Source organism: Bradyrhizobium sp. IC3195 (assembly GCF_020193585.1).
GTDB lineage: Bacteria > Pseudomonadota > Alphaproteobacteria > Rhizobiales > Xanthobacteraceae > Bradyrhizobium > Bradyrhizobium yuanmingense.
In genome coordinates this window covers 57,672-115,342 of record NZ_JADYVG010000020.1, presented here as the reverse complement: position 1 = coordinate 115,342, position 57,671 = coordinate 57,672, and the positions used below count along the sequence as shown (strand labels likewise).

The 57,671-nt window shown below is 58.4% G+C and carries 53 protein-coding genes and 3 pseudogenes (1 of these 56 only partly in view); 45 read left to right on the top strand and 11 right to left on the bottom strand.

Going from position 1 to position 57,671, the window contains the following annotated elements; genetic code table 11:
* From hypF to I6F09_RS29110, 20 genes are all read left to right on the top strand, one after another.
* On the top strand, positions 1-138 hold the 3' end of the coding sequence (hypF, locus tag I6F09_RS29205) for a carbamoyltransferase HypF (RefSeq protein ID WP_225129607.1). The gene continues 2,118 nt to the left of window position 1, outside the view; the window shows 138 of its 2,256 coding nt (coding positions 2,119-2,256); its start codon lies off the left edge, out of view; it ends in the stop codon at positions 136-138.
* Positions 139-187: 49 nt separating this feature from the next.
* Positions 188-373 (top strand): HypC/HybG/HupF family hydrogenase formation chaperone, encoded by a 186-nt coding sequence (locus I6F09_RS29200; protein WP_306469171.1) that lies wholly within the window; start codon positions 188-190, stop codon positions 371-373.
* Positions 370-1,512, top strand: coding sequence for a hydrogenase formation protein HypD (hypD, locus tag I6F09_RS29195; RefSeq protein ID WP_225129604.1), 1,143 nt, complete (start codon positions 370-372; stop codon positions 1,510-1,512). Before I6F09_RS29200 ends, hypD begins: the two co-directional genes overlap by 4 nt.
* Positions 1,509-2,555, top strand: a complete 1,047-nt coding sequence (gene hypE / locus I6F09_RS29190) for a hydrogenase expression/formation protein HypE (protein ID WP_225129602.1) — start codon at positions 1,509-1,511, stop codon at positions 2,553-2,555. The genes hypD and hypE overlap by 4 nt, the downstream gene beginning before the upstream one ends.
* A gap of 392 nt (positions 2,556-2,947) precedes the next feature.
* Positions 2,948-4,060 (top strand): alanine dehydrogenase, encoded by a 1,113-nt coding sequence (ald, locus tag I6F09_RS29185; protein WP_225189625.1) that lies wholly within the window; start codon positions 2,948-2,950, stop codon positions 4,058-4,060.
* Between the two features lie 705 nt (positions 4,061-4,765).
* Positions 4,766-4,960 (top strand): 4Fe-4S binding protein, encoded by a 195-nt coding sequence (locus tag I6F09_RS29180; RefSeq protein ID WP_225129601.1) that lies wholly within the window; start codon positions 4,766-4,768, stop codon positions 4,958-4,960.
* 194 nt (positions 4,961-5,154) lie between these two features.
* The gene (sufB, locus tag I6F09_RS29175; protein ID WP_225189620.1) at positions 5,155-6,651 is read left to right on the top strand and encodes a Fe-S cluster assembly protein SufB; all 1,497 of its coding nucleotides are present in this window, start codon (positions 5,155-5,157) and stop codon (positions 6,649-6,651) included.
* A gap of 65 nt (positions 6,652-6,716) precedes the next feature.
* On the top strand, positions 6,717-7,469 hold the full coding sequence (sufC, locus tag I6F09_RS29170) for a Fe-S cluster assembly ATPase SufC (RefSeq protein ID WP_225129597.1): 753 nt from the start codon (positions 6,717-6,719) through the stop codon (positions 7,467-7,469).
* Positions 7,470-7,488: 19 nt separating this feature from the next.
* Positions 7,489-8,811 (top strand): Fe-S cluster assembly protein SufD, encoded by a 1,323-nt coding sequence (gene sufD / locus I6F09_RS29165; RefSeq protein ID WP_225129595.1) that lies wholly within the window; start codon positions 7,489-7,491, stop codon positions 8,809-8,811.
* The gene (locus I6F09_RS29160; protein WP_225144488.1) at positions 8,808-10,055 is read left to right on the top strand and encodes a cysteine desulfurase; all 1,248 of its coding nucleotides are present in this window, start codon (positions 8,808-8,810) and stop codon (positions 10,053-10,055) included. Before sufD ends, I6F09_RS29160 begins: the two co-directional genes overlap by 4 nt.
* A gap of 465 nt (positions 10,056-10,520) precedes the next feature.
* A complete protein-coding gene (gene nifD, locus I6F09_RS29155) occupies positions 10,521-12,023 on the top strand; it encodes a nitrogenase molybdenum-iron protein alpha chain (protein WP_225129591.1) in 1,503 nt (500 codons plus the stop codon).
* Positions 12,024-12,089: 66 nt separating this feature from the next.
* Positions 12,090-13,646, top strand: coding sequence for a nitrogenase molybdenum-iron protein subunit beta (gene nifK, locus I6F09_RS29150; protein WP_225189619.1), 1,557 nt, complete (start codon positions 12,090-12,092; stop codon positions 13,644-13,646).
* A 96-nt stretch (positions 13,647-13,742) separates the two neighbouring features.
* Positions 13,743-15,389 carry a nitrogenase iron-molybdenum cofactor biosynthesis protein NifE gene (gene nifE, locus I6F09_RS29145; RefSeq protein WP_225129588.1) on the top strand — a complete coding sequence of 549 codons (1,647 nt, stop codon included), beginning with the start codon at positions 13,743-13,745 and terminating at the stop codon, positions 15,387-15,389.
* A 9-nt stretch (positions 15,390-15,398) separates the two neighbouring features.
* On the top strand, positions 15,399-16,808 hold the full coding sequence (nifN, locus tag I6F09_RS29140; RefSeq protein WP_225129586.1) for a nitrogenase iron-molybdenum cofactor biosynthesis protein NifN: 1,410 nt from the start codon (positions 15,399-15,401) through the stop codon (positions 16,806-16,808).
* Positions 16,805-17,200: a nitrogen fixation protein NifX gene (nifX, locus tag I6F09_RS29135; protein ID WP_225129584.1), complete on the top strand. Its 396-nt coding sequence runs from the start codon at positions 16,805-16,807 to the stop codon at positions 17,198-17,200. The genes nifN and nifX overlap by 4 nt, the downstream gene beginning before the upstream one ends.
* Before the next feature lie 6 nt (positions 17,201-17,206).
* Complete coding sequence (locus I6F09_RS29130) at positions 17,207-17,683, top strand: NifX-associated nitrogen fixation protein (protein WP_225144489.1); 477 nt, start codon at positions 17,207-17,209, stop codon at positions 17,681-17,683.
* On the top strand, positions 17,680-17,880 hold the full coding sequence (locus I6F09_RS29125; protein WP_225144490.1) for a CCE_0567 family metalloprotein: 201 nt from the start codon (positions 17,680-17,682) through the stop codon (positions 17,878-17,880). Before I6F09_RS29130 ends, I6F09_RS29125 begins: the two co-directional genes overlap by 4 nt.
* 12 nt (positions 17,881-17,892) lie before the next feature.
* Entirely contained in the window at positions 17,893-18,189 is a 297-nt protein-coding gene (gene fdxB / locus I6F09_RS29120; RefSeq protein WP_225140382.1) for a ferredoxin III, nif-specific, read from the top strand.
* 914 nt (positions 18,190-19,103) lie between these two features.
* Positions 19,104-19,943 carry a host specificity protein gene (locus tag I6F09_RS29115; protein WP_225144491.1) on the top strand — a complete coding sequence of 280 codons (840 nt, stop codon included), beginning with the start codon at positions 19,104-19,106 and terminating at the stop codon, positions 19,941-19,943.
* A 479-nt stretch (positions 19,944-20,422) separates the two neighbouring features.
* A complete protein-coding gene (locus I6F09_RS29110; RefSeq protein WP_225129574.1) occupies positions 20,423-20,818 on the top strand; it encodes a Rieske 2Fe-2S domain-containing protein in 396 nt (131 codons plus the stop codon).
* A gap of 8 nt (positions 20,819-20,826) precedes the next feature.
* Here the strand turns inward: I6F09_RS29110 and I6F09_RS29105 are convergent, their stop codons facing one another.
* Entirely contained in the window at positions 20,827-21,417 is a 591-nt protein-coding gene (locus I6F09_RS29105; protein ID WP_225129648.1) for a hypothetical protein, read from the bottom strand.
* 263 nt (positions 21,418-21,680) lie between these two features.
* On the opposite strand from I6F09_RS29105, the gene I6F09_RS29100 reads away from it, so the two are divergent.
* The 15 genes and pseudogenes from I6F09_RS29100 to I6F09_RS29030 all read left to right on the top strand — a co-directional run bounded on the left by I6F09_RS29100 (position 21,681) and on the right by I6F09_RS29030 (position 31,280).
* Positions 21,681-22,001 carry an iron-sulfur cluster assembly accessory protein gene (locus tag I6F09_RS29100; RefSeq protein WP_225129572.1) on the top strand — a complete coding sequence of 107 codons (321 nt, stop codon included), beginning with the start codon at positions 21,681-21,683 and terminating at the stop codon, positions 21,999-22,001.
* Entirely contained in the window at positions 22,001-22,237 is a 237-nt protein-coding gene (locus I6F09_RS29095; RefSeq protein ID WP_306469170.1) for a NifU family protein, read from the top strand. The genes I6F09_RS29100 and I6F09_RS29095 overlap by 1 nt, the downstream gene beginning before the upstream one ends.
* A 100-nt stretch (positions 22,238-22,337) precedes the next feature.
* Complete coding sequence (gene nifS / locus I6F09_RS29090; protein ID WP_225189618.1) at positions 22,338-23,504, top strand: cysteine desulfurase NifS; 1,167 nt, start codon at positions 22,338-22,340, stop codon at positions 23,502-23,504.
* Complete coding sequence (nifT, locus tag I6F09_RS29085) at positions 23,501-23,725, top strand: putative nitrogen fixation protein NifT (protein ID WP_027571421.1); 225 nt, start codon at positions 23,501-23,503, stop codon at positions 23,723-23,725. Before nifS ends, nifT begins: the two co-directional genes overlap by 4 nt.
* Positions 23,726-23,966: 241 nt before the next feature.
* A complete protein-coding gene (locus I6F09_RS29080; protein ID WP_225144492.1) occupies positions 23,967-24,305 on the top strand; it encodes a hypothetical protein in 339 nt (112 codons plus the stop codon).
* Positions 24,306-24,945: 640 nt separating this feature from the next.
* Complete coding sequence (gene nifB / locus I6F09_RS29075; RefSeq protein WP_225144561.1) at positions 24,946-26,445, top strand: nitrogenase cofactor biosynthesis protein NifB; 1,500 nt, start codon at positions 24,946-24,948, stop codon at positions 26,443-26,445.
* A gap of 9 nt (positions 26,446-26,454) precedes the next feature.
* The gene (locus I6F09_RS29070; RefSeq protein WP_225129566.1) at positions 26,455-26,679 is read left to right on the top strand and encodes a 4Fe-4S binding protein; all 225 of its coding nucleotides are present in this window, start codon (positions 26,455-26,457) and stop codon (positions 26,677-26,679) included.
* Positions 26,680-27,036: 357 nt separating this feature from the next.
* A complete protein-coding gene (locus I6F09_RS29065) occupies positions 27,037-27,351 on the top strand; it encodes a nitrogen fixation protein NifZ (protein ID WP_225129565.1) in 315 nt (104 codons plus the stop codon).
* Positions 27,348-27,587: a nitrogen fixation protein NifZ gene (locus I6F09_RS29060; RefSeq protein ID WP_225129563.1), complete on the top strand. Its 240-nt coding sequence runs from the start codon at positions 27,348-27,350 to the stop codon at positions 27,585-27,587. The genes I6F09_RS29065 and I6F09_RS29060 overlap by 4 nt, the downstream gene beginning before the upstream one ends.
* A gap of 14 nt (positions 27,588-27,601) precedes the next feature.
* A complete protein-coding gene (locus I6F09_RS29055) occupies positions 27,602-27,961 on the top strand; it encodes a DUF3024 domain-containing protein (RefSeq protein WP_225129561.1) in 360 nt (119 codons plus the stop codon).
* 34 nt (positions 27,962-27,995) lie between these two features.
* Positions 27,996-28,265: a DUF6129 family protein gene (locus I6F09_RS29050; RefSeq protein WP_225129559.1), complete on the top strand. Its 270-nt coding sequence runs from the start codon at positions 27,996-27,998 to the stop codon at positions 28,263-28,265.
* Between the two features lie 41 nt (positions 28,266-28,306).
* Positions 28,307-28,807: pseudogene (locus tag I6F09_RS29045) on the top strand (aminotransferase class I/II-fold pyridoxal phosphate-dependent enzyme); the annotation flags it as partial.
* Positions 28,808-29,074: 267 nt separating this feature from the next.
* Complete coding sequence (locus tag I6F09_RS29040) at positions 29,075-29,296, top strand: hypothetical protein (protein WP_225129557.1); 222 nt, start codon at positions 29,075-29,077, stop codon at positions 29,294-29,296.
* Complete coding sequence (locus I6F09_RS29035) at positions 29,293-29,766, top strand: Rieske 2Fe-2S domain-containing protein (protein WP_225189617.1); 474 nt, start codon at positions 29,293-29,295, stop codon at positions 29,764-29,766. The genes I6F09_RS29040 and I6F09_RS29035 overlap by 4 nt, the downstream gene beginning before the upstream one ends.
* 1,166 nt (positions 29,767-30,932) lie before the next feature.
* Positions 30,933-31,280, top strand: a complete 348-nt coding sequence (locus tag I6F09_RS29030) for a (2Fe-2S) ferredoxin domain-containing protein (RefSeq protein WP_225129554.1) — start codon at positions 30,933-30,935, stop codon at positions 31,278-31,280.
* Between the two features lie 442 nt (positions 31,281-31,722).
* Here the strand turns inward: I6F09_RS29030 and I6F09_RS29025 are convergent, their stop codons facing one another.
* Complete coding sequence (locus I6F09_RS29025) at positions 31,723-32,466, bottom strand: OmpW family outer membrane protein (RefSeq protein WP_225129552.1); 744 nt, start codon at positions 32,464-32,466, stop codon at positions 31,723-31,725.
* Positions 32,467-33,328: 862 nt separating this feature from the next.
* Positions 33,329-33,487 carry a hypothetical protein gene (locus I6F09_RS29015; protein ID WP_225129550.1) on the bottom strand — a complete coding sequence of 53 codons (159 nt, stop codon included), beginning with the start codon at positions 33,485-33,487 and terminating at the stop codon, positions 33,329-33,331.
* Positions 33,488-33,897: 410 nt separating this feature from the next.
* On the opposite strand from I6F09_RS29015, the gene nifH reads away from it, so the two are divergent.
* The 7 genes from nifH to I6F09_RS28980 all read left to right on the top strand — a co-directional run bounded on the left by nifH (position 33,898) and on the right by I6F09_RS28980 (position 41,758).
* Positions 33,898-34,782, top strand: coding sequence for a nitrogenase iron protein (gene nifH / locus I6F09_RS29010; RefSeq protein ID WP_027571409.1), 885 nt, complete (start codon positions 33,898-33,900; stop codon positions 34,780-34,782).
* Between the two features lie 148 nt (positions 34,783-34,930).
* Positions 34,931-35,722 carry a nitrogen fixation protein NifQ gene (locus I6F09_RS29005; RefSeq protein WP_225144562.1) on the top strand — a complete coding sequence of 264 codons (792 nt, stop codon included), beginning with the start codon at positions 34,931-34,933 and terminating at the stop codon, positions 35,720-35,722.
* 295 nt (positions 35,723-36,017) lie between these two features.
* Positions 36,018-37,205, top strand: a complete 1,188-nt coding sequence (nifV, locus tag I6F09_RS29000) for a homocitrate synthase (RefSeq protein ID WP_225129642.1) — start codon at positions 36,018-36,020, stop codon at positions 37,203-37,205.
* Positions 37,206-37,679: 474 nt separating this feature from the next.
* On the top strand, positions 37,680-38,021 hold the full coding sequence (gene nifW / locus I6F09_RS28995) for a nitrogenase stabilizing/protective protein NifW (RefSeq protein WP_225129548.1): 342 nt from the start codon (positions 37,680-37,682) through the stop codon (positions 38,019-38,021).
* Positions 38,022-38,991: 970 nt separating this feature from the next.
* A complete protein-coding gene (locus I6F09_RS28990; RefSeq protein ID WP_225129546.1) occupies positions 38,992-40,104 on the top strand; it encodes an electron transfer flavoprotein subunit alpha/FixB family protein in 1,113 nt (370 codons plus the stop codon).
* An 11-nt stretch (positions 40,105-40,115) separates the two neighbouring features.
* Positions 40,116-41,423, top strand: a complete 1,308-nt coding sequence (locus I6F09_RS28985; protein WP_225144563.1) for an FAD-dependent oxidoreductase — start codon at positions 40,116-40,118, stop codon at positions 41,421-41,423.
* Positions 41,424-41,461: 38 nt separating this feature from the next.
* A complete protein-coding gene (locus I6F09_RS28980; RefSeq protein ID WP_027571403.1) occupies positions 41,462-41,758 on the top strand; it encodes a ferredoxin family protein in 297 nt (98 codons plus the stop codon).
* Positions 41,759-41,948: 190 nt separating this feature from the next.
* Here I6F09_RS28980 and I6F09_RS28975 read toward each other — a convergent pair whose 3' ends face one another.
* From I6F09_RS28975 to I6F09_RS28965, 3 genes and pseudogenes are all read right to left on the bottom strand, one after another.
* A complete protein-coding gene (locus I6F09_RS28975; RefSeq protein WP_225189616.1) occupies positions 41,949-42,545 on the bottom strand; it encodes a carboxymuconolactone decarboxylase family protein in 597 nt (198 codons plus the stop codon).
* 6 nt (positions 42,546-42,551) lie between these two features.
* On the bottom strand, positions 42,552-43,106 hold the full coding sequence (locus I6F09_RS28970; protein WP_225129540.1) for a peroxiredoxin: 555 nt from the start codon (positions 43,104-43,106) through the stop codon (positions 42,552-42,554).
* 172 nt (positions 43,107-43,278) lie between these two features.
* A pseudogene (locus I6F09_RS28965) lies at positions 43,279-43,826 on the bottom strand (DUF2478 domain-containing protein).
* Between the two features lie 1,110 nt (positions 43,827-44,936).
* Between I6F09_RS28965 and I6F09_RS28960 the strand changes: the two are divergent.
* Positions 44,937-45,098, top strand: a complete 162-nt coding sequence (locus I6F09_RS28960) for a hypothetical protein (protein ID WP_225189615.1) — start codon at positions 44,937-44,939, stop codon at positions 45,096-45,098.
* A gap of 300 nt (positions 45,099-45,398) precedes the next feature.
* Here I6F09_RS28960 and I6F09_RS28955 read toward each other — a convergent pair whose 3' ends face one another.
* Positions 45,399-46,469, bottom strand: coding sequence for a cytochrome-c peroxidase (locus I6F09_RS28955; protein WP_225144496.1), 1,071 nt, complete (start codon positions 46,467-46,469; stop codon positions 45,399-45,401).
* A 562-nt stretch (positions 46,470-47,031) separates the two neighbouring features.
* On the bottom strand, positions 47,032-47,775 hold the full coding sequence (locus I6F09_RS28950) for a hypothetical protein (RefSeq protein WP_225144497.1): 744 nt from the start codon (positions 47,773-47,775) through the stop codon (positions 47,032-47,034).
* 2,601 nt (positions 47,776-50,376) lie between these two features.
* On the opposite strand from I6F09_RS28950, the gene I6F09_RS28945 reads away from it, so the two are divergent.
* Positions 50,377-50,622, top strand: a complete 246-nt coding sequence (locus I6F09_RS28945) for a hypothetical protein (RefSeq protein WP_225189614.1) — start codon at positions 50,377-50,379, stop codon at positions 50,620-50,622.
* A gap of 816 nt (positions 50,623-51,438) precedes the next feature.
* Complete coding sequence (locus I6F09_RS28940; protein ID WP_225144498.1) at positions 51,439-53,121, top strand: NEL-type E3 ubiquitin ligase domain-containing protein; 1,683 nt, start codon at positions 51,439-51,441, stop codon at positions 53,119-53,121.
* Positions 53,122-53,128: 7 nt separating this feature from the next.
* On the opposite strand, the pseudogene I6F09_RS28935 reads toward I6F09_RS28940, so the two are convergent.
* The 3 genes and pseudogenes from I6F09_RS28935 to I6F09_RS28925 form a co-directional block, all read right to left on the bottom strand.
* Positions 53,129-54,476 (bottom strand): annotated as a pseudogene (locus I6F09_RS28935) (IS5 family transposase).
* A 404-nt stretch (positions 54,477-54,880) separates the two neighbouring features.
* Positions 54,881-55,600 carry a hypothetical protein gene (locus I6F09_RS28930; protein ID WP_225129530.1) on the bottom strand — a complete coding sequence of 240 codons (720 nt, stop codon included), beginning with the start codon at positions 55,598-55,600 and terminating at the stop codon, positions 54,881-54,883.
* 59 nt (positions 55,601-55,659) lie between these two features.
* Positions 55,660-56,409, bottom strand: a complete 750-nt coding sequence (locus I6F09_RS28925) for a hypothetical protein (protein WP_092302639.1) — start codon at positions 56,407-56,409, stop codon at positions 55,660-55,662.
* Positions 56,410-57,671: the final 1,262 nt, after the last annotated feature.

Below are 57,671 nucleotides of genomic sequence, written 5' to 3'. Positions count from 1 at the left end.
GGTTGCAGCGCTGCCGGCCTTACCCCGCTCGTGCCACGGCGGGTGCCGCCCAATGATGGCGGTTTGAGCCTTGGCCAGGCCTGGATTGCCGCTCTGCAGATTGCTCAACGGTCGTCCGCCAGGGAAGGAACAGCCTGATATGTGCCTTTCAGTGCCGGCAAGGATTGCGAAAATTCTTCCCAACGACATGGCTACGGTGTCCATCGATGGCATCAGCCTGGAGATATCGATTGCTCTCATCGACGAGCTCGAGGTCGGCGATTGCGTCCTTGTCCATGTCGGCTATGCGCTGGCCAAGATCGATCCGACGGAAGCCAAGCGCACGCTGGAGCTCCTGCAGGAGCTAGGCAGTGCAGGAGAACGCCGATCATGAAATATGCCGACGAATTTCGCGACAAGGCCATCGCGCAGGGAATTGCGCGTGCGATTGGCGCCGAGGTCAGTTCGCAAAGAGCCTATCGGTTCATGGAATTCTGCGGCGGACACACTCATGCGATCTCCCGCTACGGCCTGGAGGATCTGCTGCCCGCGAACGTTCGCATGATCCACGGGCCCGGTTGTCCCGTCTGCGTTCTGCCCGCCAGCCGAATTGATATGGCGATCCGGCTCGTCGACCGACCAGAGGTCACTCTGTGCGTCTACGGCGACCTGATGCGCGCGCCTGGGTCGCAAGGACAGTCCCTGTTGCGAGCCAAAGCGCTCGGCGCAGACATTCGGATGGTCTACTCGACGCTCGACGCTATCCGGCTCGCCGAACAGGCGCCGAGCCGCGAGGTGGTCTTCTTTGCCATTGGATTTGAGACCACTACCCCTCCGACGGCGGTGATGATCCGGATTGCCGAGAAGAAGCGGTTGAAGGGCCTCAGCGTGTTCTGCAATCACGTGCTTACACCCTCTGCGATGCACAGCATTCTCGAGAACCCCAAAATCCGCGACACCGGCGGGGTTCCAATCGACGGCTTCATCGGGCCTGCACATGTGAGCACCATTATTGGCACGCAGCCTTACGAGCCTCTGGCGGAACAATTCGGCAAGCCCATCGTGATCGCGGGTTTTGAACCGCTCGATGTGATGCAGGCGATCCTGATGCTGGTGCGGCAGGTGAACGAAGATCGCTACGAGGTAGAGAACCAATACAGTCGTGCGGTGACGCGTGAAGGCAATCGGCGCGCCAAGGAGGAGGTATCGCAGATATTCGAACTGCGCGAGCAGTTTGAATGGCGAGGGCTCGGACTCGTCCCCAACAGCGGACTGAAGCTGAAGCAGGCTTACGCGCAATTCGACGCCGAGACGCGTTTTGCGATCCACGACCTGCGTATCGCAGACAATCCGGCATGCGAGTGCTGCGCGATCTTGCGTGGCGCCAAGCGGCCGGTCGACTGTAAGCTGTTTGGAACCGTCTGCACGCCGGAAACTCCCATAGGATCCTGCATGGTGTCATCAGAAGGCGCTTGTGCGGCGTATTGGGCCTACGGCCGAGTTCGCGATGAACAGTTGAGGCGGACGTCATGAGCGTAAAGGCTTATCAACGCAAGCTCGACATCGAGAACGGACGCGTTGATCTTTCCCATGGATCCGGGGGCCGTGCCATGGCACAGCTGATCTCCGGCCTTTTTCACCAAGCCTTTGGTAATGAATGGCTCGCCCGCTGCAATGATCAGTCCGCGTTTGACGTTGCGGCAGGCAGGATGGTGATGACGACCGACGGCTATGTGGTTTCCCCGCTGTTCTTTCCGGGCGGTAATATCGGGTCACTGGCTGTGCACGGCACGATCAATGATGTCGCGATGTCCGGCGCGCGTCCCCTCTATCTGTCGGCCAGTTTTATCATCGAGGAGGGCTTCCGGTTTTCGGATCTGAAGGCGATCGCGGATTCGATGGGCGCGGCAGCGCGCGGCGCTGGCGTTTACATCATTGCCGGAGACACCAAGGTGGTCGAGCGCGGCAAGGCCGATGGTTTGTTCATCTCTACGACCGGCATCGGGATTGTGGCCGATGGGCTCGATCTCTCCGCCGACAAGGCAAGGGTCGGGGACCGTGTGCTGGTGTCCGGTAGCGTCGGCGATCATGGGGTGGCGATCATGTCAAAACGTCAGAACGTCGCTTTTCAAACCGAGGTCGTCTCGGATTGCGCAGCGTTGCATAATCTCGTAGCGGTCATGGTTGCCGCCGGCGGTAGCAGCATCCGGGTGATGCGCGACCCGACGCGGGGTGGGCTTGCCGCGACCCTCAACGAGATTGCGCATCAATCTGACCTCGGGTTCCATCTGGAGGAAACATCCATTCCGGTGAAGCCCGCGGTTGCAGCTGCCTGCGAGCTCCTTGGTCTCGATCCGATCCATGTCGCCAATGAGGGCAAGCTCGTTGCGATCGTCGCGCCTGATTTGGCCGATGCCGTGCTTGCAGCCATGAAGGCGCACCCGCTCGGGTCCGATGCAGCTGATATTGGCGAGGCGGTGGCTGACGATCGGAAATTTGTGCAGATGGCGACCGGTTTCGGCGGCCGGCGAATCGTTGATTGGTTGTGGGGCGAACAATTGCCTCGGATCTGTTGAACACGTTGCGCATCGTCCAGTTTTTTGGAAACCAAATTTATGATCAATGGTCATTAGCCAAGAGCCATCAGCTTTGGAAACGATCCCTTCTATGGGCAAGTCTACCCAACCGGCACACTGCGACTCGGCTCTTCAAGAAGTTTCGGCGAGGCTGGATTTCGGTTGTTAGCTTTTTCACGAGCCGAGAACGCAATTCGAAACTTCATCGCGATCACGCATTTTCGACGGTTAAGCTCAGCGAGCATGGTCACTCGATCCGCTCGGCACCAGTGGGTTTGAAATCCTGCGAAGCTTGCCAAATATCGCTGAATTTCTGCGTCATTTTGACGGCTGCGTCGCAATATCCCTGCTCGCTTCCGATTAGAAAGGCGCTCCAGGTAGGGAGTTTTCAAATGAAGGTCGGAGTCCCCAAGGAAATCAAGGCGCACGAATATCGCGTCGGCCTTACCCCGGGAGCTGTCCGCGAATACGTGGCAGCGGGCCACCGCGTGATGATCGAGACCAATGCCGGCGCTGGCATTGGTGCAACCGACGACGATTATCGCAATGCTGGCGCAACGATTCTAACTTCCGCAGTTGAGGTATTCGCATCGAGCGAGATGATCGTAAAGGTTAAGGAGCCTCAGCCGTCCGAATGGTGTCAGCTGCGGGAAAATCAGATCCTTTTCACTTATCTGCATCTGGCCCCCGACCCGGATCAGGCCAAGGGCCTCCTGAAATCTGGATGCACCGCGATCGCCTATGAGACCGTAACTGATGCGCATGGTGGTCTTCCGCTGCTGGCGCCGATGAGCGAGGTCGCGGGTAGGCTTGCGATCGAAGCGGCGGGTAGCGCCCTGAAGCGGAGTGCAGGCGGACGAGGGCTGTTGATCGGTGGGGTGCCCGGTGTTCAGCCTGCCCGTATCGTGGTGATCGGAGGTGGTGTCGTTGGTACGCACGCGGCACGCATGGCGGTCGGTCTGGGCGCAGAAGTGACCATCATCGACCGTTCGATACGCCGGCTCCGCGAGCTGGACGAGCTATTCGAAGGACGCGTTCGCACCAGGTTTTCGACTATCGACTCCGTGGAGGAAGAGGTATTTGCGGCGGATGTGGTGATTGGTGCGGTGCTCGTTCCAGGTGCGAGCGCGCCGAAGCTGGTCCGCCGGAGCATGCTGAGCTCGATGCGCAAGAGGGGGGTGCTCGTGGATGTCGCTATCGATCAGGGCGGCTGCTTTGAGACATCGCACCCAACCACCCACGCTGATCCTACTTACGAAGTGGATGGCGTCATTCATTATTGCGTGGCCAATATGCCTGGGGCTGTACCGCTGACCTCGAGCCAGGCACTGAATAACGCGACGCTGCCGTTTGGTTTGGCTCTGGCCAACACAGGTTTTTCCGCCGTGCTCGAAAATCCGCATTTGCGCGCGGGCCTCAACGTCCATCGGGGCCGACTAACTTACAAAGCGGTGGCCGAAAGCCTCGGGCTGCCCTTCTCACCGATCGAACAGGCTGCGGCCTGATCCCAGAGGCCCTTATGGGCGTTTCCTCCCTGACTTAGGCCACCCCTCGGGGTGGCTTTTTTTGGCTCCATCGATCTGCTGACCGCCGTCGGCATAAGTGAAGGATCACCAGACGAGCGCCGGCTTCAGTCGCTCGCACGATGCGAGACAATGTACGTTCGCCCATACAGCGCATATGAATGCCGGTCTTGCCAGGTAATCGAAGGCAATTGAGAATGCGTCCCGCGGGTCCGCAGGGGACCCGCAATCACGGGCGACTTTATCTGGCGCGATCGCCGCGACCCTTTCTGGCTGGCTGTGGAACGCCGACCGGACCGGTGATGACTGCGCGGGCTGTTTATCGCGGTGCCGTCGCCGAGGCCGCCGGTGTCCCGTGACTGGGGCTTGGGGTCGACCTGATACACCGGCGGAGAACCTTGTGAAGTCGCGCGGCGCATCGATCATAGCCGCGGCACGACCACCTTAGGACGCATCGCAGGCTGGCTAACGCGGTTCACCTGATCGCTGACTGCCGAGAGATCGACCATGCGCAAACCACGGCATCGAGATCAAGCTGCTGTCATGCGCGTTGTAGGAATTGCGACACCGTGTCGAGGCGGCGACTTGCGTTATCGAAAATAGCCCAGACAAATCAAGGTTAACTGTCTGGCACAAGACTTGAAAGCAAGAAACTGTCGCGCAACTTTTGCTCATGGAATCGCAGTGATGGCCTACAAGATAATCGCATCCCAGTGCACCGTCTGCGGTGCGTGTGAGTTCGAATGTCCCAATGCCGCGATCAGCCTGAAGAACGATATATATGTGATCAATCCGACCCAGTGTACGCAATGTGAGGGGCATTTTGACGCGCCGCAATGCGTGGTCGTTTGCCCGGTGCCCGATACCTGCGTGCCGGCATAGGTGGGGTAGCCGATGAGAGGAGCTCCGGCGCGAAACATGATGAAGACGCTATCGTCAGCCGCCGCCTTTTGGATCCGTGTCCTGTTTCTCTCACTCGCTGGCCCAGAGTTGGCGGCGACTTGCACGATCCGCTCAGAGAGATTGCGGCGCTATCCTCGCCGGCGGGAGTTGTCGCTGCGTGAGTGGAGCGGGCAATGGTAGCCGTACAAGAGACGGTCGAGCGCGTGAAGCGCATCGACGTCGACCAGTATCGTTATGGGTTTGAGACCCTGATCGACTCCGAGAAGGCCCCCAAGGGGCTCTCGGAAGAGATCGTAAAATTCATCTCGCAGAAAAAGAATGAGCCCGCCTGGATGCTGCAGTGGCGGCTGGAAGCCTATCGGCGCTGGCTGACCATGCAGGAGCCGACCTGGGCCCGTGTCGACTATCCCAAGATCGACTTCCAGGACCTCTATTATTACGCGGCGCCGAAGCCGAAGAAGACGGTCTCGTCACTGGATGAGATCGATCCGGAGATCCTGAAGACCTACGAGAAGCTCGGCATCCCCTTGCGGGAAGTCGCCATGCTCGAAGGCGTCGAGCCCAAGGTGGGCGAGGAAGACCCCGCGCGCCGCAAGATCGCGGTCGATGCGGTCTTCGACTCGGTCTCGGTTGCGACCACGTTTAAGGCGGAGCTGAAGAAGGCCGGCGTGATCTTCATGCCGATCTCGGAGGCGATCCGCGAGCACCCCGAGCTGGTGCAGAAATATCTGGGCTCGGTGGTTCCGACCTCGGACAATTTCTACGCCACGCTGAACTCGGCGGTGTTCTCCGACGGCTCGTTCGTCTACGTGCCGCCGGGCGTGCGCTGCCCGATGGAGCTGTCGACCTATTTCCGCATCAACGAGCGCAACACCGGCCAGTTCGAGCGCACGCTGATCATCGCCGACAAGGGCTCCTACGTCTCCTATCTCGAAGGCTGCACCGCGCCGCAGCGCGACGAGAACCAGCTGCATGCCGCCGTGGTCGAGCTCGTCGCGCTGGACGATGCCGAGATCAAGTACTCGACGGTGCAGAACTGGTATCCCGGCAATTCGGAAGGCAAGGGCGGCATCTACAATTTCGTCACCAAGCGGGGCGATTGCCGCGGCGCCAATTCGAAAATCTCCTGGACCCAGGTCGAGACCGGATCGGCGATCACCTGGAAATATCCGAGCTGCATTCTCCGCGGCGACAATTCGCGCGGCGAGTTCTACTCGATCGCGATCTCGAACGGCTTCCAGCAGGTCGACAGCGGCACCAAGATGATCCATCTCGGAAAGAACACGTCGAGCCGCATCATCTCCAAGGGTATCGCCGCCGGCAAGTCGCAGAACACCTATCGCGGTCTCGTGACGGCGCATCGCAAAGCGACCGGCGCGCGCAACTTCACCGCCTGCGACTCGCTGCTAATCGGCGACAAATGCGGTGCGCATACCGTGCCGTACATCGAGGCGAAGAATTCGTCGGCGACGTTCGAGCACGAAGCGACGACCTCGAAGATCTCCGAGGACGTGCTGTTCTACTGCATCCAGCGCGGGCTCAGCCAGGAAGAAGCGGTGGGCCTCGTCGTCAACGGCTTCGTCAAGCAAGTTCTGCAAAGACTGCCCATGGAGTTCGCAGTGGAGGCGCAGAAGCTAATCTCGATCTCGCTCGACGGATCCGTTGGATAACGAAACCTCCCGCGAGCCCCTCGAATGCGGCTCGCCAGACGACGCATTTCAGGGGGCAGATCAGAATGGCGCTACTCGAAATCCGAGATTTGCATCTTGGTGTCGAAGACCGCGAAATCATTCGCGGGCTGCATCTTAGCGTCCATGCCGGTGAAGTGCACGCGATCATGGGGCCGAACGGCTCCGGCAAATCGACGCTCTCGCACGTCATCGCCGGCAAGCCGGGCTATGAGATCACCGGCGGACAAATCTTGTTCAGGGGCGAGAACCTCTTGCGGATGGAGCCAAATGAACGCGCCGCCAAGGGCGTGTTCCTAGCATTCCAGTATCCAGTCGAGATCCCCGGCGTGACCACCATGAACTTCCTGCGCGCGGCACTGAACGCCCAGCGCAAGGCGCGCGACCAACAGGAATTCTCCACCCCCGAATTTCTGAAAAGAGTCCGCGAGGTGGCCGGTTCGCTCAACATTCCCCGGGACATGATCAAGCGCGGCGTCAATGTCGGCTTCTCCGGCGGCGAGAAGAAGCGCAACGAAATTTTGCAGATGGCGTTGTTCGAGCCGAGCCTGTGCATCCTTGACGAGATCGATTCCGGCCTCGATATCGACGCGCTGCGTATCGTCGCCAGTGGCATCAACGCCTTACGTTCGCCGGAACGAGCGATGATCGTGATCACTCATTATCGGCGGCTTCTCGAGCATATCGTGCCGGACATTGTGCACGTGATGTCGAAAGGGCGGGTCATGAAGAGTGGCGGCAAGGAACTCGCGCTGGAGCTCGAGGCTTGTGGCTACGCCCAATTCGAAGACGCGGCCTGACGGCTCTAGGGACTTCCCGATGAAGCAGGTTTTGGTCAAAGCCGACGCCGAACGCGCAATGGGCAATGTTTTCGCTGCGGCGCGTGGACGGCTGCCTGGTGCAGGCCCTGTCCCCCAAATACGGGCGAGAGCATTCGAGGTCTACGAGCGTACCGGCCTCCCGCATCGGCGCATGGAGGATTGGAAATACACAGATCTGCGCGCCCTGATCAGCGAGGTGCTGCCACTCGCTCCGCGGCCGGATGCGGAGGCGCTGGTGCGCGCAAAGGTCTCGGTCAAGCAAGTGGCTGCCGATCAGGCGGTCAAACTGGTTTTGGTGGATGGCATATTCGCGCCGGAGCTATCCGATCTCGGCAGGCTGGAAAACGAAGTCGTTGTGCGGTCGCTGCGAGAGGTTCTGGAGAACTCGGCTACTGGGGGCATGGCCGGTCTGGTGCTATCGACGACGAGCGACTCGGCGATCGCGCTCAACGCCGCAATGGCGACAGATGGCTTGGTGATTACGGTCGCCGACGGCAATGCGGTGGAGCGTCCAATTCAAATCGTTCACGTCGCAACCGGACTGTCGGTGTCCACCTTTACACGTTGCTATCTGCAACTCGGTAAAGGAGCGCATGCGGCCATCGTAGAAAGTTTCGTCCCGGCTGAACGCGCGAGTGGCTATCAAGCCAACGATGCGATAATCGCCCTGGTTGGTGACGAGGCGAGCCTTTCGTATATCCGCGTGGCAGCTGCTGCCTCTGACGCCGTGAACATCTCGTCGGCGATCATCGCAGTCGGCGCCAGGGCTAAGCTCGACCTCTTCAGCATGACCTGCAGCGGCTCCATCAGCCGCTATCAGGGATTCATCACGCTGGCCGGCGAGGGAACCAAGCTCTCGGCGAATGGGGTTAATCTCATCAGGGACAAGCTCCACGCGGACACAACGGTCGTGGTCGACCACGCCATGCCACATTGCACCAGTCGGGAGAAGTTCCGCGCGGTCGTAGACGATTGCGGTCGCTCGGTGTTTCAGGGCCGAATTATCGTTCGTCCTGCCGCCCGGAAAACGGACGCCACCCTGACGACGCGAGCGTTGCTCCTATCCGACCAGGCCGAGGTCGACAACAAGCCGGAACTCGAAATCTTGGCCGACGACGTGACCTGCGGCCACGGAGCGACATCGGGTGCGCTGGACGACACTCTCGTATTCTATCTGCGCGCCCGGGGGCTATCAGAGAAGGATGCGCAGATGTTGCTGATTAAAGCGTTCGTTGGCGAGTCGATTGAGGAGATCACTTCCGAGAATCTGCGCGATTTTGTGACGGCGCAAGCTGAACACTGGCTAAAGGCGGGGCGATGAGCGCACATCCCGCCGTGAGCAATGGCATTTACGAGGTCAACCGTCTGCGTACAGACTTTCCTGCGCTCGCCATGACGGTGTACGGCAAGCCGCTTGTTTACCTCGATAACGCTGCATCCGCGCAAAAGCCCAACGCGGTGCTTGACCGTATGACGCAGGTGTACTCCAGCGAATATGCCAACGTTCATCGCGGCTTGCACTACCTCGCTAACGCGGCGACGGAGGCGTATGAAGACGCCCGTGCCAAGGTGGCGCGGTTTGTGAACGCGCATTTAAACGAAGAGATCATCTTCACCCGGAGCGCCACGGAGGCAATCAATCTGGTGGCGCAGACGTTTGGCCGTGAACGCATTAGCGCGGGTGATGAGATCGTTCTCTCGATTATGGAACACCACTCCAACATTGTGCCATGGCACCTTCTCAGGGAACGACTCGGTGCAGTGATCAAATGGGCCCCAGTGGATGATGACGGAAACTTTTTGCTCGATGATTTTGAGCGACTGCTGACCCCGCGCACCAAGATGGTTGCAATCACACAAATGTCGAACGTGCTCGGCACGGTGTTGCCGGTGAAAGACGTGGTGAGGATCGGGCATGCTCGTGGTATCCCGGTGCTGGTCGACGGCTCGCAAGGATGCGTCCATCTGAGCGCCGACGTCTGCGACATTGATTGCGATTTCTACGTCATGACGGGCCACAAGCTCTATGGTCCGACGGGGATCGGTGTGCTTTACGGCAAGTCTGAGCATCTGGCATGGATGCCGCCCTTCAATGGCGGCGGGGAGATGATCCGCGACGTCTCGCGTTCCGGCGTCATTTATGGTGATCCGCCACATCGCTTCGAAGCGGGTACGCCGCCGATCGTCGAAGCCATCGGTTTAGGGGCGGCTATCGATTACATCAACTCAATAGGCAAGGTGCAAATCCGCAGGCACGAGGGCGCACTGCTCGCTTACGCGCAGGAGAGGCTGACGGACATCAACTTCGTGCGCATGATCGGGACCCCGGCCGAGAAGGGGCCGATCATTTCCTTTGATATGAAGGGTACGCATGCCCATGATATTGCTACCGTCGTCGACCGCGCTGGTGTAGCGATGCGGGCGGGGGGCCATTGTGCGATGCCGCTGCTCAAGCGCTTCGGCGTGCTGGCGACGTGCCGTGCGTCACTCGGACTTTACAATACACGTGAAGAGATTGATGTGCTCGTGCGTGCGCTTATCAAGGCGCGGCAGCTGTTATCGTGATCGGCGAGCCTACGACGCCGGGTGGCGAGGCAGCTCGCATTGAGATCTGGAGCGTGAGGTCATGCACCTCATCGTCATCGTAGCACGTAAGCACCTGTAGATCTCAGCAGGCATAGATAGCATTGGCGAGCCTGTGTAGGCCACTCGGCCTTGCAGCCGGTCTTCCTGTTCGGCCGCTTTCGGCGAGCGCCGATTGCAGAGTATTCCGATCGCGGACACGCTCGAGTATTGGGCGGGCAATTTCACCCATAACCAGCCCTTGTTCCATTTCGAACAGGGCCAAGCCAAGAGTTCTCTGCCCAAAGCGTGATGTCGGGTTCGCAACAACACCCCCTATCACCGCACGAGGCGCGCTAAGCGATTTTGATTGCTCTGTTTTTTGTGCTCACGAGATGCTGGCATGCTGGTTGCAGAAGTCTTGGCAAGAAGCCGCCCTCACAACAGCTAACCTTTGAAGGACATCAGATGAGTCTCGCCACGACCCAGAGCATCGCAGAAATCAGGGCTCGCAACAAAGAGCTGATCGAGGAGGTGCTGAAGGTCTATCCGGAGAAAACCGCGAAACGGCGTGCCAAGCACCTCAACGTTCACCAAGCCGGCAAATCAGACTGCGGGGTGAAGTCCAACATCAAATCCATACCCGGCGTGATGACGATCAGAGGCTGCGCCTATGCAGGGTCAAAGGGGGTGGTCTGGGGACCGATCAAGGATATGGTTCATATCAGCCATGGCCCAGTCGGCTGCGGTCAGTATTCGTGGGGCTCGCGACGCAACTATTACGTTGGCACGACGGGCATCGATAGCTTCGTGACCCTGCAGTTCACCTCCGACTTCCAGGAAAAGGATATCGTATTCGGTGGCGACAAAAAGCTGGTCAAAATTCTTGACGAAATCCAGGAGCTGTTTCCACTCAACAACGGCATCACGATCCAATCGGAATGCCCGATCGGATTGATCGGTGACGACATCGAGGCCGTGTCAAGAGCGAAATCCAAGGAATATGGCGGCAAGACCATCGTGCCGGTCCGTTGTGAGGGCTTTCGGGGTGTGTCGCAGTCACTAGGCCACCACATTGCCAACGACGCGGTGCGCGATTGGATTTTCGACCAGCTCGAGCCGGATGGCAAACCAAAGTTTGAGCCGACGCCGTACGATGTTGCGATCATCGGAGACTACAATATCGGCGGCGACGCCTGGTCATCACGAATTCTGCTGGAGGAGATGGGCCTGCGGGTGATCGCGCAGTGGTCCGGCGACGGTTCTCTGGCTGAGCTCGAGGCAACCCCGAAAGCAAAGCTCAACATTCTGCATTGCTACCGTTCCATGAACTACATCTCACGCCACATGGAAGAGAAGTTCGGTATCCCTTGGTGCGAGTATAACTTCTTCGGACCTTCAAAGATCGCAGAGTCTCTGCGCAAGATTGCGGGCTATTTCGACGACAAGATTAAGGAAGGCGCCGAGCGGGTGATTGAAAAGTACCAGCCGCTGGTGAACGCTGTGATCGCAAAATATCGCCCGCGCCTGGAGGGCAAGACGGTGATGCTGTACGTCGGCGGGCTCCGTCCGCGTCATGTGATTGGTGCATACGAGGACCTCGGGATGGAAGTCATTGGCACCGGATACGAGTTCGGTCACAACGACGACTATCAGCGCACAGCTCAGCATTACGTAAAGGACAGCACGCTCATCTACGATGACGTCAATGGCTATGAGTTCGAGCGCTTCGTCGAAAAGCTCCAGCCTGACCTCGTCGGCTCGGGTATCAAGGAAAAGTACATTTTCCAAAAGATGGGTGTGCCGTTCCGGCAGATGCACTCCTGGGACTATTCGGGCCCATATCACGGCTATGACGGCTTTGCGATCTTTGCGCGCGACATGGACATGGCGATCAACTCGCCGGTCTGGAAGAAAACGAAGGCCCCCTGGAATCAAGCTTCGAGGGCGAAGCTCCTGGCTGCTGAATAAATCAACTTATCTCGCTCTTTGGGAAAGCCGGGGCGACACCAACCTCGATAGTGAAGGATTTCAACAATGGCGCAGAGTGCCGAACACGTGCTCGATCATCTCGAGCTGTTCCGCGGTCCAGAATACCAGCAGATGCTGGCTAAGAAGAAGATATTCGAGAATCCTCGCGATCCCGCCGAGGTCGAGCGTATCAAGGAATGGACAAAAACGGCCGAATATCGCCAGAAGAACTTTGCGCGGGAGGCGCTAGCGGTAAATCCGGCCAAGGCATGCCAGCCGCTTGGCGCCGTATTCGCCTCTGTTGGCTTTGAGGGCACGCTGCCCTTCGTCCACGGCTCTCAAGGTTGCGTGGCTTACTACCGCAGCCATCTGTCGCGGCACTTCAAGGAGCCTAGCTCCTGCGTCTCTTCGTCGATGACGGAAGACGCTGCCGTATTTGGCGGCCTGAACAACATGATCGACGGGCTCGCGAACAGCTACAACATGTACAAGCCCAAGATGATTGCGGTCTCGACGACCTGCATGGCCGAGGTGATCGGCGATGACCTCAACGCCTTCATCAAGACGTCGAAAGAAAAAGGCTCGGTTCCGGCAGACTTCGACGTGCCATTCGCCCACACGCCAGCGTTCGTCGGCAGCCACGTTACCGGTTATGACAATGCGCTCAAGGGCATTCTGGAGCATTTTTGGGACGGTAAGGCCGGAACAGCGCCGAAGCTGGAGCGCAAGCAGAACGGGGCGATCAACATCATTGGTGGGTTCGATGGCTATACCGTCGGAAACCTTCGCGAGATCAAGCGCATCTTGGCGTTAATGGACATCCAGCACACGATTCTAGCGGACAATTCTGACGTTTTCGATACTCCGACAGACGGCGAGTTCCGGATGTATGACGGAGGCACGACCCTGAAAGATGCGGCCAACGCGGTTCACGCCAAGGCGACAATCTCCATGCAGCAGTGGTGCACCGAAAAAACGCTGCCATTCGTGGCTGAGCATGGACAGGACGTCGTATCCTTCAACTACCCCGTGGGCTTATCGGCAACGGATGACTTTATCCTGGCGCTGTCACGCATCAGCGGCAAGGAGATTCCCGAGCAACTCGCGCGAGAACGTGGCCGCCTGGTCGACGCGATCGCTGACTCCAGCGCGCATATCCATGGCAAGAAGTTCGCGATCTATGGCGATCCGGATCTTTGCTATGGGTTGGCTGGGTTTCTGCTCGAACTCGGCGCCGAACCGACCCATGTGCTGTCCACCAACGGCAACAAGGCGTGGCACGAAAAAATGCAGGTGCTGCTTGCAAGCTCGCCATTTGGGCAGGGCTGCCAAGCCTATCCGGGCCGAGATCTCTGGCACATGCGCTCACTCCTGTTCACCGAGCCAGTCGATTTTCTGATTGGCAACACCTATGGCAAGTATCTGGAGCGCGATACTGGAACGCCACTGATCCGCATCGGCTTTCCCGTTTTTGATCGGCATCATCATCACCGCTCCCCCCTATGGGGCTATCAGGGCGGCTTGAATGTGCTGGTGAAGATCCTGGACAAGATCTTCGATGAGATGGACAAGAAGACAAACGTTCTTGGCAAAACTGACTACAGTTTCGATATCATTCGTTGATGAGCGACCGTGCGCGTGCCATCGCCAAAGCACTTGACGATGACACAAGCACACGAGGGTTGACCACGCAATTAGTTTGCGCTGAGAGGAAAAAGGATGAATTCACTAGCGGCCACGCTCCAGAATATTTTCGACGAGCCGGGCTGCGCCAAGAACGGCAGTAAGTCGGAGGCTGAACGCAAGAACGGCTGCACCAAACAGCTGCAGCCGGGTAGCGCTGCCGGCGGCTGCGCTTTCGATGGCGCCAAGATTGCGTTGCAGCCGTTCACCGACGTCGCTCACTTGGTGCATGGTCCGATCGCGTGCGAAGGAAATTCCTGGGACAATCGCGGCGCGGCGTCGTCCGGCGCGAATCTGTGGCGCACTGCATTCACAACCGATTTGAGCGAAACCGATATTGTATTCGGAGGCGAGAAGCGGCTCTGCAAAGCGATCAAGGAGATCATCGAGAAGTGCGACCCGCCCGCCATCTTCGTCTATCAAACCTGTATTCCGGCGATGATCGGCGACGACATCAACGCAGTCTGTAAGGCAGCATCTCAAAGGTTCGCAAAGCCGGTGATCCCGATCAATTCGCCGGGCTTCGTCGGCTCGAAGAACCTCGGTAACAAGCTCGCCGGCGAGGCCTTGCTCGAGTATGTGATCGGGACGCAAGAACCGGACTATACCACGCCGTATGACATCAACCTGATCGGGGAATACAACCTTTCGGGAGAGCTCTGGCAAGTGAAGCCATTGCTAGACGAGCTTGGAGTACGGATTCTCTCCTGCATCTCCGGGGATGGCAAATATCGCGAAGTCGCGTCATCTCATCGCGCGCGGGCGGCGATGTTGGTGTGCTCAAAGTCGATGATCAACGTCGCACGCAAGATGGAGCAACGCTACGGGATCCCGTTCTTCGAGGGGTCGTTCTACGGTATTCAAGATTCGAGCGAATCGCTGCGTCAGCTTGCCCGCTTATTGGTTGAACGCGGCGCGCCGACAGATCTGCTCGGGCGCACCGAAGCAGTGATCGCGCGCGAGGAAGCGTGGGCGTGGGCTGCGATAGAGCCGTACAAGCCGCGATTCGAAGGTAAGAAGGCCTTGTTGATTACCGGCGGCGTCAAGTCGTGGTCGGTCGTTGCGGCACTCCAGGAAGCAGGGCTTGAATTAGTCGGAACCAGCGTCAAGAAATCAACCAGGAAGGACAAGGAGCGCATCAAGGAGCTCATGGGGCAGGATGCCCACATGATCGAGGACATGACGCCGCGCGAAATGTATAAGATGTTGAAGGACGCAAAAGCGGACATCATGCTATCGGGCGGCAAGTCGCAGTTCGTCGCGCTGAAAGCGGCGATGCCCTGGCTCGATATCAACCAGGAGCGTTGCCACGCCTATATGGGCTATGTCGGAATGGTCAAGCTGGTGGAGGAGATCGATAATTCGCTCTCCAGTCCGATGTGGGAGCAGCTACGTCGACCGGCACCATGGGAAGCATTGGCCAAGGCGATGGTGCAGATACAATCGCCGATGGCCGCGATCGCCCGCGATCCGGCGCTCGCCGAAACCGCGCGCCGCGCGAGGAAGATCTGCGTGTGTAACAGAGTCGATTTGGGCACGATTGAGGATGCAATCTATGCGCACGGCCTGAAGAGCGTCGCAGCGGTCAGAGAGCATACCAATGCGGTCGGTGGCTGCTGCCAAAGACGCATCGAAGATATCTTGGTGTCCGAACCATCTGCCATGCGACAGGCCGCAGAATAGCGAGGCGTCATGGCAATCGTCACGGCGCCGACAAAAGCGTGCGCTGTCAACCCGCTGAAGATGAGTCAGCCGATCGGCGGCGCATTCGCGTTCATGGGGCTGCGCGGGGCGATGCCGCTTCTGCACGGCTCCCAGGGGTGCACATCCTTCGGTCTCACGCTCTTTGTCCGGCATTTCAAAGAGGCAGTACCGCTGCAGACCACCGCGATGAGCGAGGTCGCGACCGTACTCGGCGGCTATGAGAATCTCGAGCACGCTATACTGAACATCTATAACCGAACCAAGCCAAAGATCATCGGAATCTGCTCGACCGGTATCACCGAGACCAACGGCGACGATGTGGATGCCTACCTCAAGCTAATCCGGAGCAATCATCCGCAACTCGCAAAGTTGCCACTGGTGTATGTCTCGACGCCGGATTTCAAGGGCGCGTTCCAGGACGGCTGGGAAAAGGCTGTGGCGCGCATTGTGGAGGTGCTGGTGGAAGGGCCCAACGCCAGCGGCCTGCGGGATCCATCGAAGGTGAATGTTCTGCCGGGATGTCACCTCACGCCCGGCGACCTTGATGAACTCCGTGTCATACTGGAGGATTTCGGGTTGATCCCGTCCTTCCTCCCTGATCTGGCGGGATCGCTCGATGGGCATATCCCCGATGAGTTTACGCCAACGACCATCGGCGGCATCAGCGTCGACGAAATTGCGAGCATGGGCCGCGCCGGGTGGACGATTGCGATCGGCGCGCAGATGCAGCGGGCGGCAGAGGTCATGCAGGGCAAGACCGGCGTGCCTTTTCGTGTCTTCGAGCGGTTGTGTGGCCTGTGTCCGAACGACGAATTCATGACGTTCTTGAGCGAGATCAGCGGTCGCCCCATACCGTTGAAGTATCGGCGCCAGCGCGGTCAGCTCGCCGATGCAATGCTGGACGCGCACTTCCATATTGGCGGTCGCAAAGTTGCGATCGGCGCTGAGCCAGACCTCCTGTTCGATCTATCCGGCATGCTCCACGATATGGGCGCGCAGGTGACGGCGGCCGTGACGACCACTCAGTCGGGGGTGATCGAGCGGATTAAGACCAAGGAGGTACTCATTGGCGATCTCGAGGATCTGGAAGGGCTTGCCAAAACAAAGCATTGCGACCTGCTGATCACGCACTCGCATGGCAGGCAAGCGGCTGCTCGGCTGAAAGTCCCGTTCTATCGTACGGGTTTTCCGATGTTCGACCGACTTGGTGCGGGACACCAACTATCCGTGGGCTATCGTGGTACCCGCAATCTGGTCTTCGATATCGCCAATCTCGTGATCGCGCATCGTGAGGAGAACGATCGGCCTACGCCCGACAAATGGCGAACTGCGGCCGGATCGCCGCGATGCTCGGGATATCGCAGTTCCACCGGCGCAGCTGAGAGGTCGAGTGCATGAAGGTCGCGTTTGCCACTCAGGACCTGAAACGCGTCGATGCCCATTTTGGTTGGGCAAAGAATATCGCGATCTACGATGTCACGCCTAGCGGGCACGTGTTTCTCAAAGCGGTTGAGTTTGAGGGCGATCTAAAGGAAGACGGCAACGACGACAAGTTGGCGCCCAAGATCGACGCAATCAAGGATTGCGCAATCCTTTACGTCGGCGCCATTGGCGGTGCTGGGGCTGCGCGAGTGGTCGCCAACAAGATCCATCCTATCAAGGTGAACAAGCCAGAAAGCATTCTGGTGTTGCTCGAGAAACTCGAGCGCGTACTGAAGGGCACGCCACCTCCCTGGCTACGCAAGGCTATGGCAAAAGACCGACGGCGAACCTTCGAGTTCGACGAATGAGGTGATATGACCGCTAAAATAGAGCAGCAGGGAAACGCCGCCGACGCGCCGTTCCTCGTGGAGTTGATCAAGGTTTGGCGTGCTCAGGACACCAACGGAGCCTTGGAGGCGAGGAGCGATCTCGATCTGCTCGAACTCTATATTCTGGACAAGGAGAAACGGCGCGCATTGCCGATTATCGGTGATCCTGATCCCGATCCACTGTGGCGGCTTAAGCTTTTCTTCGATGCGGTCGCGCTCTCGATCGAGAGGGAGACCGGCGCGATGACCCAGCCGATTCTGGATCTGCATCATGAAGGATTCGCCCGCATGGTGCTCATCTCAGGCCGTCTGATCGCCGTGAACAAGCAGCTGCGCGATGTGTATCGCTTCGGATTTGATAGTTTGGTGAAGCTCGCGCAGCAGGGCGACAAATGTGTCAGCGACGGAATCGGCCTGATTTGGAAATTTCCGGAGGTGGCGAACTATTGGGGATATTCATGAGCGATCGTGAAACACTGAAGGCCGAACTAAGGAAAGTGTCCGCCAAGGCGATACAGGCCAAGCTGGATCTGCACGACCTTTCGGAAGAATTGCCCATCAACTGGACCTCGATCATGGTGGTCGCGCAGAAGACGTACGATGCTTATGCCGAACTTGAGCGCGAGAGTCTCGCCTTGAAGGCGCTAGAGAATACTTAAAAGGGGCAATGCATGTCGTTCCAAACACGAGACGGACGCGACTGGACGCCACAATACTTGATCACGATCGATGCAAAGAAATGCATCGGCTGTGGCCGCTGTTTCAAGGTGTGCGGTCGAGATGTCATGACTTTGAAAGGAATCGGTGAGGGAGGCGAACTTGTCGACCTCGACGACGAGGACGATGAGATCGAAAAGAAAATTATGGTTCTGAATGATCAAGGCGCCTGCATCGGCTGCGGTGCATGCGCCAGGGTTTGCCCGGCCAACTGCCAGACGCACACTTCGGCGGTACCTGAAGCAGCGTGAGCGAACACACTCGTCCTGTTGTGGCAGGCGAGATATACGTGAGGCAAGGCGCAATTGTGATCAGGTGAACTCAGGTGAGGACGGCATGCCAGAAGGATGTCGACCAAGCATCGAATAGCAAGATCGAGCGGCGAAAGCGTAAGCATTACCGGGCGATGGTTGGGGCCTCGGGCTATGTCATGCCGGCATAATATCCGTTGCTCACGAACCACTCGTCCCCAAGGTTCGCGTATTCGTAGGAGGCGAGCTGCGCCTCGCGCCGCACTAAGTGGATTGAAGCCTGTCATGATTGAGGCCGAGGAGTCTACTTTGAAAGGCAGTTAGCCACTACATCTGGCGATTTGATCCGAGCGGATCCTGTGCATGTCTGCTTGCGGATCAGGAGAAGCTTATGTTCCCGCCGCGCCGCCGATCGTGGACAATGGTGTCTGCCTAGATGGTCGATTCTACAGGGACGGGATGCGCCGGGAACACCTTAGTTGGTCTTTTGCACACGCCCAGCGGGGACGACATTTCGCTGCCCAGTACAGGCCGTTGCAATAGAGCACATGGGCATCGAGCGCACATCGCAAAATCAGGACGCGGAACAATTGGCACGCAGGTCTCTAATTCTCGTTGCGGGTTCATGGGTCGATGTACGTGGTCGGGCGGGGTAACCCATCTGCTAATAGGAACGTGCAAGTCATTATCATAAGCATCGGTTTCTTCGACGGATCGTAGCCGCCGATATTACGTGCGATTCCACCCACAGATCGCGGCTAGTCGCAGCTACGCGCAGACTGCGCGGGGTAGCCACGTGTAAACGCTGAGTGCTTTGGTCAGGTTGTGGTCAGCTAGGAATTCTATCCTTGCAGGCAGAGCCGCGCGTGGGCGAGCTCGATTGCGTGCAACTTTTCTCATAGGAGAGCGGTCTGATGTATGGCAGAATCGTTGGCTCATCCAGCCAGTTCACAACCGGTAATGACGATTCGTCAGAAGCGGGAGATAGTCCCCGATTTGCGGAAACAGTTGCAGGGATGGAACCAAGTGGGTCGTCATCCGAACCAGCGGCGTCATACTCTCTCGTTTCCGAACCGCCCATTAGAGAGATCCCCGACCGCGAAACCTTCAGGAGAGGAGTCGAGAGGTTCTTGCGCAGCGATATCATGCAGATCGCCGAGAACCCACAGGAATACTCAGATTTCGTCTCCGAGAAGGCTGAGCGCGCAGCAACCGTTGCTGGAAGTTACGCCTACACCTACGACGATCCAAATAAGCCAGCACGATTTTACAGCTACCGGTTGGGCGACGAAATTGTCGGGCTATTAAGAGCAGGAGGCCCGGTTCGGATCAAAGGAGACCAATTTCAACAACAGTTTGGGCGGAACGATATCACGTCCGTGGTAGATCTTAGGGTAACTCATCCGCTTGTCGAGAACGCTGGCGACATCTTGCTAGAACATCTACTGCGAGAGGACGGCGACCATCCGCTGATCATGTCGAGGCCGGCCTTACCAGGCATGGAACCCCGCCTTGCGGACATGGGTTTTGTTCACGTGGGCCGTAACCACTGGGTGCTTGATCCTCACCAAAATCCCGAAGTGTGGACGAAGAACGAGAATGACAAGTGGCAGCGTGTAGACAAGCCTACGAAGTATCTTTCCAAAGCTGGGGGCAGTGATGTCGGTCCTCAGAGAAGCTACGACTCGGATTCCTCGGACGACGGCGCTTCAATTTACCTGGAGCGCGCTCTTAGGCGAATGCCCCTCGAGTAAATTGGCTGCATAGCAGCACCGGGCCTGAAATGATGGGCTTTCGACCGTTCTATAGCGGACGCAATGGTCTTACTTCAAGGGGGCGACGCTCGCAGCGTCGCCCCGGCGGCCGAAACGACCGTCTAGCCCCTCTCCGAGGCTCTTACGATGCTCGCGGGGGATAGGCGATCCGAGGGGCCCTAACGGGGTTGCCACGGCCGTGGCCATCAACGAGCAGCAACGACCAGCCACCGCATGTAGCTATCCGGCAAATCGTGCAGAATGCTTGAAGCCGAAAGCTGTAGCTGGGCGGGCTTCATGGAAGGGCAGCACGGCCCAATCGTCGAACGAACTGGCCTAATTGTGCGTTGGTAATGGGGTGAGCTGCAATAAGCTTGCGCATTGGATTACCACAGACACGATCCGCTCAGGCACTTGCACACTTCTTGCACGTTGATTGCACAACGCAATGAAAAGCGCCTTGCAATAAGCGAGCATGAATGCAGCCAAATCCCATCTATGCAATTTGCGGCTTTAACGACATTCCGAGCCGCCAAGCCATGGGATTCCATCTTATGGTCGTTGAAGATGACGGCAATCACCGGCCGTGGTCCATCATTGTGGTGCGCTGGGGCAAAAAAGTGCTTGGCTATGTCAATAAATGCCCGCACAACAGCGTCAAATTGGATTGGGAGCAGAACCAATTCCTGGATCCTTGCGGCATCCGGCTGATGTGCGGCAAGCACGGTTCGACCTTCGAACTCGGCACCGGGCGGTGCGTCGAAGGTCCATGTCAGGGTAGAGCGCTCACGCCGATCGCGTTGGCAGTTCTGGATGGTGATATCTGTGTCCTCGGCGTGCGTCTTGTCGAAGACGATGCATCGCCAAACAACTGAAGACCGCCTCAGACCGGGCGGTTCTCGTTGCGGTTTTTCACCGGCTCCATCCTCTTTAGCCCGCCGTCGTAAGAGATCTCCTCATAGGACAGATCGAGATCCTTTGCGGCATCGAGGAGGTAATCAAGCTTGCCGCCCGGATCGAGCTTCTTGATGTCGTCCTTGTTGAGCCCGACCAGCTCCATCATCTCCTTCCAAACGGTCGATTCATCGCAGGGCAAGACGTGAAAGTTGATATCACCGAACTTGATTCGATATTTCGCCAGCAAATCGATGTTGTTGCAAAACATGAAGTAGCTGCCGGTTGGGCTTAAGGCGCCGTCAAGGACGGTCGCGACGTCAGCAAGATACGCGAAGGAGTGTAGGTAGCCGGCCAGCACCGGAATAGTGCGTTCTCCGTCCTGCGCGATCGTCAGAACCTGCTCGATCGAATAGTCCGGCGGTCGCTTCTCGTCGGCGACCTGAGTCTGGAACTTCAGTGCGACGTCGCCACGAAAGCCGAACCGGCCCGGCTTGGTAGTCGCGCCTTTGAGTACGGCGTTGAGCAGGCGGCCCTCCTTCTCAAATCTGCCGAGTGCGGTGTTCTCGATTGCAGTCATTAAATTCGTCCTCGATCTAAGCTCTTCACCGACGCCTTGGCCGGTGCCAGATGCGATGCAAATTGCTTGCCGTTGCATGCGTAGCTGCCCGCGCGTAGCTTAGAAAGAAAACGCGTCAGGGGGCCGCGCCTAGTCGTGTCAGGAACCCAACACCGGTTCCAAAGTCAACAGGCGCGGTCCGAAAAAGTGCGCATCATCAAGCGCCTGCGCGCTGGCACGTGACTTGCCCTTAACAGCTAGATCCAAGCTGATGAGGGAAAGCCGTGATCAACCTGACGGACAGCGCAGTGAATGCAATCAAGAGCGCGATTTCATCGTCGGCGCACCCGACCGGCGGTCTGCGCGTCATGATCGAAGCAGGCGGCTGCAATGGATTTAAATACAAGATGGGCCTGGCCGAGGAACCGAAGCCTGACGACACCGTGATCGAATGCGACGGGTTGAAGGTGTTCGTCGATAACAAGAGCCGTGAGCATCTGGTCGGCACGACCATCGATTTCGTGATGGCACTGGAGAGTTCTGGCTTTACCTTTCACAACCCGAACGCCACCGCGAACTGCTCCTGCGGAAAATCGTTCAGCTGATGAAAAAAATCGTTCAGCTGATGAAGAGGACATATCGAAGCATGCCGGCCGAACAACTGAGGCAATCGTCGTCCACTGCGACAGACCTAAAGCGTCGCATTCGCGGGGCTCTCGAAGAGATACGCCCCAATCTGCCACGCGATGATGGCGACTGTCAGCTGATAGGCATCGATGGCAGCAGCAGGATCATGGTCACGCTGACCGGTGCCTGCACGGTTTGTAGACTTCGCGGGTGACGCTGGAAGGCATTCAGGCGCGGCTGGTTGATCAATTCGGCGAATTGAATCTGGTCCCCGTTGCTGCTGCAGGCGAGGCAATGGATGAGCGAGGAATAGAATGCCGATCTACCTCGATAACAATGCAACGACCCGGAGCGATCCATCCGTTGTACAAGCCATGTTGCCGTTCTTCACCGAGCAATTCGGCAATGCCTCTTCGACGCATGCCTTTGGCGACGAGGTCGCGGTCGCTGTGAGGCAGGCCCGGCATAGCTTGCGGGGCCTGTTAGGGAACGCATACGATCAAGAAATCGTTTTCACTTCGGGAGGGACCGAGGCGAATAATGCCGCGATCCTCTCTGCGCTTGCGACGCAGGAAGACCGAGACGAGATTGTCACCACCTCGGTAGAGCACTCCGCCGTTCTTGCGTTAACCAAGCAATTGGCGGCAAGAGGAGTCAAGACGCACATCGTACCCGTAGATTCCCGCGGCCGGCTCGATATCGAGGCGTTTCGCTGCGCGCTCGGGCCACGCACAGCGATCGCCTCGGTTATGTGGGCCAACAACGAGACCGGAACGATATTCCCTGTAGAGTTTCTGGCCGGGTTGACCCGTGAGGCGGGCGCGCTGTTTCACACCGATGCAGTCCAGTCCATCGGTAAGGTGCGCGTAAACCTAAAGGACAGTGCGATCGACATGCTGTCGCTATCCGCGCACAAACTGCACGGCCCCAAGGGAATCGGCGCGCTATATTTGCGCAAAGGGACAAAATTCCGGCCGCTGATCTGCGGCGGATCACAGGAACGAGGACGCCGCGGCGGGACTGAGAATATTCCCGGCATCGTCGGCCTGGGAAAGGCTGCCGAGCTCGCGGCGGAGCGGCTCGAACCGGAGCGCGTTCGCATTGGCGCGTTGCGCGACCGCCTAGAGCAGGGAATTTTGCACAATGGCGAGTGCGTTGCGCTCGGCGATATCAGCAATCGGTTAGCGAACACGGCCACTATTGCCTTCGATCATCTCGAAGGCGAAGCCATCGCCCACCATCTCAATCGGGCCGGTATTGCCGTGTCGCTCGGATCAGCCTGCAACTCCGGCTCAATGCAGCCTTCGCATGTTCTGCGTGCCATGCAGGTGCCGGCGTGGCGGATGCGCGGCGCGGTGCGCTTTTCTCTGTCACGTGAAACCTCGTTCGCGGAGGTCGATGAGGTCGTGTGCGCAGTGTCCGACATCGTGGCTCGCCTGCGCGCCACCTCCTGCGTCACAGCCAAGGAGTTGACCACGTGAAAATCATGATCCGCCGGTCTCCGGACGCGGGCCTGTCGATATACGTGCCAAAAAAGGATCTCGAAGAGCCAATCGTGGAATCCGAGCACGAGACGCTATGGGGCGGCTGGATCAAAGTAGCTAATGGCTGGGTGCTCGATTTGCCCGAGATGGCGAGCGACACACGGCTACCGATCACAATCAACGCTAAAAAACGGGGCGAGAACGGGGACGATCCCTGAAGGCGCCCCCGAAGATCGACTTTGTCGATGCGGCCGATGCAAAAGCCACGCTCGTGGACGAGGGCCGCGAGCATTGTTCCCCATCTCGGTCCTGGCCTCGCCGAATTGTGCAGATCCGATATGTCGACCACGCCAGAGGCGTTGCCCGGCTTCTTCGAGCGAGGTTCCGCTGCCGCGGCCGGCTAGGGGCAATGCGTTGGCGTCGGCGCGACAAGTCGAGATCAGCAAAGATCGGTCCGCCGTGACGGCATTGATGGCGCGGGCTTTCGCTCGGCCAGTTCAGCCGACGCGGTCGCGCCATCATCTTGCGTCCCTGTCGCTGCGAGTCATAGTCGACATCTGGTATGATGCCGCCATGCGCCCGGCGCTGGATAAGCGCGATGGATGGGTCGAAGTGCAGGGTATCACCCGCGTCGGCATTGGCGAAAATCGCTGGTATCGCCTTTACGATTCGCTTGGCCGAGAGGTCGGCAGTGCCGTGGCCGTCAGCTGGGCGACGGGGGTGCTGTACAAGTCGCATGGCAGCGTGCAGCCGGCCAACACCTTCCTTATCTCCGACGCGGACTACGTCAGGCGTTGACCGAAATCGACATTCAGACGCCAGTTCCGGACATCCATCAAGGAAAGGCGAACAGACCTTTCTCTTGATCGGCTGTCGCTTCAACGAACAGCTGTTGCGTAGCTATGCGGCGGTAGATCATCAAGCGCTCGGCCAGCACCCACTATGCCATCGTTGATGGGGACGCGCTCTCTCGCAACGAGCTCCGCTTTCTACTCGAGCAACGCCTGACACCGCTTGCGATTGGGTTCCCTTGCACGGTTGAGATACTGCTCACCCATTAGTGGCCTTATGAAGCCCGGATCCCCCAGCTCGTATCGTGGGAGCCGCAACGCGAGAAAACCCGTTCAGATGGAGCCGGTTCCGGCGAGCTTAGCGCGAGCATGCGCAAGCCGTGGAGCTCTGCGTGAGAATGACGACGTATCTGTCGCATCGTCAACAAGCGCATCATTGCTCTTCTTTCGTGCGCCAGCGACGATGGTTTCCGCTAACTCCTTGGCGTATGGCTGCAATTTCATCGTCTGCGCCATGGCATGCAAGTTGCTATCCAGCTTCTTGAGGCTCGCTCACGGATCGTCCTGGGGGGGCGATGATGCCAGCAGGGAAAAATGAAAATGAACGCGGAAAGTATGTCAAAGCTGCAGTGGATAGCGGCAAGATGATGCAGCCCGCCCCCGAGCATAAGCGCTGCCGCGCTTCGGCCAAGACCGGACAGGCGAGCTGCGGCTCGCACGCAGGCCAAGGCGATCTGCCGACCGAAATCTGGGAAAAGGTCAAGAACCATCCCTGCTACAGCGAAGAAGCGCATCATCATTACGCCCGTATGCATGTCGCGGTCGCGCCTGCCTGCAACCTCCAGTGCAATTACTGCAACCGAAAATACGACTGCGCCAATGAATCGCGTCCGGGTGTGGTGAGCGAGAAGCTCACGCCTGAGCAGGCGGTCAGAAAAGTGCTCGCGGTCGCGACCAGCATTCCGCAGATGACGGTGCTTGGCATCGCTGGACCGGGCGATGCTCTGGCCAATCCAGCAAAGACGTTCAAGACGTTCGAGCTGGTCGCCAAGGCCGCTCCCGAAATCAAACTGTGTCTGTCAACGAACGGACTCGCACTGCCGGACTATGTTGATACCATCGTCAAGTCCAAGGTTGACCACGTCACCATCACCATCAACATGGTTGATCCCGAAATCGGAGCCAAGATTTATCCGTGGATCTTCTTCAACCACAAGCGATACACGGGTATTGACGCGGCAAGAATACTCACCGATCGCCAACTGCAAGGTCTCGAGATGCTTAGCGAACGAGGTATCCTGTGCAAGGTCAACTCGGTGATGATCCCAAACATCAACGACGACCACCTGATCGAGGTCAACAAGGCGGTGAAGTCGCGCGGTGCCTTCCTTCACAATATCATGCCGCTGATCTCCGCGCCCGAACACGGCACAGTATTTGGCCTCAACGGTCAGCGCGGACCGACGGCGCAAGAATTGAAGGCGCTGCAAGATGCTTGTGAAGGAGAGATAAAAATTATGCGCCATTGTCGCCAGTGCCGGGCCGATGCGGTCGGTCTGCTCGGGCAGGACCGCAGCGCAGAGTTCACCACCGATCAGGTCATGAAAATGGACGTCGAATATGACCTAGAGATGCGCAAGGCATATCAGGGCAGGGTAGAGCATGAGCGTGCCGCCAGAGTCGCGGTCGCCCAAAAGGAGCTTGCGGAATTTGCCGGGGAGATGAGCGCGATCACTCTTCTAGTGGCCGTCGCAACCAAGGGCTCGGGGGTGATCAACGAGCACTTTGGGCATGCAAAGGAATTCCAGGTCTACGAACTTTCTACATCCGGCGCCAAATTCGTCGGCCACCGCCGCGTGGACGTTTACTGCCAGGGCGGTTATGGCGAGGAGGACAGGCTTTCCGCCATCATGCGTGGCATCCATGACTGCCATGCGGTCTTCGTCTCCAAGATAGGCGGCTGCCCGAAAAGCAATCTGATCAAGGCAGGGATCGAGCCGGTCGATCAATATGCCCATGAGTTCATTGAGAAGTCGGCGATCGCCTGGTTCAGATCCTATCTGGATAAGGTGAAACGCGGGGAGATCCAGCACGCGCAGCGCGGCGACGCCGCGATCCCGCAAGGATCTCTGATCTCCGCAGGCTAAGGGGGATATATGCCATTCAAGATCATCGCCTCGCAGTGTACGAGCTGTTCAGCCTGCGAACCCTTATGCCCGAACGTTGCTATCTCGGAGAAGGGGGGCAGCTTTGTCATTGAAGCGGCGAAATGCACTGAATGTGTTGGCTATTTCGACGAGCCGCAATGCGTCGCCGCCTGTCCGGTCGACAATACCTGTGTGGTTGACACGTCCTTTCCTCGCTACCAGGCGCCAGTCTAAAGTGTGAACCCCATGAACGGCACGCCAAGAGCGGGTGCTGAAAACGTCGCAAGCTTCGTGCTGCGCGTTGGCGGCGGCGCGGACGCCGACGTTCGGTCCTCCATCACGGACGACGACTGCGCTGGCTTGCCCTGCGATCGTGCTGTTGCTGGTCGGCAGCACGGCCCTGGCGGGCATTTCATTCTGCGCGGCGGTCCAAGGCGTTTCGCGATTCCGAGAGCGGCCTTCCTACCCAGCGCTGCTGTCGTCGATGAGACTGACCACGCCGCGCGAGTATGAAGTGATGCAGGATCTCGCCTGCCGTGGGCGAGGCAGCTTCCTACATCTCTAGAGGGAGCGATGCATGAGGAGCGGTACATGAACAGCATTGTTCGCGACAGCGACGTCGTCGAGCTCAGCGACCCGCCCGTCTTCAGCTTTGGCCAAAAGCTGCGAGCCAATCGCACCATCCGCAATGATGGCACCTATCGCGGCAAGGAGATTGGCGACGTCTTAGTCAAGAAGGGGGAGGTCGGTTATGTCGTCTCGATCGGCACGTTCCTGCAGCAATTCTACATCTACGGCGTTGAGTTTTTGGAAAGCGGCTACCGCGTTGGCATGAAGCGCAAGGAGCTAGAGCCGGTGGACACGTGCGAGGAGATCGATGATCTGCCATTCCCGGAGGAGTCATGACTCAGCCCGGCGTTCCGAAATATCAGCGGGGCCAGCGGGTCAAAACCGCAGTCGACCTCATCAACGACCACTCATATCCCGACATGGAGCCCGAGGGAGTCTTGCTCGCGGCCGGAGCGACCGGCGAGATCATCAACGTCGCGATCCATACCGAAGCGAACGTGCCGATCTATATTGTCGATTTTGGTGAGCAGATGCTCATCGGCTGTCTTGAAGAAGAAATCACAGTGCTTTGAATGGAGGCTTCGCGATGAATGCCGCGCTGATGAGAACGGTAAAGGCCGGGCTGGTGCCTCACCCCAACGAACTCGATCGCAAACGGATCGAGCGCGGCTTGAGCTCGCGCAAGCGTTATCTCTACGTCTCGCCGAACGTGACGCCGGTGAGGGGCGGCTACCTCGTCGAGAGCCCCTGTTGCTCGCGCAACATCGACAAGGATGGCGCTCTCATCGATGTCGCACTGATTCATTATGATGCCGTGAGCGGGATCTGGAAGCTGTTTCGCAAGAACCACGCGCGAGGAACCTGGGAATTTTACAGCCTTTACCATCGGTTGACTTCTGCAATCGACGAATTGAATGCGGATCCGGAGCGTCTGTTCTGGCAATGACGCCGCGCCTTTGACGAGTCATAGAGGAGCCACGATGGCGCTCACCGCGGAGGAATTGATCGAAATCGAGCGGCTGCTTGCAGCCGATCGCGCCGAGATGGGTCCGTTTGTCGAGCTGCGGCACCGCTTTCCACAGCTTGCTTGGGTGCGCTGTGATGCGTCGGATGTGGCGGATCAGCCGTTCCGGCAGTTTCCGCGTTTCGACCTTCATCTGATCGATGGATCAGATCACTGCGTGCAGATTACGGCCGATCCGACGCGGGCGACCGGCATCGTATTGGCCAAAAGGAATGTGCGGCGGTGAGCACTGAACTAGCAGAGTATCGGCTTGATGGTGCGCACACTGTGGAGGAGAATACATCATTCATTCCACTGTTCGATTCCGATATCACCTTCTCTGAGCTCTCTGCCGTGGAGACGCTGCTGTGTTCGCCGCAAATTTCCAACGGGCGGATCACTGAGGCGTTTGAGCACGCTTTCGCCGCCTATCTTGGTCGCAAATATGCTGATGCGGTCTCGAGTGGTACCATCGGGCTCCTGCTTGCGCTGAAGGCGCTCGGCATCGGCCCGGGGCAGGAGGTTTTCGCCTCGCCCTACTCCTTTCGCGAAACCGCGCATGCCACCAGTCTCGCGGGCGCACGAGTGGTATTTGCAGATGTCGATTATTGGTCGGGAGCATTAGTCCCAGCGAAGGCCAAAGAGCGCATCACGGCCAACACGCGGGCGATTGTCGCCGGCAATCCTAACGGTCATCCCGCGCCGTGGTCGGAACTGCGTGCGGTCGCGCAGCGCCATCAGCTGCTGCTTTTGGAGGATTACACCGAGGCGATTGGATCGAGCTACAAGGACGGATTGAGCATACGTCGCTTGTGGCAGCGTTGCCTGGTGCGGATCGTGATCCACACAAATGCGGGAGCACGCCGTGCGGTTGGAGGCACGCACTCGTGTTAAGTCCGCGCGAGAAATGCTCCAAGCGGGTGAAGAATACCTGCTCGATAGTACAAAAGGCGCGGCGTCTAAGGCGCGGCTTGAGCCCCCACGCGCCAAGGTGCCCGAGTCGAGATCGTCGGTGTACGGTCGGGATCCTTAGAGTTGCCAAAACAGGTGATCGGTATGAGCTCGCAAGAAGTCATCATCCACGTCCGCTTCGGTCCGGACGGGAGGGTGATCCAGATCAGTGAGCGTCCGGCGAAGCTCACGCCGATCCAATGGTTTGATGTCCTGAACGCCCGTGCCAGCTCGGCTTATCGGCCGCTCGCTCGTGGCCGCGGGATTTTTCGGCTGAGCCGGACTGCGATCGAAGCCTTCAAGCAGGAAACTGCGAGGCCGGGATGAGCGAACCGATAATCGGCGACCTGATGAGCGATAAGACCGAGGTTTTTGCCGTCTGCCCGGCCGATGCCCTCGAGCGGAGTGGGGCCATGGGCTTCAGCCTGTCGCGGATCGATGATAGGGGCGAGAGCCGCCCGTTTCCAATTATTGTGGTGCGCACCTTCGGCAACGACTATTTTTGTTACGTCAATCGTTGTCCGCATGAGAGCGTCTGGCTTAACATCGGCACCGGTGCGTTTTTCTCGTCAGACCGTTCCTTTCTCAGATGCGGCCGGCACGGCGCAAGATTCGAGATCGACACTGGGATGTGCATCGACGGCCCCTGCGATGGACAATCGCTTGAGCCGGTACCGCTCGCCGTGATCGAAGGTGACGTCTGCCTGTGCGGCGTCAGGCTGCTGGAGGACGATCGGTCTGCCGACCCGTTCGCGGACAGCGACGAAACCATGGATATCACGATCCATCCGGACTAACGGGCCTATCGCTTTGTTATGCTCAAGCTGCTTGAGGCGCCTTGCCGTCGGATGAAGCCGTCGTACTCGTGAGCGTTGGCAGATGCGTGTCACGGCTGTTGATTTGTGAGACAAAACGGGCACCTTGCGCGGATTGCGGCCCTGCCACTCCGCGACCTCCGTCGCACCAAGAAGCTGCCCTTGCACTAGCTCGCCAAATCGAGCGGGCAGGCAGGACATGCTTCCTACTGCAGGCGATATGTTGGAGAGGGAAATGCCCCCGGCGGCTGGAAGTTCGCCGAGGGCATCGTCTGGGCTGGGAGAATGTGGGGCCCAGACTGACAGGACCGTTTGGGGAGGAGGAATGACGATCCTGTGTCAAAACTCTTTGGCCGGCGGACGCAGCTGGCGTTATTGCCTGCGCTGCAACTGCCATGCCACTCCGTTCGTGCGAGGCCCTTAGCGGATGTCAGCTAGGACCCGTTAGGAGCAAATGCATGTGAGCAGGTGCTCGTTGTTCGTCGCAAATTTGCCGCTGCAAGCGCGTCTTGACGTGTATCGTGGGAAGCCTGCGGGCCGCTGCGTTGCCGGTTTAACGTTCCTGCCAATCGGGATTGCGGCCGGCTTGGTCTGCAGCCTCAAAGGTGGCTCAGCAATCATCGCTGTCTCGTTGGGCTCTTGCGACAGGCGCTATCTGTTGAGCAAACGATAGATCGGCAGCGACGGAACACAGCAGCAGGCCGAGGCGGGAGGTCAAATGCTATGCGAGTTTTGTCGTGTCCGAAACAGAAGCGAACGACGTTGTCGCAACCTGCGCAATAATTGTGAGTCGCGCCGCGAAAAGGAAGGGATCGTTGGACAAACGAACGTTACGCATCTGGTGTGCAACTTGCTTTGGAGAAGTTGAATGATGAGCAAGTGATGCGGGAGTAAAAAGGTCGCGATGATGGCAGAAGACGTTGGAATTGATCAAAGAGGCTGATCCGGACGCGAAGGTGTCTATCGCTGATCTTCAGCGATGACAACCACTATGGCACCCGCTCATTTCGCCAGCATTGGCAAGCGCGAGTGGGAATCAGTAGCATCAAAGTCTTCGATGCAGCGTTTAATCGTAAGAGATTGTGGGAGCGACGTGCTCGCACCTTGTCATCTTTTCAGATGAAGCCCATTGATCACAGGACAGGCGCATGAACTCAGAAGCCGAATTCGAACTTCCTCAACTTTATAGGCATCATGTCTTTGCCTGCAACATGCAGCGTCCGCCAACTCATCCGCACGGCAGCTGTGGCGCCTTTGGCGCGCAAGCCCTGTGGGATCGAATGAGCAAGGCGGTCGAAGCGCAAGGCCTCAACGATATTGGCTTCACGATGGCAGGCTGCCTTGGCTTTTGTAACGCTGGTCCCTTGATGGTAGTCTATCCCGATGGAGTGTGGTATCGCGCGACCACGCCTGAGGACGTTGACGAAATCGTAAACTCCCACCTCAAGCAGGGCAAACGTGTCGACCGCCTTGTGATGGTGCTAAAGCGAAGCTAGAGGCTTCGCCCAGCGGCCACGTGCCCGGGCTAGCAAGCATGGACGGCTTGTCAGTCCATGAGCTGGCCGCCCGGAGCTAGGATCGTCTGAGGTTGAGCGGAGGCCTCACGCTCTGGGTCTGCGAACAGCAGGTCATTGACCTCGGCGCGGGTGTTGCCTTTTTTCTCCGGGCCGATCGGCAAATGGCGCCTTTTGCAACGCGAACAAGAATATGAACACATGCTGGGTCGATCTGTTTGTGTACCGTCACTCCATGCCGCGCGATCCGTAGCTTACAGCGAGAGCAATGCTGCGAATGGCTCCCCGCTTCTCGTGAGATGACGCGTCCTTGACGCGTCATCTCGCTCCCTGCTTGCACAGCGGTGAGGTTAGGGGACGCGCTCGATGAGCTCGTACGTCCGGAATGATCAAACGGATTCCCCATTCTGCTCCTGTTCTAGCGTCAGAACCTGTAAGTGACGCCGCCGCTGACGAGCCATGGATCGATATTGGCGCGCCCGGTGACGGCAATCGCATTGTTTACGGTCGCGGAGTACTCCGGCCGCAGCCACAGCTTCTTCACGTCAAAGTTGAGGCCCCAGTGACGATCAAGCATGTAATCGAAGCCGAATTGGACCGCCGCGCCGAATTGGTTGCTGATGTGCAAATCCGTCACCGCAAGACCGGCGGGCGACGTATTGGCTGCCGATTGGTTGAAGAATGCGGTGTAGTTGATGCCCGCACCGATATAGGGTTTGAGCGCGCCGAATTCGGTGAAGTGATATTGCAGGGTCAGTGTTGGCGGCAACAGCCAGGCTTTGCCGATATCGAGGCCAGTGAGCGCGCCATTGCCGCTGATGTGATGGCTGGTCACGCCGAGAATGAGTTCGGCGGCAACGTTTTTTGTGAAGAAATAGGTGATGTCGAGCTCGGGTACGGCTTGATCGCTGATCGAAAGGCCAGAACTTGGTGAGGACAGCGAGGGGGCCCCGGCGATGCTGACCGAGCTGCCTGCGGTATCCGGCAAAACGCCAAGCACGCGCAGGCGGATCATCCATGGATTGAAGGGTTCGATCGGAGGCGCTTTATAGTAGACCGGCGTCCGACCCAGATCCGCAGCCTGTACCGAGATGCTGGCCAACGAGGTCGCGAGCGCGAGGAGCGATGCCCTCGTCAGAACTGTCCTTGTTCTCATCGAATTCTCCATTCCAAAATCGGCGCGAAGAGCCGCGCGAGATCTCTGTGACACTGGGGAATGGCGGAGGATTTGATACCGATCAAATGGGAGCGGCCATAGCGCAATTATGCCGCTAAGTTGCATAAGGATCACGGCCGCGAAGCGTTGTGATCTGTTCTGATCGTTATTCAATTGAATAGAGCAGAATGTCTTCAAGAAACCGCTTCTCGCCTTGGTGCTGTGATCCAATCCGTGCCGCGGAGGTCATGCGCGATAAAGGCGGCAACTGCGGCGGCCTCTCACACACTACACAGGCGAGAAGCGCGGCATTCTAGCGCAATAGAGGCGATGCCCCTTACGGAGCAGTCACTCGTGCGAGCGTCTCAGGGAAGGTCCCGTCGCTTACTACCGGTGAAGGAAGCCGGAAGTGGGAAACGGCATCTCTGCCTCGCTTGATAGCGGTGGGTACCCTCCGCCCGTTTCTCACGTCTGCGGACAACGCGTACGGTTTGCTTCGTGCAAGCATCCGCCGAGATCATCTTGCGTGTTGCCGCCAAGCAGGGACAGCACGGGCTCATGATCGAGTCCGGCACATCGTGCCCCGTCTACGTCGATCAGCGGTCGTCGTATCAGGAGCGGATCGACTATCATCAATGCGAGCGCGCTTGCCGGGTCGATAGTATCGGATTGACTTCGCCTGACTTGATACGGGGGGCAGCTCGGTTGAACCAGGCTTTGACCGGCACATTGCCGAAGAAGCCGCGCAATTTCTCCGCATCCCATGAATCTTTCAAGATGTCTCGGGCGATCACGTCGGACTTCAGCTTGAATCTGACGCGCGTTAGTGGCGCAGCCGGGCTTCTGATAAAAGATGATTGTCGCCACGACATACCTATGTAGGCGCGCTGAGCTGAACGATTGGCATGGCGCGGCTGCTTTCGGGAGCCCATTCGAATTTCTTGCCGATCATCTCCAATGTCAGCGCATCAAGCGCCGTACCGTATTTGCAACACTCGCGGCTGGTCCGCCAGGTTTCGAGCCCGACCGGCATATTCACTGTCCTAGGATCGCCCGGCTTGCGAGAAGAGGACAAAGTGCCGTTCCACACCAGAAGGCATCGGAACAGGTCTCGCCAAATCGGCTTTTCGCGTAGATTGTTGTGGTCGTTGTTAGTTTTCTGACAGTCGCGCAGATCCTGTCAGATCCAAAATAGCCAAGGCCTCACTCACCGGCTGGTGTTTTTTAGAAACGTAATCAGAAGCTTAAGGAGCGCGGTCAAGCGTTGGCACGGCGGTTGCTAATAAGCGACAGCAACACTGAGTGAGGGCTGAGTGCACGCCGACGCGTAACACGAGCGATGCGCTCCTTCCCTCGAACCCGTGTGCCCCCGTTTCTGAGAGAGAAACAAGCTCGCGCGCAAGAAGCGCGCAACTTTTGGCAAATCGGTTGATGGAGAGCAACATGTCTTCACTGAGACAAATCGCGTTCTACGGGAAGGGCGGCATCGGCAAGTCGACCACTTCGCAGAACACGCTGGCGGCGCTGGCCGAGATGGGTCAGAAAATTCTGATTGTAGGGTGCGATCCGAAAGCGGACTCGACCCGCTTGATTCTGCACGCCAAGGCGCAAGACACGATTTTGAGCCTTGCAGCGAGCGCCGGCAGCGTTGAGGACCTCGAGCTCGAGGACGTAATGAAGGTCGGCTACAAGGACATTCGCTGCGTGGAGTCCGGTGGTCCTGAGCCGGGTGTCGGCTGCGCCGGCCGCGGCGTCATCACCTCGATCAATTTCCTGGAGGAGAACGGAGCCTACGAGAACATTGACTATGTCTCATACGACGTGCTCGGCGACGTCGTTTGCGGTGGTTTTGCGATGCCAATCCGCGAGAACAAGGCGCAGGAAATCTATATCGTGATGTCCGGTGAGATGATGGCGATGTATGCTGCGAACAACATTTCCAAGGGCATCCTGAAATACGCGAACTCTGGCGGCGTGCGGCTGGGCGGTCTGATCTGCAACGAGCGGCAGACCGACAAGGAGCTGGAACTGGCGGAAGCGTTGGCCAAGAAGCTAGGCACTCAGCTGATCTACTTCGTGCCACGCGACAACGTGGTGCAGCATGCCGAGTTACGCCGCATGACGGTGCTTGAATATGCACCCGATTCCAAGCAGGCCGATCACTATCGCAATCTTGCGACCAAGGTTCATAACAATGGCGGCAAAGGCATCATCCCGACCCCAATCTCCATGGACGAGCTCGAGGACATGCTGATGGAGCATGGCATCATGAAGCCCGTGGATGAATCCATCATCGGCAAGACCGCCGCCGAACTCGCGGCCTCGTAAAGGTCGCGAGTCGCGGCCTTGTAAAGGCGCGCGACGGATGCCGGTCTCCCTCACCGCCCATCCCGGGAGGCCGGCATTCTGACGATCGACCCTGATCAAAACCAGGATGCGGCACGCAAACCTGACCATTGTGGAAACCCGCAAAATTATGTTCGAAGCGCACTTCCTTCCGTCGCCGGCTGCTTGTGCCGTTGATATCAACAGCCAGATGCACAGGGGAATTGCAACCTATCGCATGCTCACCGGTGTGCCTCCTACAGATGCCGATATTACCATTGACAGCGATCTCGATCGCCATGTCCTGGCGTCTATCCTGGCGGCTGCCACAATGGATGGTGGCTCTCTTCCCGAGAAGGCTGGCCTGTCCGGCCTTGAACTGGTGGCCTTGCTGGAGCAGTACTTTCCCTCGCTTGAGATCAAGCTCGCGGAGCAGCTCTCGGATTTCGAGTGCGAGGAGGACGACGAGATCGCAATTTTGCGCGATCTCTTGCTCGAGCAACGCTCGACGGAAGGGGATATCGGCCGCTGGCTGGCTGCGATGATCGCGCGCCGTGCCATTGAGCCAGACCACCTGTGGGAAGCGCTCGGCTTGCGCAATCGTGGCGAACTCTCTCGGCTGCTGAGCCGCCATTTCGCGCCGCTCGCCGCGCGCAATGTCAACAATATGCGCTGGAAGCGTTTCTTCTACCGCATGCTTTGCGAGAATGAAGGGCTCGTGATGTGCACAACACCTGTGTGCAAGCAATGTGACGACTTCAACCTGTGCTTCGGCGAAGAAAGCGGTGAGAGCCGGATGGCCGAGCGCCGGCGCGATCTTCTGTTCCGGGCGGCTCGGCCGGTCGTTGCCGGAGACTGTCCATCTGAACTGCCAGGAGCGTCCGCTATCGCCCCGTCATCCGAGAAAGACTCGCCGGATTTGGTAAGTCGCGCGGGAGGTTGAGGGCGCGGCCGACGCCGCTTCGATGTGAGCGAGTGACCATGTGTCCAAGGCGGCGGCGGGCCCAAGTGGACCGCGACAATTCTCACATCCTGGCGAGCCGCAATTGCTAACGTTCGAACTCGGCGTAGCAACAGGCAAGGCGTCCGCTTCATGACCTGTCGCATTTGCGACAATTCATTTGCTCAAGAAGGTCGAGGACGGAAGGGGTCATTCGTCAATGGGTTGGACGGGATGGCAGGCTGGCATGCTGGTTGCTGAAGCGTAGGTAGGTCAAACAATGAGGAGCTCTCGCGTGATTGCCGCCAGCACCGCCGCCAAATCGTCCTGGTCCGACCAGGTGCGCGCCAAGCCTACCGTGCTCAACGACACGACATTGCGCGACGGCGAGCAGGCACCTGGCGTTGCGTTCACCACAGAGGAAAAGCTGGCGATCGCGCAGGCGCTGGCGCGGGCCGGAGTCACGGAGATCGAAGCGGGAACGCCGGCGATGGGCAACGAGGAGATCGCCGCCATCCGCGCCATTGTCGAAGCAGATCTTCCGCTGACCACCATAGGCTGGTGCCGGATGCGGGAATCTGACGTCGACGCGGCGATCGAAGCAAAGGTGTCCATGATCAATATCTCGATCCCGACCTCCGATGTTCAGATCGCGGCCAAGCTAGGTGGTCATCGCGACCTGGCGCTAGAACGGGTGAAGCGAGTGGTAGGCTATGCCTGTGAGCGCGGACTTGAGGTCGCCGTCGGTGGTGAGGACTCCTCCCGCGCCGACATTGATTTTCTCATCAGGCTGATGGCGACTGCAGAAGCCGCGGGCGCGCGTCGTTTTCGTATTGCAGATACGCTCAGTGTGCTCGATCCCGACGCGACCTACGCGCTGGTCGGAAATTTGCGTGCGACAACCGATCTCGAACTCGAATTTCACGGTCACGATGATTTAGGACTCGCAACCGCGAACACGCTCTCCGCCATCAGGGCTGGCGCGAGCCACGCCTCAGTGACCGTCATCGGGCTGGGCGAGCGGGCCGGAAATGCACCGCTCGAGGAAATCGCGGTCGCACTCAAGCAGCTCTACGGGCGCGAGACCGGCATCATACTCCGGGAGCTCGAGAACGTCGCCACGGTGGTAGCAGCCGCGGCCGCACGTGCGATTCCTATGAACAAGGCGATCGTCGGACAGCATGTATTTACGCACGAATCCGGCATTCATGTCGCTGGCCTTTTGAAGGATCGACGCACCTATCAATCGCTTGATCCCGTTTTGCTTGGCCGCTGCAACCGCTTTGTGTTCGGCAAGCATTCCGGACTTGCGGCGATCACCGCGTTACTCGATGAACTGCAGCTCGTCGCCAGCGACGATCAAGCCAGGCAGATCCTGTCGCAAGTCCGCAAGTATGCGATCGAGCACAAGCTGCCAGTCGAGCGCGAAACCGTGGCGGCGATCTGGCGCGACGTGTGCGGATGCTTGGCAACCCAGCCCGCGTGAAAAGCCGTGCCCAGCAACGTTTGCGTCGACCCTTCGCAAACCGACGCGCCGCAAGGACAGTGTCCCATGTCGCTGATGGCGCAAGCGGCGCCCAGCTTTCGCACGTCAGATCCCTGGCGCGATCTCACCTCCAAATCTTAGTTCCCGTTCCGCCATACATGCTGTGATCTCCTACCCAATGACGAGCCGTCCCCGGACTGCCAATCGGCATCTTCTCGCGCGGCTGATTTCCGGTCCGACGACCGTCCTGACGAGCGTCAACCTAGATCGTGGTTTGGCCATTGATCCCGGATCTTCATCGGGACTGGCTTCGTCACCGGCGGACCCGCCGATCTGGGCAGCGAAGTTGAGAGCACCGCTTTCCGGAGTCGGGCTGTGGCGTGCGCATCAGCTGTGCGAGGCAGGACGGCAGCAGTCAACAGGCGCAACCCCATCTCATTGACCGTCCAGAGCTAATCTGAAGGAGAAGTTTCGATGATCAACTCATCCCCGGCAGCCGGTATCCTGGTTCGGCTCAGCAAGGCCTCGTCGGCAGAGGATTTTTTTTCGCTGCTAGGCGTCGATTACGACCCTAAGATCGTGAATGTCGCGCGCCTTCACATCTTAAAGCGCATGGGACAGTATCTTGCCAAAGAGCAATTTGCTGGTGCCGCCGAGCCGGAAATCAGAGCTCGGTGCAAGGCGATGCTGGAGCAGGCCTATGCCGATTTCGTGGCATCGTCACCGATCGACCAGCGAGTGTTCAAGGTTTTGAAGGATGCCGTCGCAGACCCTAAGAAGGCCGCTGCCTTTGTCCCGTTGAGCGAGCTGAAGTGATCTCGCGGTCCACTGCAAGCAAGGTTTGCCGGCGGGGCGCCATGGCAACCCGATGTGCAGCCTTCGTCCTTATCCGGGTCAACTCTCTGCAACCACGACCCGAGCGGCGCCTGTCGTATTCCCGACCCATGTCTGGACTGGTCGTGTCCACGGTATCAGCGGCTATTTCAAGTGTCTCCCAAACCATTACTTTCGACTGACTTTCAAGGGTTTTTGCAACTGGTACGACACTTGCTGTTGTCCTGCCGGTATGATCATCGCTGCCGACAGATGCTAGTCGTCCGAGATGAGATTGAAGGAGACCCATGATGCTGCTTTTACTGCCTGCCGAGCGCTGCGGCATCATCTCGTGGCCTACGATCGCGCAGGTCCGTTCGAAATGGTCTTTGACGCGATCGAAGTTCCGTATCGACGGTCAGATGGTGGTCAATGGATAAGTCGCCCGTTCGCGCTACACCTGGAGAGGGTATGCACAGCGTCATCCCCATCAAATCGGCCCCCGATTCCGCTCAGATTTGTATCCATCTCATGGCGGACAGCACGTTAGGAAGAGGGCCAAGGTCGGCGCATGCGGGTTGTCGGCGCTGGAGGCTCGGGATGGATTGCGTGACAGGTGCGTTGCGGGGATCGCCCTCGCCGTCACAGTCAATGTGGAGCCGCTGGGCCGAAAGTGAGGCGCAGGTATTGCGCAGCGAACGGACACGCCAACTCAGGCATGGAAGCGACCGGTCAGAATCACCGCGGCCGCATTCGTCGAACCCGGCGCGCAAGGGTCCAGTGTGGAAGACCTCTCCAAATCCGGCCGGACCGGTACGTCTATCGCGACGACGGGTCTTGTTGTGCGGCCGGTCGGACCAAGCTGATGGGGCAGAGCAACCGGCCACCTGCTGACCAAAAGTGATCTTCAGTCAACGAAGCTAAAAAGCGACCTGTGGCGCGGGCGCGCCTATCTTTGAGAGGAATTTTGAGTATGAGCAATGTCACCAGAACGGCCATGCCGGCGGCGGCCGGCCGCGCAGCAGCAAAAAAGGAACTGCCGGAGCACTTTAAGGCGTACAAACACGTTTGGGTCTTTGTTGAGCTGGAGCGCGGCCAGGTGCATCCGGTTTCCTGGGAACTCATGGGGGCGGGGCGCAGGCTTGCCGACAGGCTAAAAGTGAATCTTGCCGCTGTCGTTATCGGTCCGGAGGGGCAGCACACACGTAACGCCGCGCTTGATGCCTTTTGCTATGGCGCCGATCTGGCCTATCTCGTGAGCGACAATGTTTTGTCGGATTACCGCAACGAATCCTATACAAAAGCGCTAACCGAACTCGTCAACACATACAAGCCCGAGATCCTGCTATTGGGGGCGACGACGCTCGGTCGCGATCTCGCAGGTTCCGTGGCGACGACCCTGTCGACCGGGCTCACTGCCGACTGCACCGCGCTGGACGTCGACGCCGATGGTTCGCTTGCGGCAACGCGTCCGACCTTTGGCGGCTCGCTGCTCTGCACAATCTATACTTTGAACTATCGTCCGCAGATGGCAACCGTCCGCCCGCGGGTCATGCCGATGCCTGAGCGCGTCGTACGCGATGCCGCTCGTATCATCGTCCATCCGCTCGGTCTTATCGAAGACGATATTGTCACAAAAATATTGTCGTTCCTACCCGACCGCGATGCAGAAACGTCCAATTTGGCCTATGCCGATGTCGTGGTTGCGGGCGGTCTGGGACTGGGATCGCCTGAGAACTTTCGGTTGGTGCGCGAGCTCGCAACGCTGCTTGGCGCTGAATATGGCTGCTCGCGTCCTCTGGTGCAAAAAGGCTGGGTCACGTCTGACCGGCAAATCGGCCAGACGGGCAAGACCATCCGGCCAAAGCTCTATATTGCCGCCGGCATTTCCGGCGCGATCCAGCACCGGGTTGGTGTGGAGGGCGCGGATCTGATCGTCGCCGTCAATACTGACAAGAACGCTCCGATCTTCGACTTCGCCCATCTCGCGATCGTCAGTGACGCCATGCAATTGCTACCCTCGCTCACGGCCGCATTTCGCGCCCGGCTTTTGCCGAATTCGCGCGCCCGGATCGCGACGGCCTAGAGGAGATGATGATGATTGAAGAGAGATTCGATGCGATCGTGGTCGGAGCCGGTATGGCCGGCAATGCGGCGGCATTGACCATGGCCAAACGCGGCATGAAGGTGCTGCAGCTCGAGCGGGGCGAATATCCCGGATCGAAGAATGTGCAGGGCGCCATCCTCTATGCCGACATGATGGAAAAGCTGGTCCCCGAGTTTCGAGAGGAGGCGCCGCTCGAACGTCATCTGATCGAGCAGCGGTTCTGGATGATGGACGATCGCTCCCATGTCGGCATGCATTACCGCTCAGACGACTTCAACGAGGAACGGCCGAACCGGTATACGATTATACGGGCCCAGTTTGACAAATGGTTCTCTTCCAAGGTGCGGGAGGCTGGCGCGACCGTGCTGTGCGAGACGACCGTCACCGAGCTTGTACGGGACGAGCGTGAAAGAATCGTCGGTGTTCGTACAGATCGCCGAGACGGCGAAATACATGCCGATGTCGTCGTGCTGGCCGAGGGGGTCAATGGCCTGCTCGGGACGCGCGCGGGCCTGCGCGCGCGGCCGAGACCCGATAACGTTGCGCTCGCGGTGAAGGAGATGCACTTCTTGCCTCGCGAGACTATCGAGGCGCGCTTCAATCTCAAGGGCGATGAAGGCGTCGTGATCGAGGCGGCCGGTACCATTTCCCACGGCATGACAGGGATGGGTTTCATCTATGCCAACAAAGAGTGCATTTCGCTCGGCATCGGTTGTCTCGTTGCCGACTTCCAGCGCACGGGCGGGACGCCCTACGGCCTGCTCGATCAATTCAAGAGGCATCCTTCTGTGGCGCCCCTGATAGCAGGGTCCGAAGTCAAGGAATATTCGGCGCATCTCATTCCTGAAGGCGGGTACAAGTCGATCCCGCAGCTTTATGGCGAAGGCTGGGTCGTCGTGGGCGATGCGGCCCAACTCAACAATGCCATTCATCGAGAGGGCTCCAATCTCGCGATGACTTCCGGCCGTATCGCCGCCGAAGCGATAGGTCTGGTGAAATCGCGCGGCGAGCCGATGAGTGCAACAAATCTGGCGATCTACAAGAAGATGCTGGACGACTCCTTCGTCATCAAAGATCTAAAGAAGTACAAGGATTTGCCGCCCCTGATGCATACGCACTCACAAAACTTCTTTCTCACGTATCCGCAGCTCATCTCCAAGGCGATGCAAAACTTTGTGCGCGTCGATGGTACGCCCAAGGCTGAGAAGGAGAAGGCGACCCTGAAATCCTTTGCCAAGGCGAGGTCATGGACAGGTCTGTTCGGCGATGCTTATCGTTTTGCACGGGCCTGGCGCTGACCGGGACAGCGTGAAGGCTAACAATGGAAGGTCAAAGCATGAATGTCGAACCCCCAGTGCGCGTCGAAGACAAGCTGTATTACAACCGCTATCTTGTCGACATCGGTCATCCTCACGTCAAGGTCCGTGCGCACACGACGCCATCGCCGCAGCTACTTGCACTTTTGAAAGCCTGCCCCGCGCGATGCTACGAGCTCAATGACGACGGCCAGGTCGAGATAACCGTTGACGGCTGCATCGAGTGCGGTACCTGCCGCGTGATCGCCGAGCCCACCGGCGACATCGAATGGAGCCATCCGCGCGGCGGATATGGAGTGCTGTTCAAGTTTGGGTGATGGTGGAAAAAAGGGCGGGCCGTGGTGCGACCGAGGTTAGGCGATAGGATCTCACCGCATGTGTGGCGCATTCCGCGTCAGTTGCACGGCGCCTGGAATTCGAGCAAGACGCTCTTCATGCGGACGCTGCGCAAGACATGATTTGCAGATGTCCCGCTCGTTCGGGAGCCACAAAGGGCTCGTTGTGGCGTCACTGAGTGGCGCCACAACGCAGTCGATCGTATGGCAGAAGAAGGATCAGCCCCTCGCCCGAGAGGGGGGTGGGCCCAGCGGCCTCGATTGCGATCGCCACTGACTGCATGATCGCGGCAAAGCGTACGGCGGTCTGGATCGCTTCGGAACTGACGCCCGCGGCTCTCAGTGTCTTCTCATGGGCATCGATGCAAGCACCGCAGCCGTTTATGGCCGAGACCGCAAGCGACCACAGCTCGAAATCGGACTTGTCGACGCCGGGATTGCCGATGATGTTCATACGCAGCCGTGGCGGCATCGTCTTGTATTGCGAGTTGGAAACGAGGTGAGCGAAGCGGTAGTAAACGTTGTTCATTGCCATGAGGGAGGCTGCGGCTTTTGCTGCGGCGATCGCCACAGATGTCATCACGGCGGCGGCAGCCGATTCGATCGCGGCAATCAGGGCTGCGTTGCGGGTGGCAATAGCGCTCGCCAGCAGCAGCCCGTATTTTTGCTGTGGCGAAAGCGTCTCATCGGCCACCAAGGAGGTCAAGTTAAGCCTGACATCCTTCGCAAAATCTGGAATCCTGTCGCTTAGTTGTTCGATCGACGACATGCTGCCTCAAGCAACCTTCAAGGTTTCGCCGCCGATTTCGCGGTTGCAGGGACAGAGCTCGTCGGTTTGCAGCGCGTCCAAAACGCGGAGCGTGTCCTTAGGACTGCGCCCGACACTGAGATTGGTCGCATAGACGTGCTGGATCGTATTTTGGGGGTCAACAATAAAGGTGTAACGATAAGCAACCCCTTCAGGTGAACGCACGCCAAGACCATCGACGAGCGTTCCCTTTGTGTCTGCAAACTGCCAGATTGGCAGATTGTGCAGGTCGACATGTGAACGCCGCCAAGCGAGCTTGCAGAACTCGTTGTCAGTCGAACCACCGAGTACAATCGCATCGCGGTCGGCGAATTCCTTGGAGAGCCGCGCAAACTCAGCGATCTCTGTCGGGCAGACGAAGGTAAAATCCTTGGGATAGAAGAAGATGACCTTCCATTTTTCTGCAAAACTCGCCTCGGTCAGTGTCTCGAATGCACTCTGTCCTCCTTCTTCCTGCGCTTGAAAACCGGGCTTCACGCCTGTGATTTCGAACGGCGGCAACTGACTTCCAATTCCGAGCATGCTGTCCTCACAAATTTGCTTTTGTAGATCGTGATTTCACTGTTGAAGCAAACTATATGCCATCCGTTCTCGGGAGTGGATTCCAGCGGCTTTGATACGAGCATGCTCGCGCGCTTGGAGAGTCGATCAGCGCTAAGTTCTGAAAAATCAGTAGCCAAGCGCTTCGCTCCAACTATTTACGATCACAAGGCAGCAGCGTGCCAACGCCCGCGCTGAAGGGTCGCCAGTCGGCAAGGCATTTCTTCGGAACGGCCGTCAGGACTACACCTCGGGTGATCGCGTCAACGAATTCGGCGCGCAGGCCCCGGCCAGCTGCTTCTTGTCTGGCGAATTTGTTGGTCATGAGAAGATCGAACTTGTTGCGAAGTGCCTGGGAAAGGACAGCTGCGGCCTTGGCAAGCGCATTTGTACCGAGATTACAGGACCTCCGCTGCTGAGTGGCTGGGAGATCGAGATCTCTTGTCCCGTCGCAACGTCGATTGTGAGCATGACGTGCGTCACATTTGCACGCAGCGAGTGTCGCTGCACGATGCCGCCGAAGCGTAGGCCTTGCTGCGCGATATCCTGAGCGAACTGGGCGAGTAGCCTATCGGCATCGTCTTTTGGGCGGTAGCGAATTGCCCCCACACTATACGGACGTATCTGATCCAGATCGTCGATCACGGCTGGGATCCTGTTGATGTGTTTCTCTTTTCGGGGAATAGCTGTCGACGTTCTCATGCGGGTCGTGGCGGGTGTTGCAAGCACCGCTCGGCAGCCGCAAGCGGAACGGCGCGAGCGACCTCGGCGAATACGTCCGCTCCATCGCTGAGCCGTAGCGCATCAAAGGACCGGCGCGTGATGCGCGCCAAGAGCTACGCCAGAACGGCCAATTTCAACAGTCAGAAGAAGGTGACCTCTGCCTCGTCGAACGGCAACAGAGGCTTTGTGCGTGCCGGAAATACGTTGAGGATAGAGCTTGCACGCGGGCGCTCACACGCAATGCTGACGTCGCCGGCTGCGATGCGGAGCCGCAGCTGCGCGCCCGGTCTAAGCGGCACTCCAGGTATCAGAAGGCGTGCCCCCTCTAGGCGGAGCATGATCAGCCCATAGCGTCCGTAGCCGCCGACCACGGTATCAAGACAGACTGCCGCGTCGCGGCGCCTGGCAAGCGCCGGATCGCTCTAAACGACATTGAGCGGCCCTGCCGCAGTCATGACGCCATCTTTCATCATGACAAGATGATCGGAAAAACGCTCGATACAGCGATGTCATGGCTGATGTAGATCATCGGCAGTGGGAGCTGTTCCCGCAGGCGCTCGAGAAATGGTAGGATCTCGCATTTGGCGGAGCGGTCGAGCACAACGAGTGGATCGTCCAGCAAATGCAGCCTAGGCTGGCCTAACAACGCGCCGCCAAGCGCAAGTCGCTGTCGCTCGGCCGCGGAAAGATGCGATGGCGAACGCTCGAAAGATTTCGGCTCGCGCCAGAGCTGAATACTGGCTCGGGATCAGAAGTCCGCATCAAGCCTCCCACAGCGTTGCTAGCCGATTTGAAGTTTGCGCCGGTCGCCATAGTCGTGGCCCCTGCATTCTCGGGTGCGAGCAGCATCAAAGCTAGATCGATCAGGATGAATCGGATAAGCCTCATTGGAACTCCGGCTCCGCCGTCGCGACTGGTTGATCCCTGCCCAGCAATCCGCGTGCCGCTTCAATGAATATCTGCGCGTCTAGCGGTGAAGGAGGCTTTGTATCGGGCTCCACTCGGCGTAAATCGCCGCATGTCATTGTAGGGCTTTGGACGCTCGCGTCACCAACCGCACATGCAGGAGCTACGAAGTGGAAGCTGAGGATGATCGATCGCCTCTTGCATTGGAGATGGTGCTTTGGCGAACATGCGGCCGTAAAACTCGTCAATGATGCACAAGTCCATGTCATCCGATTTGGCGCACCTTCCGGTGTGCGCGGAGGTGAAAGTCGGCAGCGGGGCGCTTGGAAAAAAGGGCTGATGTGAGATGAGATGCTGTGCCCGCGAGCTACGGGAGAACGTCTTCCTGGCCGCACCGGTCGCGGGCGCATCTCAGGCGCGCGGGCCTTTGTTGCAACGCGAGGTGACCCAGGATTGAGCTGCCCAAGTTGGATACTTTTACAGGCTCCGAAGGAATTCTTGCGTCAGCGACGAACCGTTGGGACTCGAGGCTCGCAATTGCAGCCTGCTAAATGCTCCAGCTTGGACCGCGATATCGCCTGATTTCGCTGCGGCAGCGGTATCTTCCTCGCTAATCACAACGCAGCGTGTCGCTATCGTGAAGGCTTATTTGTCTAGGCAAGGTTTTGGGGTTGCAATGGTCCGCGTTGGCAGCATCGGGTAATCGATCTTTGGCAGCTGCCCGGTGAGCGAATTCAGAAACGCTACAATCTCGTCAGATTCTTCGTCACTGAGCTTTGCGCCAAGCTGAACCTCACTCATCACGCCAACCGCTTGCTTAAGACTCCAAACCTGACCAGAATGGAAGTAAGGAGGGCGCAACGCGACGTTCCGCAACGGCGCCGAGCGGAAAACATACTCGTCCCCGAGATCCTTGGTGATGGCAAAGCGACCCTTGTCCGCCCTCGGAAGCAGCCTTTCGGCGGGCTTTTCAATCATGCCGAACGGGAAGTATTCTTGTCCACCGACGTTGATTCCGTTGTGGCAAGAGGAGCATCCCTTTGCGATGAATAGCTTTAGCCCAGCTTTCTGCTGATCAGTGAGAGCATATTCATCGCCCTCGAGGTACTGATCGAATGGGGCGGCGGGAGTAATCAAGGTCGCCTCGAAAGCCTCGATGGCCTTGGCGAAATTTTCAAACGTAATTGGCGTCGCATCGTTGGGAAAAGCCTTGCTGAACATAGCGACATAATCGGTCATTGAATTCAATGTTCTGAGCACGCGATCGGGCGTCGTATTCATTTCGATGCTGGCCTGGACAGGGCCCGCGGCCTGCGCCTTAAGATCCGCCGCGCGTCCATCCCAGAACTGCGCCACGTTGAAGACTGCGTTATAGACTGTTGGCGCACGACGTGACCCCAGCTGCCAGCGATGACCAATCGACGTCGGGCCGGCATCTACCCCGCCCGTCCCAAGGTTATGACACGTGTTGCAGCTAATAACCCCGCTCGCCGATAGCCTCGGATCGAAAAACAAGGATTTGCCAAGTGTGACCTTTTCATGGGTGATAGGATTGTCCTTCACCGCTGGAACGGTTGAGGGAATCGGCTTGAAAATGCGCTTGGCGGCGCTCATCAAATCCTCATTGGCGCCTGCTGCTGGCGAAACCAGAATGGCTGAGGCCATAACACTTAACCTGCCGACCCTGGAAAACTCGCGTACCGCTAATCTCCTCATGTGAAGTCTCGCTTTTCTCCTAGATCGTGGATTCGCGAACATAGCCCTCGGTCCCAGAAAGACCTGTAGCAGTCAACGTCGAATGGTGTCTTCCGTGTTCCGGCTAGGCCGCACCAAGGCTGACGTTCTGCCGGTGTTACTAGCAACCGGTGTGCCAGCGGGGCTCAAGGTCGAAGCTGCTGAGCCGGTTTCAAGCAATTGCGCACCGTGAATAGCAGCAGGCCGCATGAGGCTGTCATCGATGGTACGTGGCAGTTGCGACAATCACCATCCAGGCAAGGTATCCTGGCCTGTCGGTCCAAACCTCTGTGCTTCTCGGAAAACCCATCTACCGAACTCTTTTGACTCTGCAAATCGGATCGCGAACAAAAGGAGCTGCGTCGACGCAGTTTGTTACTGATCGTCTCGATGCGTGCCCTTTGCGGCTTCAACCGCTTCACTAAGCTAAGCGTCATCCACCAGCATCGGTAACGTTCCTACCCCGGAGGCAGCCGGTCCGGCGCGCAGTTGTCGGGAGTTCGTCCTGCTGCGCCCAATGAGGGCATGCCCGTCTCAGAGCGATTCACACATGCCGGACGACGCTCAAAGTGCTTGAATCGACCGTAGCGTCAGGTTGTAGGCCTTGCGAAGGCAGAACGCCATATTGGGAGCCAGCATCGCCGCACATGCTAAACAGCCGATCTCTGTTGGACCTCCGTGTCTTCGCAACGAGCGTGTTATTCGTGGCGGGACGATGATTCGGGAGGCCGTAATCATTGCGGCTGCCCCGCAACAGCGCGACCATGGCTGCCGAGGCGCCGGTAAACAGATTGAGGAAAGAGTAATAGTTACCGATATGCGGCTTAAGACAGATTTGGTGGGTCATGAGCGACGAATGAGCTGGATTCCCAATGCGCATCGCTGTGCAGCGGCCCTCATTGCGATCGTGATCGCGATCGCAGCGGCGTGGTGCACAGGCTACGCTCGCGCGCGAGATCGGCGGGCCGAGGAAGTCTTGACCTCCTGCAGACCGGACGTGATGCGCTTCTGTAACCGCTTTACAGGGCGTGGCGATGCGGACGTGGCCATGTTTTGTCTTAGGGACAATTTCAAGAACTTGCGCGGAGAATGCCGCCGCAGGATGCCAATCGCGGCGGAGAGAAACGACCGACCGAGACGGCGTCTCAACAGGCTTCCGGTCGTCCTCCATCGAGAGTGAGGCGTCCGAGCGGCAGTCGCAGAAATCGAGCGACAGTGAGGTGTTCCAGACTGACGGGAGCCGGAGTTTGGCCCGCTTGGTGGCCGAAAGTCGATCGGGCTGAAGCATCAGCCTGCCGAGCCGCAGTTCATTTATCAGGGGCACTGAGCTCTGTGAATCGATTCGCCTCGATCAACGATCGATGTGCGCCCACGCGTGTTACGAGGTTGTAATGCGCTCCGAACTTCGATTTCGTACTGCAGCAGTTGCGCTTTATTCTGAGCTGCTGCCATTCGCTGACTTTGAGGCCGTCGTGAGATTGCCATCGGCCTAACTGGTCGGAAGGGGAATCTGCGTAAACTGTAGTGGTTGCGGCCGGACATTTGCAGAAATCCGTGCTGCTCATCATGGTATGGCGTTGTGCCCGGCAACCAAGTATTTTCCGGCAGCTGGCTAAATCGGCTACAACTGGCAAAAGATCGCCGGTATCCTGGCGTTGGATGTTTCTTCAATAGCGGTCTTCCTCAGATTTCTCAGCTGGGAATTAGCCTGGTCTTGACTGGCGGGCTCAAGGTACAGATACAGCTAGGAAGCCTCTTAGCCGCCCATCGACTTCCCGAAGGAACCGCTTGATGCCATTGCGGCGTTCTCGATGGGCGCTTCAGGGGAGTCGCTTCGTCCGATCGTGGTGCTCTTGGCCGAATACACTTTAGGGCTCAAGGTCAAAGGAAACGACGTCGACAAGTGCCGTTCAAAGGCAGAAAGCTGTTCAAGCAGACGCCTCTCAACGGCCTTGCGCTCTGCGTCAGGTAGGTCCCTTTTAAGGAATCGACGGCAGCGCCAGATTTCGTTCCGCAGCCATCTGATCTCACTTAATGTATCATCAATTGAAGTCATCACAGATCTAGTTCACTTCGTCCCTGGGGTATCAAGCATATCTATCGTCACCGAGCGGCCATTCCTTGGCTCCGCATTCCTGCCGAATAGTTGATCCGAGAACTTGCGACCTCCCGCCTGTTCTTCGCGGTAGGCGGCGAGCAGTTGGATGTATGCCACTCTATCAATCAATATCACCCTACACCGCGCGTGTGACGAGAAATCGCGGCAGATCCTCGCGTTTTCACGGCGCCGCGGTCGTGTGCCTTGCACAATTCCAGCGCTCATTGATTGGTGCGCCAACACCGGAGAGCAGTTAAGCCCATGCCCGCCACGCAGACGGCTCAAGCAGGAGCTGGTAACACACAACGCATGTCCCCATGGTCGATGGCAGCGGAATATGCAAGCGTTTGACGGCTTTGTTGCCTGTTCAGGCGCTGGGCGCGACCTGACTTAGGCCAGCAGCTCGCGACCCCGAACGTAGCGATGTCGACCTCTAGCGGCCCAAGCGGCATAAGGCGATGGCGGCTTCATTGCGAGCTCCGATGGTGGTCGGTCCCGCGCTGCTACGGCCATTCGCAGTCGCTTACCCGATAAATCATCGATGGGCCGAGGTGGACCTCATCAACATAATGGGAAAGCCACGGGGGTGCGATTTTGAGGAAGGCGAGCCAGGCTGACTGCGATCCACGGCGCGCGCCAGCCAATCAAAGAAACGCACGCGCCGGGATTGGATCTTGGTTATCCAAGGTAAAATGTCGGCTGGACGCAGTGTCGAGCCAAATGAGCATTCCACAGACAATCATCGCTATCGACATCCGCTGTGCACGCCTCAGAAGACCGATTTATTAGCTTGAATCTCACGTTGCGACAGGTTGTACGCTTGCTGATGCGTTGACGGCGCAACGCAAATGGAGACCGAGAGGACGGCCTGCTGATTGCTAGTTTTCTCGTTTTGCGGGCGATGGCCAGGAAAGCCATTTCCGTGGTCACACGGGGCGCCGGGCCAGCCATTGCCCCTACACTGATCAGTTGGAGTCGCCAGATCGCAATGATGGAATGATGCAGGCAGCAGAATATGGTTGACCACAGCCGTAGGCGCTTTTAACGCAACAGCGAAAGCGCGCTGGCTAAACAGCCCGCGCTCGCAAGCAGATACTCCAACGGAATAGCCGGTCACTCCGGCCAGAGGATGACCCGCAGCACTGATGCCGCGCAGAACGCTGCGGTGAAAGCTCGGAAGGCCTTATGTCCTTTCAAACCACCCTCACGAGGGCGCTAGGCGAAATCGATTGCGCCGGCGACATCGTTAAATGCTCAACAGTGGTGGTCACGCGCAACAAGCAACTGCGCACCGTCGACCTTTCGATGTTCCGGAAAGGGGCGGCGGTTGAGTTTCAATCTAGATTTCTGCCGAGTTTCGAGGAAAGCATCCGCGTCGGAAGATCGTGGGCTACGCCACGACATGCAATGCGTTGAGCCGAAAGGCCGGAGGCCAGGCCGGCCAGGACGTTTGCCAGAGAATAGCTTCTCGAGTGTCGCATCTTGACGGCGTTCTGATTGGGAAGGTCGGAATTAGGGCCCCTTCCATATTTGTACCATCATTCGGTCGGCACACTCCAAAAGAGCGGAATGCCGCTGTGGAGCTATCAGAATCGTGCAACTCACGCAATCTGAAGCCGTGCGCGTGTGCTGAGGATAAGCGGTCCGAGCAGGTGAGGTAAACGACCATCTCTCGAAAGCAGAGTTCAACGGGCATGAAGCTGCGATGTTGAAGACGACTGTCCGTCGCAGCGACACTCTATGCGATGTGGTCGCCAAAGGAACTGAACAAAAAATCAGAAGGACTAGGTCTTGAGCCAGGCGGAGAATGACGTCGTCGAGCACATGCTCTCGTCATTGACGACCAGCGTGTTGCAGAATCGTATCGCACCCTCCGAGGAGCAGGTGATGCATCATTTTGGGGTAGCCTGCGAGAGAGTGGGGCTGATTGCGACCGAGGAGATAGCAATACGTATACTGAAACGAGTTTCATGCGAGATCAACAAGTCTCAGTTGATGCTCAAGTTCATTGATCGCGGCGCCGCTCGATTACACTGAGCTTGACATATAAACTCTGTCGCATCAGTGCAGATACAGCTGTCCGGTCATTCAGTCGAACGTGCACGGATCAAGAGCGTCTCATGGGCGCTTGCCTGTCGAGGTCTGCGACGGTAAGCCGAGGGGGATGGCCGGTTCACGTGGCCGATGTCAAAAACGCGAGGAACTCGTCATCGGAGAATTTAACGAGCCCGTGTTGTTAACATTTGAGTGCGCGCGGGTCTCGTAGCCAAGGGCGAGCGGCGTTAGGCGCGATGGGCTGCAAGCTTTTAAGCTCAGCTATAACACAAGCGTTTGAACGCGGGGAGAAGTGGGGCCGCCTCGCCGCAAGCGACAGCAAAGTTGCCGGCGCAAGCGCGCCGCTGCCGGCGTGCCGGCGCCCGGCATCAGTCGGCCCAGCTCGAATTCATTCGCCTGCGGGGCGCTGAGCCTAAGGTTGAGAAATTGATGGGGACCATTCGCCATTTTGTCGCTCCGCGGTCCGTCAGCTTATCGACAGCTAGCTCTCGTATCATGAACGTCGCTACTCGCTTGCAGGCCCGGCTCAATGGGCACAGATCTGGCAGGCGAGACCAGGGTGGACCTCAACATCAACCGATCCAGGAGGCGAGACTTCGCCCGGGTTCGCTGCACCGTCTGCAGTTCCTCGGTGGCACTCGCAGCAGCGTATTCGCGCCAGTCGTGCGTGACGGCCCCCCTCTGTGATCGCAGCTCATTGCGGTTAGCCGGTGGAGCGCCATCCATGGTTGGGGATTACCGGAAGATGCGCCGCCCCGGCGAGTTCGCTTAATTTTTGCTACCGAAAGGACGACATCGATGAATGCAGAACAGCTCGGCCCTGGTACTCCTTCCGCAACTTCCAATTCGGAAAGCTCCGAACTGGGCTCTGCGGGCGCATCGCAATGGGGAGAGGCCTTGACGGACGTGCAGGCGTCCGCTGCCGAGGCCACTGCCTGGCAGGAGGAGGTGTTGACGGATTGGGCTGCCGAAGACGGGCAGGGGCAAAATGAGGATCGGCAACAGGCGGTCAGTCGAACGAGGGCTTGGCGGCGCGCGGGTGATATCAACGAGCTGCTAGATCTGTCGTCACTGTCCCTGACCGCCTTGTCTGCGCCCATTCTGGCCGGGGTGCGCCGCCTGAATGTCGATGACAATCAGCTCAACAGCCTGCCCGAACGCCTACCAGCAACGCTTCAGGAGTTGGACGCCCGCGGTAACCGCCTGACCCAACTGCCCGGGCTTCCAGCAGGGCTCCAGCGTCTGAACGTCGAGTACAATCAGCTGACGGACCTGCCCGAACCTCTTCCCGCCGAGCTCGAATGGCTCAGCGCGAGCCACAACCGGCTGACCAGCCTGCCTGAGACGGTCCCGCCCCAGCTGATATGGCTCGGCGCCAGCAACAACTATCTGACCAACGTACCCGAGACCCTGCTGACGCAGCTAAGCAGTGACTCGAGCGTTGATCTGGAGAATAATCCGCTTGCCGAGCGGGTGCAGGCCGGCTTGGCAACGGCCATGCATGCCGAAGACTATGCCGGCCCTCAGGTTTTCTTCTCAACCGCGGATGGACCGGTGGAAGTTCAGCCGCGGTCCCTGCAAGAGGTTGCCGCGGACTGGCTCGAGGGCGAGCCCACGGCAATGGCCACTTGGCAGCACTTCGCCCATGAACCGGGGGCCGCGGACTATGCACGCTTCCTCGACAGGCTCCGGGGCACGGTGAACTATGGCAACGAGGCGTTCCGCCAAGCGGTCGCCGAAGATTTGCGGCAGGCAGCCGTCAGGCCGCATTTGCGCGAGGAGTATTTCGAGTTGGCTTCGGGAGCGAATGCGAGCTGCGAAGATCGCATTACTTTGGCCTGGAACGGCATGCAGACTGCACGCCTGAACGCTGATGTCGAGGACGGCGTCTATGATGGGCGACTGGGCGAACTGCTCCAGCACGGCCGCGTCATGTTTCGCTTGGAAGCTCTGGACGGAATCGCGCGCGAGAGGGTCAACTCGCTTCGTCGTGCCGATCCCGACGCGGAAGTCGATGAGATCGAGGTCTACCTTGCCTATCAGACCCAGCTGCGGGACGCGCTGGAGCTGCGGCACATCGCTCCCGACATGCGCTTCATGAACGTCTCTCAGGTGAGCGAGGACGATGTGGCCAGGGCCGAGGCATCGGTGCGGAACCAGGAAGCCGCGGAATTTCCGAACTATTTAGCAGCGCGCTGGCAACCATGGGAAAGCGTGGTGAGGCGCATCGCACCCGAAGACTATGCTGAAATGCAGGAGCGCCTCGTCGACGCGATGGGCGTACAGTTTCAAACCCGCTTGGATGAGCGACTGGCCGAGCATGGTCTGACAGGCGATGCCGATGCCGAGCGGGTGCTCGGCGCCCAGATACGCAACGAGATCGCCCGCGAGATCAAAAGCGCGGTCATGCACCAGGTGCTCGGGAAACTCGGCATTGAGCTAAGAGCGCCCTCCGACGCAAGGGCCCGTCGATCTGCCTAGTCGTCCGTTAAGAAGGCGAATTGAGCGCGGCGGGACGACCGAACGTGCGCCATAGCTGGAGCAGGATGAGGCACAAGAGTTCTCTGAGTCAGGCGAGGATGCGGCGGAAGTTGTGGCCCACGGCTGAGAGGATGACGTTAGCCGCATCGCCGGCGCGGCCTTTGAGGTAGCAGCGGCCGAGGTGACCATCGGCCTTCAGGTGTCCGATGATGGGTTCGACGGCGGAGCGGCGGCGCAGCTCGCGCTTGATGACACCGAAGACGCCGCGCTTCTGGCCGGAGATGAAGATCCGTCGGGGATTTTGTGCGTCGTGGCCGCGGTATCCCTTGTCGACATAGGCCCGCTCGATCGCGCAGCCGGTGAGTGTCTCGGTGCGGTCGATGACGTCCCGCAAGGTGTGACCGTCGTACGGGTTATCGGGTAGCGCCCCTGGCGTGCAGCACGAACAGGCCCCCGGGAGAACGGCGGTTGTTGGTGACGATGGAGGCTTTGACGCCGAACTCGTAAGGCGCGGCTGCTTTGCCCTTGCCGATGCACTCCACCTCCGGGGCGTGGAAGGAATAAAGCTTGAAGCCGCGCTGGCGCTGCTGCTGCGAGCGGATCTGCGAGGCCCGGCTGAGCGGGAGGGCGAACGTGTTCTCAAGCACAGCCTGACCTTCGATCTTGCGGCGGATATCGCGGATGATCCGGCCCAGTCGGCTGCGCAGGATGCGCAACTGCCGCTGATGCCGCTTGAATTGCTTGGCATGGCCGTAGCGTCCCGCAATCATCGCCGCGGTCTTGGCAATGCGAAGATAGGACTGCCGCAGCTTGACCCCGTGCTTCCTCGCCAGGCGGTTGAGCCCCTTGATTGCCGCGTGCAGCAGCTTGGCATCGGTCGGGAAGGTGATGGCCTTCGGCTGCACGGTGGTATCGACCGTGACCCGCTTGAGGTCCTGGCTGCGCAACGCGCCGGCCTCGTGTGCCACCCGCAAGCTCTCGGCCAGCAACAGCTCCAGCTTGTCGCCGAGCCGCTTGCGCCAGTGGCTCAGGTCCGAGCGCTCGTGCGGGAATGCGTGCTGGAAGAACTCTTCGCCGGTAAAGTACTGGAAATATGGGTCGTGGACCCAGCGCTCGCACACCCTCTCATCGGACAGCCCGTAAATGTGCTTGAGCAGCAACAGCCCGATCATGAAGCGGCTCGCGATCCCGGGCCGACCATTCTCGCTATAGAGCGGCGCGATCTCGCCGTCGATCCAGTCCCAATCGACCTTGCCGGCGAGCTGAACCAGCTCGTGCTTCATATTGATGATTTGGTCCAGCCTGGCCCGGAACAGATCGCACGATCCCGTCGTCCTGTGCTTCTTCGGTCGCATCGCCACCTCCGATGCGATGACGGAATCATGGTTGGCGATTCGACGGAATCCTGAAAATGAAATTGCAAGGTTCCGACGCCCGAAGCATCAAACCCCTGCAAACGCAAAACAGTCCACAACGACAAATGCGATTCTAGCTCAATCGCTTAGCCACTCTTCACGGACGACTGCCTAGCTGCTCACAAGGTCAAGACAGTCATCGATCCTTTCGAGGACGGGCGTGTCTACATGCGGCATCCGGCGAATGAGCTGACGTCAATTACCGGTCGCGCGGTCCGTGCGGGCGCGATCCAAGCGAAGAGTCGTATACCGCAATTCATGCGTTCGCGTTGCGAACGCCATTGAAGTCATTGGTCAACGACCACTCATAGGCCGGACGAATAGATGGCGAGCAGACCGAAATCTCAAGTGGTCCTTGTGAAACGTAGGCTATCGATATCCGTCCCCCGCGATCGATAGGACCCTCGCAGCATCACACTCAAGTCCAGATCGCGAAACATGCTGTAATTCCGTCGGATCCATTGATGCAGCTCGGTGGACCAGTCCTTCTCGTTGCGCAGATATCCCGTGAAGGAAAAGCCAAGACGGTCTATATATCTCTTGAGGAACAGCGGAAGTGCGGGAATCCGAATCACCCGCTCGCCATCCATCGGATCAGGTAATCCGCCGCGCAGCACGAATTCATTGTGGACGGTGACCAGCGACGCCGGCGGAATTCGCCGGCGCAGCATTTCATAACCGCGAAAGGAGATACGGTCTGCGCCCGCGACGTAGAGGATGATAGGGGCGACATAGCAGCGCGCCGTCTCCTTCATGAAGCCAATCTCCTCGCACATCTTGAAGAATTCGTCGAAGGCGTGAAATCCGAGATCAATCACCTTGGGTACCCGATCGTGGATGATAAGAGGGTCCATCAGCTGCATCTTGCCGTAAGTGTCGATCACATCCGCGGTTTCCGTGATGTTGGGGAGGTAGTCGAGCAACGATGGCTCTTTCAAGTTGACATCAAACGACAGCGCTGTGCCGTTTTTCAGCAGCAAGAACTCGCTCATCGCCCGAGCGATGAGGGTTTTACCGACCTGCGGGCTAGGAGAGCAGATAATGTAGATTGGGGTCGCTAACATAGCCAGCAGATCAATTTCGTTTCGTACGTGGGCCCGACCTGAGCTCGCCGAATATGCGATTACTTCTCGCCGGCACGGGTGGCGGACTTGGCGCCGGCCAATTCCGTCAAGTTGATGCGATCAAATTCGCTCCAGACATTTGCCAGCCAGTGCCGGACATAGCCGCGCAGCACGAAGGAGTTGTTCGCAGGTTCATCGTTCCGCCCCTTGTTTGCGACGAAGTCTATGAATGGGACGGATGCGACTTCCACCTGCTCATAGGCCATCTCGTTAAGCTTCGGTATGACCAACTCGGTCGCATGTTTGATGCGGTGAAAATAGGAATTGTATGTCGCTTGATCCCACTGGAAGAATTGAGTGTCGTTGATGAAGTTCTTGACTAGGTAGTACTTCGCGCCGCTCATAAAGGTCGCGGTTTCCGCGATCTCGTCTAGCGAGGCGATGGACGATCCCAGGATATGGAACACGGCGAATGTTATCTGGCCAGACCGCGCCGAGTCCAGAAATCCGATGTCGCGCAAGGAAGCCAGCGCAGAGGACAGTAAGCCTGCGCGAGCATCGATGACAGTGACGGACAGCCCTGAGTTCAGGGTATCGAAGATCTTCATCTGGTCCGCCGTCGTCGTCATGTCGACGATCTCGGTGATCTCGGGATAAAAGCGCTTCAGCGTTCCCCGCGGCGACTCCGTGTCAAATGCGCGTGTTTGCACGTTGTTGACGCTGAAGTAGTCCAGTAGCGTTCGTGATACGGTCGTCTTGCCGACACCTCCCTTGTCCGCACCGACCACAATTACAACTGGCTTCACCATGGAAATCTCCTGAGACACTCGCTATCGCGGCGCGCAAAGTACGCAACCGGCGCGTCTCTGCTTTGGGTGCGAACATGGCAGAAAGAAGGGGCAATGAACCTTCGATGCGAGAGCTCTGCAACCGATGAACGTTTTCAACATCAAGCGAGTGACGTCCTTGGATCGCAACGACGATGCAGGCCGAAAATGGAGAGTAAATCACTTGTACTGGTGATCTACGTGAGGTTTGTAAACGGCTGGAATGCGCGTCACCAAGTATCAACGGCTGCCTGTGGTGATCGTGGCGATTGCCATAGGCTATCTATCGCTGCTGCTATGATTGGCATGAAGCGGCCGAATCTTACGTAGCGTCAGATTGCGAGCTCGGTGGAAGCGCAATCGAGGCGGTGCTACGCGGTCCAACTATGACTTGGCAGATCATCAAAGGTATGCTGGATCAGATCGTCGTCTTGTCGGCAGACAGCGAAGTGGCTGGTCAATCACTGAGAGATGACCCTGAACGACCGAACTCTCACTCTGCTGAAGAATATCGAGATATGCGAGCGCTGATGCTGACGTAAACAGCAAGCATGCATCTGTTCGCGCCGAGGCGAGGTATCGTGTCATGGGAACAGGATCGAAGGGTGCACGGGGCTCGCCGGCCGATGGCGGTGACGAAGCGATATCGAGGACGCTCCGTCAAAAGAAAGTCGGCGTCGAGCGACCGGGACGATCTTTGTCTTGGGCACAGATTTCGCCGATGAGGCTACGTGCAGGTCGAGAAGAATCTGCAGGGAATGAACGATGGCCTGGCGCGTGCGCGCTCTCGCTGGGCCGCTTCCTTGGGTGCGGCAGACGGTGTACATTACACTTTTGAAGCGCCCACTCTGACCACCTTTTTGATTTGCTAGGCAAGCCCGCCGGTGCGAGATGCGCGTCCAGTTCTCGTTTCTTCTGGTCGGTCGCGCTTTAGATAATTGGTCTGCATATTCGGCCTGGGCGTAAAGCCACGTCATGCTCACCTTCATATCCTTCATGGGGCAACCACCGAAGCTTTGTTAGGCCCCTAGAGCTCTAGGCGGCATCGATCCCGCTGGCGCCACGGTACGCACGCCAGCCGACCAGGGTAACGCAACTCGAGCACAACTGAATGCGATCAAGGCGGATGCTTACTGCAACAATCGAGGGAGGGGTGGAAAACAGGAAGTATCGACCTCATTGCTGCCGCCGAAGGCCGCGGAAAGTAGCGATCCCCTGCCGCCGCGAAGAGCTCCGATCCGGCG

Bases quoted from the DNA above. Each gene is read 5' to 3' on its own strand.
- I6F09_RS29200 (WP_306469171.1), top strand. From the start codon at position 188: ATGGCTACGGTGTCCATCGATGGCATCAGCCTGGAGATATCGATTGCT.
- hypD (WP_225129604.1), top strand. From the start codon at position 370: ATGAAATATGCCGACGAATTTCGCGACAAGGCCATCGCGCAGGGAATT.
- hypE (WP_225129602.1), top strand. From the start codon at position 1,509: ATGAGCGTAAAGGCTTATCAACGCAAGCTCGACATCGAGAACGGACGC.
- ald (WP_225189625.1), top strand. From the start codon at position 2,948: ATGAAGGTCGGAGTCCCCAAGGAAATCAAGGCGCACGAATATCGCGTC.
- I6F09_RS29180 (WP_225129601.1), top strand. From the start codon at position 4,766: ATGGCCTACAAGATAATCGCATCCCAGTGCACCGTCTGCGGTGCGTGT.
- sufB (WP_225189620.1), top strand. From the start codon at position 5,155: ATGGTAGCCGTACAAGAGACGGTCGAGCGCGTGAAGCGCATCGACGTC.
- sufC (WP_225129597.1), top strand. From the start codon at position 6,717: ATGGCGCTACTCGAAATCCGAGATTTGCATCTTGGTGTCGAAGACCGC.
- sufD (WP_225129595.1), top strand. From the start codon at position 7,489: ATGAAGCAGGTTTTGGTCAAAGCCGACGCCGAACGCGCAATGGGCAAT.
- I6F09_RS29160 (WP_225144488.1), top strand. From the start codon at position 8,808: ATGAGCGCACATCCCGCCGTGAGCAATGGCATTTACGAGGTCAACCGT.
- nifD (WP_225129591.1), top strand. From the start codon at position 10,521: ATGAGTCTCGCCACGACCCAGAGCATCGCAGAAATCAGGGCTCGCAAC.
- nifK (WP_225189619.1), top strand. From the start codon at position 12,090: ATGGCGCAGAGTGCCGAACACGTGCTCGATCATCTCGAGCTGTTCCGC.
- nifE (WP_225129588.1), top strand. From the start codon at position 13,743: ATGAATTCACTAGCGGCCACGCTCCAGAATATTTTCGACGAGCCGGGC.
- nifN (WP_225129586.1), top strand. From the start codon at position 15,399: ATGGCAATCGTCACGGCGCCGACAAAAGCGTGCGCTGTCAACCCGCTG.
- nifX (WP_225129584.1), top strand. From the start codon at position 16,805: ATGAAGGTCGCGTTTGCCACTCAGGACCTGAAACGCGTCGATGCCCAT.
- I6F09_RS29130 (WP_225144489.1), top strand. From the start codon at position 17,207: ATGACCGCTAAAATAGAGCAGCAGGGAAACGCCGCCGACGCGCCGTTC.
- I6F09_RS29125 (WP_225144490.1), top strand. From the start codon at position 17,680: ATGAGCGATCGTGAAACACTGAAGGCCGAACTAAGGAAAGTGTCCGCC.
- fdxB (WP_225140382.1), top strand. From the start codon at position 17,893: ATGTCGTTCCAAACACGAGACGGACGCGACTGGACGCCACAATACTTG.
- I6F09_RS29115 (WP_225144491.1), top strand. From the start codon at position 19,104: ATGTATGGCAGAATCGTTGGCTCATCCAGCCAGTTCACAACCGGTAAT.
- I6F09_RS29110 (WP_225129574.1), top strand. From the start codon at position 20,423: ATGCAGCCAAATCCCATCTATGCAATTTGCGGCTTTAACGACATTCCG.
- I6F09_RS29105 (WP_225129648.1), bottom strand. From the start codon at position 21,417: ATGACTGCAATCGAGAACACCGCACTCGGCAGATTTGAGAAGGAGGGC.
- I6F09_RS29095 (WP_306469170.1), top strand. From the start codon at position 22,001: ATGAAAAAAATCGTTCAGCTGATGAAGAGGACATATCGAAGCATGCCG.
- nifS (WP_225189618.1), top strand. From the start codon at position 22,338: ATGCCGATCTACCTCGATAACAATGCAACGACCCGGAGCGATCCATCC.
- nifB (WP_225144561.1), top strand. From the start codon at position 24,946: ATGCAGCCCGCCCCCGAGCATAAGCGCTGCCGCGCTTCGGCCAAGACC.
- I6F09_RS29070 (WP_225129566.1), top strand. From the start codon at position 26,455: ATGCCATTCAAGATCATCGCCTCGCAGTGTACGAGCTGTTCAGCCTGC.
- I6F09_RS29065 (WP_225129565.1), top strand. From the start codon at position 27,037: ATGAACAGCATTGTTCGCGACAGCGACGTCGTCGAGCTCAGCGACCCG.
- I6F09_RS29060 (WP_225129563.1), top strand. From the start codon at position 27,348: ATGACTCAGCCCGGCGTTCCGAAATATCAGCGGGGCCAGCGGGTCAAA.
- I6F09_RS29055 (WP_225129561.1), top strand. From the start codon at position 27,602: ATGAATGCCGCGCTGATGAGAACGGTAAAGGCCGGGCTGGTGCCTCAC.
- I6F09_RS29050 (WP_225129559.1), top strand. From the start codon at position 27,996: ATGGCGCTCACCGCGGAGGAATTGATCGAAATCGAGCGGCTGCTTGCA.
- I6F09_RS29040 (WP_225129557.1), top strand. From the start codon at position 29,075: ATGAGCTCGCAAGAAGTCATCATCCACGTCCGCTTCGGTCCGGACGGG.
- I6F09_RS29035 (WP_225189617.1), top strand. From the start codon at position 29,293: ATGAGCGAACCGATAATCGGCGACCTGATGAGCGATAAGACCGAGGTT.
- I6F09_RS29030 (WP_225129554.1), top strand. From the start codon at position 30,933: ATGAACTCAGAAGCCGAATTCGAACTTCCTCAACTTTATAGGCATCAT.
- I6F09_RS29025 (WP_225129552.1), bottom strand. From the start codon at position 32,466: ATGGAGAATTCGATGAGAACAAGGACAGTTCTGACGAGGGCATCGCTC.
- I6F09_RS29015 (WP_225129550.1), bottom strand. From the start codon at position 33,487: ATGCCGGTCGGGCTCGAAACCTGGCGGACCAGCCGCGAGTGTTGCAAA.
- nifH (WP_027571409.1), top strand. From the start codon at position 33,898: ATGTCTTCACTGAGACAAATCGCGTTCTACGGGAAGGGCGGCATCGGC.
- I6F09_RS29005 (WP_225144562.1), top strand. From the start codon at position 34,931: ATGTTCGAAGCGCACTTCCTTCCGTCGCCGGCTGCTTGTGCCGTTGAT.
- nifW (WP_225129548.1), top strand. From the start codon at position 37,680: ATGATCAACTCATCCCCGGCAGCCGGTATCCTGGTTCGGCTCAGCAAG.
- I6F09_RS28990 (WP_225129546.1), top strand. From the start codon at position 38,992: ATGAGCAATGTCACCAGAACGGCCATGCCGGCGGCGGCCGGCCGCGCA.
- I6F09_RS28985 (WP_225144563.1), top strand. From the start codon at position 40,116: ATGATTGAAGAGAGATTCGATGCGATCGTGGTCGGAGCCGGTATGGCC.
- I6F09_RS28980 (WP_027571403.1), top strand. From the start codon at position 41,462: ATGAATGTCGAACCCCCAGTGCGCGTCGAAGACAAGCTGTATTACAAC.
- I6F09_RS28975 (WP_225189616.1), bottom strand. From the start codon at position 42,545: ATGTCGTCGATCGAACAACTAAGCGACAGGATTCCAGATTTTGCGAAG.
- I6F09_RS28970 (WP_225129540.1), bottom strand. From the start codon at position 43,106: ATGCTCGGAATTGGAAGTCAGTTGCCGCCGTTCGAAATCACAGGCGTG.
- I6F09_RS28960 (WP_225189615.1), top strand. From the start codon at position 44,937: ATGATCGATCGCCTCTTGCATTGGAGATGGTGCTTTGGCGAACATGCG.
- I6F09_RS28955 (WP_225144496.1), bottom strand. From the start codon at position 46,469: ATGAGGAGATTAGCGGTACGCGAGTTTTCCAGGGTCGGCAGGTTAAGT.
- I6F09_RS28950 (WP_225144497.1), bottom strand. From the start codon at position 47,775: ATGCTTCAGCCCGATCGACTTTCGGCCACCAAGCGGGCCAAACTCCGG.
- I6F09_RS28940 (WP_225144498.1), top strand. From the start codon at position 51,439: ATGAATGCAGAACAGCTCGGCCCTGGTACTCCTTCCGCAACTTCCAAT.
- I6F09_RS28930 (WP_225129530.1), bottom strand. From the start codon at position 55,600: ATGTTAGCGACCCCAATCTACATTATCTGCTCTCCTAGCCCGCAGGTC.
- I6F09_RS28925 (WP_092302639.1), bottom strand. From the start codon at position 56,409: ATGGTGAAGCCAGTTGTAATTGTGGTCGGTGCGGACAAGGGAGGTGTC.